The organism is Pseudarthrobacter sp. P1, assembly GCF_050156935.1.
Taxonomy (GTDB): Bacteria; Actinomycetota; Actinomycetes; order Actinomycetales; family Micrococcaceae; genus Specibacter.
On the sequence record NZ_CP189584.1, the window covers coordinates 1,874,092 to 1,931,762 of the forward strand.

45 protein-coding genes and 1 pseudogene (2 of these 46 only partly in view) are annotated in these 57,671 nt (G+C 69.4%); 15 read left to right on the forward strand and 31 right to left on the reverse strand.

Annotated features, from left to right (window positions below; translation table 11 throughout):
• From ACQCSX_RS08910 to glf, 5 genes are all read right to left on the reverse strand, one after another.
• A protein-coding gene (locus ACQCSX_RS08910) for a DUF6541 family protein (RefSeq protein ID WP_427018631.1) crosses the window boundary here: on the reverse strand, positions 1-173 show its beginning. The gene continues 1,780 nt to the left of window position 1, outside the view; only the first 173 of its 1,953 coding nucleotides appear in the window; its start codon is at positions 171-173; its stop codon lies beyond the left edge, outside the window.
• Positions 174-287: 114 nt separating this feature from the next.
• On the reverse strand, positions 288-1,049 hold the full coding sequence (locus ACQCSX_RS08915; protein WP_427018632.1) for an ABC transporter ATP-binding protein: 762 nt from the start codon (positions 1,047-1,049) through the stop codon (positions 288-290).
• 1 nt (position 1,050) lies between these two features.
• A complete protein-coding gene (locus ACQCSX_RS08920) occupies positions 1,051-1,920 on the reverse strand; it encodes an ABC transporter permease (protein WP_427018633.1) in 870 nt (289 codons plus the stop codon).
• Positions 1,920-3,911 carry a glycosyltransferase gene (locus tag ACQCSX_RS08925; protein ID WP_427018634.1) on the reverse strand — a complete coding sequence of 664 codons (1,992 nt, stop codon included), beginning with the start codon at positions 3,909-3,911 and terminating at the stop codon, positions 1,920-1,922. The genes ACQCSX_RS08920 and ACQCSX_RS08925 overlap by 1 nt, the downstream gene beginning before the upstream one ends.
• On the reverse strand, positions 3,908-5,092 hold the full coding sequence (gene glf, locus ACQCSX_RS08930) for a UDP-galactopyranose mutase (RefSeq protein ID WP_427019016.1): 1,185 nt from the start codon (positions 5,090-5,092) through the stop codon (positions 3,908-3,910). The genes ACQCSX_RS08925 and glf overlap by 4 nt, the downstream gene beginning before the upstream one ends.
• 266 nt (positions 5,093-5,358) lie before the next feature.
• Here glf and ACQCSX_RS08935 point away from each other — a divergent pair, with 266 nt between their 5' ends.
• Positions 5,359-9,429 (forward strand): FtsK/SpoIIIE domain-containing protein, encoded by a 4,071-nt coding sequence (locus ACQCSX_RS08935; RefSeq protein WP_427018635.1) that lies wholly within the window; start codon positions 5,359-5,361, stop codon positions 9,427-9,429.
• On the opposite strand, the gene ACQCSX_RS08940 is transcribed toward ACQCSX_RS08935, so the two are convergent.
• Positions 9,426-9,785, reverse strand: coding sequence for a hypothetical protein (locus ACQCSX_RS08940; protein ID WP_427018636.1), 360 nt, complete (start codon positions 9,783-9,785; stop codon positions 9,426-9,428). The genes ACQCSX_RS08935 and ACQCSX_RS08940 overlap by 4 nt on opposite strands.
• A 332-nt stretch (positions 9,786-10,117) precedes the next feature.
• On the opposite strand from ACQCSX_RS08940, the gene ACQCSX_RS08945 reads away from it, so the two are divergent.
• Positions 10,118-10,366, forward strand: coding sequence for a WhiB family transcriptional regulator (locus ACQCSX_RS08945; RefSeq protein ID WP_026555499.1), 249 nt, complete (start codon positions 10,118-10,120; stop codon positions 10,364-10,366).
• 123 nt (positions 10,367-10,489) lie between these two features.
• Here ACQCSX_RS08945 and ACQCSX_RS08950 read toward each other — a convergent pair whose 3' ends face one another.
• The 4 genes from ACQCSX_RS08950 to ACQCSX_RS08965 all read right to left on the reverse strand — a co-directional run bounded on the left by ACQCSX_RS08950 (position 10,490) and on the right by ACQCSX_RS08965 (position 18,945).
• Entirely contained in the window at positions 10,490-11,968 is a 1,479-nt protein-coding gene (locus tag ACQCSX_RS08950; RefSeq protein WP_427018637.1) for a sensor histidine kinase, read from the reverse strand.
• A 64-nt stretch (positions 11,969-12,032) separates the two neighbouring features.
• A complete protein-coding gene (locus ACQCSX_RS08955) occupies positions 12,033-16,892 on the reverse strand; it encodes an NAD-glutamate dehydrogenase (RefSeq protein ID WP_427018638.1) in 4,860 nt (1,619 codons plus the stop codon).
• Between the two features lie 62 nt (positions 16,893-16,954).
• A complete protein-coding gene (locus ACQCSX_RS08960; RefSeq protein ID WP_427018639.1) occupies positions 16,955-18,307 on the reverse strand; it encodes an AAA family ATPase in 1,353 nt (450 codons plus the stop codon).
• Positions 18,304-18,945 carry a hypothetical protein gene (locus ACQCSX_RS08965; protein ID WP_427018640.1) on the reverse strand — a complete coding sequence of 214 codons (642 nt, stop codon included), beginning with the start codon at positions 18,943-18,945 and terminating at the stop codon, positions 18,304-18,306. Before ACQCSX_RS08965 ends, ACQCSX_RS08960 begins: the two co-directional genes overlap by 4 nt.
• 198 nt (positions 18,946-19,143) lie before the next feature.
• On the opposite strand from ACQCSX_RS08965, the gene ACQCSX_RS08970 reads away from it, so the two are divergent.
• On the forward strand, positions 19,144-19,377 hold the full coding sequence (locus ACQCSX_RS08970) for a helix-turn-helix domain-containing protein (RefSeq protein WP_427018641.1): 234 nt from the start codon (positions 19,144-19,146) through the stop codon (positions 19,375-19,377).
• A gap of 34 nt (positions 19,378-19,411) precedes the next feature.
• Here ACQCSX_RS08970 and ACQCSX_RS08975 read toward each other — a convergent pair whose 3' ends face one another.
• A complete protein-coding gene (locus tag ACQCSX_RS08975) occupies positions 19,412-20,080 on the reverse strand; it encodes a hypothetical protein (protein ID WP_427018642.1) in 669 nt (222 codons plus the stop codon).
• 51 nt (positions 20,081-20,131) lie between these two features.
• Between ACQCSX_RS08975 and ACQCSX_RS08980 the strand changes: the two genes are divergently transcribed.
• Together ACQCSX_RS08980 and ACQCSX_RS08985 are read left to right on the forward strand one after the other, a co-directional pair.
• The gene (locus ACQCSX_RS08980; protein WP_427018643.1) at positions 20,132-20,992 is read left to right on the forward strand and encodes a LysM peptidoglycan-binding domain-containing protein; all 861 of its coding nucleotides are present in this window, start codon (positions 20,132-20,134) and stop codon (positions 20,990-20,992) included.
• 46 nt (positions 20,993-21,038) lie between these two features.
• A complete protein-coding gene (locus ACQCSX_RS08985; RefSeq protein WP_427018644.1) occupies positions 21,039-21,605 on the forward strand; it encodes an Rv3235 family protein in 567 nt (188 codons plus the stop codon).
• 75 nt (positions 21,606-21,680) lie between these two features.
• Here ACQCSX_RS08985 and secA read toward each other — a convergent pair whose 3' ends face one another.
• The 7 genes from secA to mtrA form a co-directional block, all read right to left on the reverse strand.
• The gene (secA, locus tag ACQCSX_RS08990) at positions 21,681-24,461 is read right to left on the reverse strand and encodes a preprotein translocase subunit SecA (protein WP_427018645.1); all 2,781 of its coding nucleotides are present in this window, start codon (positions 24,459-24,461) and stop codon (positions 21,681-21,683) included.
• A 103-nt stretch (positions 24,462-24,564) separates the two neighbouring features.
• Positions 24,565-25,806 carry a winged helix-turn-helix domain-containing protein gene (locus ACQCSX_RS08995; RefSeq protein ID WP_427018646.1) on the reverse strand — a complete coding sequence of 414 codons (1,242 nt, stop codon included), beginning with the start codon at positions 25,804-25,806 and terminating at the stop codon, positions 24,565-24,567.
• A gap of 19 nt (positions 25,807-25,825) precedes the next feature.
• On the reverse strand, positions 25,826-26,548 hold the full coding sequence (hpf, locus tag ACQCSX_RS09000) for a ribosome hibernation-promoting factor, HPF/YfiA family (protein WP_427018647.1): 723 nt from the start codon (positions 26,546-26,548) through the stop codon (positions 25,826-25,828).
• 130 nt (positions 26,549-26,678) lie between these two features.
• On the reverse strand, positions 26,679-27,545 hold the full coding sequence (locus ACQCSX_RS09005) for a ComF family protein (RefSeq protein WP_427018648.1): 867 nt from the start codon (positions 27,543-27,545) through the stop codon (positions 26,679-26,681).
• A 134-nt stretch (positions 27,546-27,679) separates the two neighbouring features.
• Positions 27,680-29,461 (reverse strand): LpqB family beta-propeller domain-containing protein, encoded by a 1,782-nt coding sequence (locus ACQCSX_RS09010; RefSeq protein WP_427018649.1) that lies wholly within the window; start codon positions 29,459-29,461, stop codon positions 27,680-27,682.
• On the reverse strand, positions 29,458-31,305 hold the full coding sequence (gene mtrB / locus ACQCSX_RS09015; protein WP_427018650.1) for an MtrAB system histidine kinase MtrB: 1,848 nt from the start codon (positions 31,303-31,305) through the stop codon (positions 29,458-29,460). The genes ACQCSX_RS09010 and mtrB overlap by 4 nt, the downstream gene beginning before the upstream one ends.
• Positions 31,277-31,951, reverse strand: a complete 675-nt coding sequence (gene mtrA / locus ACQCSX_RS09020) for an MtrAB system response regulator MtrA (RefSeq protein WP_427018651.1) — start codon at positions 31,949-31,951, stop codon at positions 31,277-31,279. Before mtrA ends, mtrB begins: the two co-directional genes overlap by 29 nt.
• 200 nt (positions 31,952-32,151) lie before the next feature.
• Between mtrA and ACQCSX_RS09025 the strand changes: the two genes are divergently transcribed.
• The 5 genes from ACQCSX_RS09025 to ACQCSX_RS09045 are packed head-to-tail and all read left to right on the forward strand — an operon-like array spanning position 32,152 to position 37,761.
• The gene (locus ACQCSX_RS09025) at positions 32,152-33,462 is read left to right on the forward strand and encodes a hypothetical protein (protein ID WP_427018652.1); all 1,311 of its coding nucleotides are present in this window, start codon (positions 32,152-32,154) and stop codon (positions 33,460-33,462) included.
• Complete coding sequence (locus tag ACQCSX_RS09030) at positions 33,462-34,163, forward strand: DUF4129 domain-containing protein (protein WP_427018653.1); 702 nt, start codon at positions 33,462-33,464, stop codon at positions 34,161-34,163. The genes ACQCSX_RS09025 and ACQCSX_RS09030 overlap by 1 nt, the downstream gene beginning before the upstream one ends.
• The gene (locus ACQCSX_RS09035) at positions 34,160-35,455 is read left to right on the forward strand and encodes a DUF4350 domain-containing protein (protein WP_427018654.1); all 1,296 of its coding nucleotides are present in this window, start codon (positions 34,160-34,162) and stop codon (positions 35,453-35,455) included. Before ACQCSX_RS09030 ends, ACQCSX_RS09035 begins: the two co-directional genes overlap by 4 nt.
• Complete coding sequence (locus tag ACQCSX_RS09040) at positions 35,452-36,465, forward strand: AAA family ATPase (protein WP_427018655.1); 1,014 nt, start codon at positions 35,452-35,454, stop codon at positions 36,463-36,465. The genes ACQCSX_RS09035 and ACQCSX_RS09040 overlap by 4 nt, the downstream gene beginning before the upstream one ends.
• 3 nt (positions 36,466-36,468) lie before the next feature.
• Positions 36,469-37,761, forward strand: coding sequence for a DUF58 domain-containing protein (locus tag ACQCSX_RS09045; RefSeq protein ID WP_427018656.1), 1,293 nt, complete (start codon positions 36,469-36,471; stop codon positions 37,759-37,761).
• Positions 37,762-37,837: 76 nt separating this feature from the next.
• Here the strand turns inward: ACQCSX_RS09045 and ACQCSX_RS09050 are convergent, their stop codons facing one another.
• The gene (locus ACQCSX_RS09050; RefSeq protein ID WP_427018657.1) at positions 37,838-38,881 is read right to left on the reverse strand and encodes a hypothetical protein; all 1,044 of its coding nucleotides are present in this window, start codon (positions 38,879-38,881) and stop codon (positions 37,838-37,840) included.
• A complete protein-coding gene (locus ACQCSX_RS09055; RefSeq protein WP_427018658.1) occupies positions 38,881-39,306 on the reverse strand; it encodes a chorismate mutase in 426 nt (141 codons plus the stop codon). Before ACQCSX_RS09055 ends, ACQCSX_RS09050 begins: the two co-directional genes overlap by 1 nt.
• A 110-nt stretch (positions 39,307-39,416) precedes the next feature.
• On the opposite strand from ACQCSX_RS09055, the gene ACQCSX_RS09060 reads away from it, so the two are divergent.
• The gene (locus ACQCSX_RS09060) at positions 39,417-40,073 is read left to right on the forward strand and encodes an NADPH-dependent F420 reductase (RefSeq protein WP_427018659.1); all 657 of its coding nucleotides are present in this window, start codon (positions 39,417-39,419) and stop codon (positions 40,071-40,073) included.
• A gap of 89 nt (positions 40,074-40,162) precedes the next feature.
• On the opposite strand, the gene ACQCSX_RS09065 is transcribed toward ACQCSX_RS09060, so the two are convergent.
• The 6 genes from ACQCSX_RS09065 to ACQCSX_RS09090 form a co-directional block, all read right to left on the reverse strand.
• Positions 40,163-41,854, reverse strand: a complete 1,692-nt coding sequence (locus tag ACQCSX_RS09065) for an ABC transporter ATP-binding protein (protein WP_427018660.1) — start codon at positions 41,852-41,854, stop codon at positions 40,163-40,165.
• Positions 41,851-42,837, reverse strand: coding sequence for an ABC transporter permease (locus tag ACQCSX_RS09070; protein WP_427018661.1), 987 nt, complete (start codon positions 42,835-42,837; stop codon positions 41,851-41,853). Before ACQCSX_RS09070 ends, ACQCSX_RS09065 begins: the two co-directional genes overlap by 4 nt.
• Before the next feature lie 2 nt (positions 42,838-42,839).
• Positions 42,840-43,931: an ABC transporter permease gene (locus tag ACQCSX_RS09075; protein ID WP_427018662.1), complete on the reverse strand. Its 1,092-nt coding sequence runs from the start codon at positions 43,929-43,931 to the stop codon at positions 42,840-42,842.
• Positions 43,932-44,069: 138 nt separating this feature from the next.
• Positions 44,070-45,707 (reverse strand): ABC transporter substrate-binding protein, encoded by a 1,638-nt coding sequence (locus tag ACQCSX_RS09080; protein WP_427018663.1) that lies wholly within the window; start codon positions 45,705-45,707, stop codon positions 44,070-44,072.
• A 147-nt stretch (positions 45,708-45,854) separates the two neighbouring features.
• Complete coding sequence (locus ACQCSX_RS09085) at positions 45,855-46,568, reverse strand: type 1 glutamine amidotransferase (RefSeq protein WP_427018664.1); 714 nt, start codon at positions 46,566-46,568, stop codon at positions 45,855-45,857.
• Positions 46,569-46,633: 65 nt separating this feature from the next.
• On the reverse strand, positions 46,634-47,254 hold the full coding sequence (locus ACQCSX_RS09090; RefSeq protein ID WP_427018665.1) for a TetR/AcrR family transcriptional regulator: 621 nt from the start codon (positions 47,252-47,254) through the stop codon (positions 46,634-46,636).
• An 80-nt stretch (positions 47,255-47,334) separates the two neighbouring features.
• Here ACQCSX_RS09090 and ACQCSX_RS09095 point away from each other — a divergent pair, with 80 nt between their 5' ends.
• The 3 genes from ACQCSX_RS09095 (at position 47,335) to ACQCSX_RS09105 (ending at position 49,130) form a co-directional block, all read left to right on the forward strand.
• Entirely contained in the window at positions 47,335-47,832 is a 498-nt protein-coding gene (locus tag ACQCSX_RS09095) for a cupin domain-containing protein (protein WP_427018666.1), read from the forward strand.
• 192 nt (positions 47,833-48,024) lie between these two features.
• Complete coding sequence (locus ACQCSX_RS09100; protein WP_427018667.1) at positions 48,025-48,615, forward strand: IS110 family transposase; 591 nt, start codon at positions 48,025-48,027, stop codon at positions 48,613-48,615.
• Complete coding sequence (locus tag ACQCSX_RS09105; RefSeq protein ID WP_427017057.1) at positions 48,555-49,130, forward strand: transposase; 576 nt, start codon at positions 48,555-48,557, stop codon at positions 49,128-49,130. The genes ACQCSX_RS09100 and ACQCSX_RS09105 overlap by 61 nt, the downstream gene beginning before the upstream one ends.
• A 289-nt stretch (positions 49,131-49,419) precedes the next feature.
• Here the strand turns inward: ACQCSX_RS09105 and ACQCSX_RS09110 are convergent, their stop codons facing one another.
• From ACQCSX_RS09110 to ACQCSX_RS09120, 3 genes are all read right to left on the reverse strand, one after another.
• Positions 49,420-50,022: a TIGR03086 family metal-binding protein gene (locus tag ACQCSX_RS09110; protein ID WP_427018668.1), complete on the reverse strand. Its 603-nt coding sequence runs from the start codon at positions 50,020-50,022 to the stop codon at positions 49,420-49,422.
• Between the two features lie 130 nt (positions 50,023-50,152).
• Positions 50,153-51,292, reverse strand: coding sequence for a tRNA 2-thiouridine(34) synthase MnmA (gene mnmA, locus ACQCSX_RS09115; RefSeq protein ID WP_427018669.1), 1,140 nt, complete (start codon positions 51,290-51,292; stop codon positions 50,153-50,155).
• A 129-nt stretch (positions 51,293-51,421) separates the two neighbouring features.
• Positions 51,422-52,645: a cysteine desulfurase family protein gene (locus ACQCSX_RS09120; protein WP_427018670.1), complete on the reverse strand. Its 1,224-nt coding sequence runs from the start codon at positions 52,643-52,645 to the stop codon at positions 51,422-51,424.
• Positions 52,646-52,938: 293 nt separating this feature from the next.
• On the opposite strand from ACQCSX_RS09120, the gene betT reads away from it, so the two are divergent.
• Positions 52,939-55,146: a choline BCCT transporter BetT gene (betT, locus tag ACQCSX_RS09125; protein ID WP_427018671.1), complete on the forward strand. Its 2,208-nt coding sequence runs from the start codon at positions 52,939-52,941 to the stop codon at positions 55,144-55,146.
• On the opposite strand, the pseudogene ACQCSX_RS09130 reads toward betT, so the two are convergent.
• Positions 55,050-56,529: pseudogene (locus tag ACQCSX_RS09130) on the reverse strand (amidohydrolase family protein). The gene betT and the pseudogene ACQCSX_RS09130 overlap by 97 nt on opposite strands.
• A 273-nt stretch (positions 56,530-56,802) precedes the next feature.
• Positions 56,803-57,671, reverse strand: partial view of a hypothetical protein gene (locus ACQCSX_RS09135; protein ID WP_427018672.1) — the 3' portion only. It continues 31 nt past the right edge of the window; the window shows 869 of its 900 coding nt (coding positions 32-900); the start codon falls outside the window, past its right edge; it ends in the stop codon at positions 56,803-56,805.

A 57,671-nucleotide genomic window follows, 5' to 3' on the forward strand; every position in this document is an offset into this window, starting at 1 on the left:
AAGGACAGCGGGCTCCAGCGCACGTGCAGGAGGGGAAGAACCAGTGTCAGCACGCTGGCCATGGCCACGGTAAACACCGGCGCGAGCAGCAGCCGCGAGAGGCCATGGACCCGGACCGCGAAGGAAAACACCAGACCAGGGACAACAAAGACGACCCCTGCGAGCAAAACCAAGGGTCCAGCTTCCCACCAAGTCACTACAACACCGCTTCCTTACACACTAAGGGCCCGCCGGACTCTGCATCCGGCCCTAGGCCCAAGAAATTACGCTAAATCGATGGCGGGCAACTACGCCGCGGACCGCCGCCGGAGCTCCTTGACGACGGCATGGACTTCGCCGTCCATGATGATCTGGCCATGCTCAAGCAGCACGCCGCGCTCACACACCGTGGAGACCAGGTCCAGGTCGTGGCTGACCACAAACAACGTTTTGCCCGCCTCGGCCAGTTCCTTGATCTTCTTGATGCACTTGCGCTGGAACGGCTCGTCGCCCACCGCGAGGATCTCATCGATCAGGAACACCTCGGGGTCGGTGTGCACGGCGATGGAAAAGGCCAGCTTGAGGTACATGCCGGAGGAATAGAACTTCACCTCGGTGTCGATGAACTCGCCGATCTCGGAGAACTCGACGATCGAATCGAACATGGTGTCGATCTGCTTCTCGGTCATGCCCAGGATGGCACCGTTGAGGTAGACGTTGTCCCGGCCGCTGAGGTCGTGGTGGAACCCGGCCCCGACCTCGATCAGGCCCGCAACGCGGCCCCGGGTCCGCACGGTGCCGCCGTCGGGCTGGAGCACCCCGGAAATCAGCTTCAACAGCGTGGATTTGCCCGAGCCGTTCAGGCCGAGCAGGGCCACCGTCTCACCCTGGACAACGTCCAGGGAGACGTCCTTGAGCGCATCGAACTTCTTGGACAAATCACCCTTGCGCCCCTTCAGGAGCCACACGATGGACTCCTTCATGGAGCGCGTGTGGCGCAGCACGAAGACCTTGCGCAGGTTGCGGCAGGTGATGGCGACGTTGTCGGCCACGGAATGGGCGGCGGTCATGCTAAAGCTCCTGGGCAAAGTGGACGGCCAGCCGCCGGAAGACCAGCTGGCCGGCGAACAGGACGGCCAGGGACACGGCCAGCGACACGGGCAGCCAGAGGGACAACAGGCCCGGCGGCAGCTCCACCAGGCCCACCTGGTCCGCCTTCAACGTGGGGAACCAGAACGCCCAGTGGAAGATCTCCACGGCAACGGTCATGGGATTCGCCTGATAGAGCACGAACCACGGCCCCAGCGCGTCCCGCGCCATGGTCCACAGGTACAGCACCGGGGAGGCCCAGGTGACCACCATGAGGATCATGTCCACAATGTTTTCCGAGTCGCGGAAATAGACGTTGATGGCGCCAAAGAGCAGGCCAAGACCCGTGCCAAGAATGGCGACGACAATGAACGCAGCGATGACAGCGAGCAGCTGGACCAGCGAGGGCGCCCATCCCACGATGAAGCAGGCGCCCACCAGGATCAGCACCTGTGGCAGGAAATGGGCGGCAGAGACCCACACCGTGGAGACGGGGAAGAGCTCGCGCGGCAGGTAGATCTTGCGGATCAGGTCCCGGTTGTCCACGATGGAGCGCGTGGCATTGCCGAGCGTCTCGGTGAAGAAATTGATCAGGACGATGCCGGAGAACAGGTAGATGGCGTAGTTGGGCGCGGCCTTTTGCAGGTTGAGGAAAATGCCCAGCGCCACGAAGTAGATCATGAACTGCATCAGCGGCTTGACGTAGGACCACAGCAGGCCCAGCACCGAGCCGCGGTAGCGGACCTTGATTTCCTTGCGGACCAGCAGCTTGAGCAGGAACCTGTTGGAGTAGACATCCAGCAGCCCGCGCCCGCTGCCGGGCGTGGCCAGGTCGTTGTTGGCGGCGGTCATTATTTTCCGTCCGGTGAATGCTGCTCGAAGGTCTTCTTCCAGGCATCCATCGAGGTGATCTCGGCGACGGCGGAGCGGTAGCGTTCGCCCAGCTCGTCCCACTCCCGGACCAACCGCAGGTGCAGGCGCGCCGACTCTGCCAGCATGGACCGCAGCAGTTTGGGGTCGCGGCGGTACCAGGACATGCCGGTACCTTCGGCATTGGTCACCACCACGGAGTCAAAGTGGGCCAGCCTGAACCAGCGGCTGTCCCGGTGGGCCAGCACGCCCTGCGGACGCTCCGCCGCCGAGGGGTCCGGTGCCTTGACGAGCTGCCGGGCAACCGTCTTCAGGCCCCAGGACACCAGATCCTTCTTGTGGGGCATGCCCACCGCCACGCCGCCCATCGGACCACGGCCGATCTTCGGCGCCGGGAAATCGTCGACGTTTTCCTTCAGCTGGGCGTCGGCATACTGGGCGCGCAGGGCGTTGATCTGGGGCAGCTTGGTGGCCAGGGTGGCGTGCAGCTGCTCGGGGCCCTTGAAGATGTCCTTCAGCGCCTCCAGCCGGCCGTGCTCGGTGAAGTACTGCATCGACACCAGGTGTTTGACGTCCGCCTGGACCGATTCGCGCAGCACCCGCCCGCCCTTGGGGTAGGGGCTGTGGATCAGCGTGGTGATCAGGCGGTTGCGTTCGTGGAAGTACGACTGCCAGCCCACCATGTCGTCCTTGTCCAGCCAGGACACGTGCCACACCGCAGCCCCGGGGAGGGAGACGGTGGCAAAGCCGGCCTCGCGGGCACGCAGGCCATATTCGGCGTCGTCCCACTTGATGAACAGCGGCAGCGAGAGGCCGATCTCGCGGATGACGGCGGTGGGGATCATGCACATCCACCAGCCGTTGTAGTCCACGTCCACGCGGCGGTGCAGCCAGGAGGTCTGGCGCAGATTGGCGATGCTGAAATCGTGCCGCATTTCCATGTCGGCATGCGGGGTCGCCGGAACAATCCGGAACGGGTCCACCACCTCGCCGAAGGTGTGGAGCACGCTGCGGTTGTGCAGGTCGAACATGTGGCCGCCGACAATCGTCGGGTTCTTGCAGCGGTCGGCGAAGGCGAGCATGCGCAGGATGCTCTCCGGCTCGACGACGACGTCGTCGTCCAGCAGCAGCGCATAGTCGCTGCCGTTCTGGACGGACTCGTACATGCCGCGGGCGAAGCCGCCGGACCCGCCCAGGTTGCCCTGGTCGATGACGCGCAGCTTCCCGCCCAGGGCGGCGCTGACCTCGGCGAAGCCCTCCTCGTCGCGCACCTTCTGGGTGCCCTGGTCGACAATGAGGATCTCCTTGACGTTCTCCAGCGCCTCCGGATTGGCCGCGAGGATCCGTGCGTTGTTCAGGCAGAAGTCCGGCTTGTTCATGGTGGTGATCTCAAGGGTCACCTGGCCGCGCTCCCGCGGGGCCTCGGCGGTGCTCCACTGGGCGCTCTCGAGCACCAGTCCGTCGTGTCCCGCAGCCAGGTCGAACCAGTACCAGCCGCCGTCGCCGAACGGCACCAGCGTCAGGTCGAACACCGTCGTCGCGGTGCCCTGGACATGGGCGCTGTCCACGCGTTGGAGCGATCCGCGCGCATTGGACTTGCTGACCGTCACGGTGCCTTCGCCACTGGTGGTGACTTCCAGGCGGACGCTGCGGACATCCGTCCAACGGCGCCAGTAGCTGGCCGGGAAGGCGTTGAAGTACGTGCCGAAGGAGACCTGCTCGCCGGCGCGGACGTTCATGGAGCGGCGGGAGACGACGTCGTCGAAGTGGACGCCGGGCCCACCCGAGCTGAACATCGCCAGCTTGTCCTCGGGCAGTTTCGGCGCGCGGGCCAGCTCATCGTTCTCGCGCAGCCGGATGCCGCTGGCGCTGCTGGCGTCGACGTACAGCGGAAGGGTGTCCACCGCGGACTCGGTGGGAAGAATGACGCGCTGCAGCACTGCCCATTCGGTCCCGGATTCAGCTGCGCTCACGCGTCCACTCCTCCGCTTTCCAGCTTGGCGCCACCGGTGAAGTGCGGCATGATCTTGTTGTCGTACATGTTCAGGGCCGAACCGATGGCCATGTGCATGTCGAGGTACTTGTAGGTGCCCAGCCGGCCGCCGAACAGCACCGACTTCTCGCCCTTGGCCAGGTCGCGGTAGGCGAGCAGCTTGGCGCGGTCGTCGGAGGTGTTGACCGGGTAATAGGGCTCGTCGCCCTTCTCGGCGAAGCGGGAGAACTCGCGCATGATGACGGTGGCGTCCTTGGTGTAGTCGCGCTCCGGGTGGAAGTGGCGGAACTCGTGGATGCGGGTGTACTTCTGCTCCTCATCCGGGTAGTTCATCACCGCACAGCCCTGGAAGTCCTCGATCGGGAGCACTTCCTCCTCCAGGTCGATGGTGCGCCAGGAGAGGTCGCCCTCGGCGTAGTCGAAGTAGCGGTCCACGGGGCCGGTGTAGACGACCGGCACCTGGCCGAGCACGGAGGAGCGGCCGAATTCGCCGTCGTCGAAGAAGTCTGCATTAAGCACAACCTCGATGTTGGGGTTGTCCGCCATCCGCTCGATCCAGGCCGTGTAGCCGTCGACCGGCAGGCCCTCATGGGTGTCGTTGAAGTAGCGGTTGTCGTAGTTGTAGCGCACGGGCAGGCGGGAGATGATCTCGGCCGGCAGATCCTTCGGATCGGTCTGCCACTGCTTGCCGGTGTAGTGCTTGATGAAGGCCTCGTACAGCGGGCGGCCAATGAGCTGGATGCCCTTGTCGTTCAGGTTCTGCGGATCCGTGCCCGCGAGCTCGCCGGCCTGCTCCTGGATCAGTGCGCGGGCCTCGCCCGGGCCCATGGACGAGCGGAAGAACTGGTTGATCGTGCCCAGGTTGATCGGCATCTGGTACACCTCGCCCTTGTGGGAGGTGTACACCTTGTGCTGGTAATTGGTGAACTGCGTGAAGCGGTTCACGTACTCCCACACGCGCTCGTTGGAGGTGTGGAAAAGGTGGGCGCCGTAGCGGTGCACCTCGATCCCGGTCTGGGCCTCGTTCTCGCTGTAGGCGTTGCCACCAATGTGGTGGCGGCGGTCCAGCACCGCGACCTTCAGCCCCAACTCGGTGGCAGCGCGTTCAGCAATGGTCAGGCCAAAAAAACCTGAGCCGACGACGACGAGGTCAGCGTTCACAAACTCTCCTGTGTGGTTGTGCATGGGCACAGCGGTGCCAACATCTCCCTCCCTAGGCTACCCGACTGTCATGGACGGCCCCGCTGCGCCGGCTATGACCCGGCCCACCACAGGGCACGCTCCCCCGGTGCTTCCGGGGTGTTTCCACGCGCCGTTCCTGCACAGGCCGTACGGGACTGGCGTGCCTCCACAAACGGATCCACCGGCCGGCGACCCACCGGTGCGCAGCCCTACGCTGGCACCGGTGGTTGGAAAGGGAGGCGGCGATGAGGCTGGAGCTGACGCTGGTGGCGGGACCGTCGGCCGCGCCGCGGGATCCGGTGGAAATCACCGTGGACGTGCCGTGCGGAGCGCCGGGCAGCGCCGTCCGCGATGCTCTGGCCCTCCTGCCGGGCGCGCTGGCGGCCCCTCCCGCCGCGGGGGCCGGGCCGGACGCCCCTGCAACCGTGGCCGGGCTCCCCCTGGAGTCCCTGCGGGCCGGGACTCCACCCCTGGCCAACGGCGCCGTCGTGGTGGCGGGCGGCGCGCCGCCGGGAGAACGGGAACCACCACCACTGGTGCTGGCCGTGCACACCGGGCCCGATGCCGGCCGGCTCTTTGGCCTGCACCGCGGCGACTACACCGTGGGGCGGGGCCGGGTGGACCTTCCGCTGGCCGATCCGGCGCTGGCCCGGCACCATGCCAGCCTGCACGTGGCACCGGACGGTGTCCTCCTGTCCGCCAACGGCCCCCGGAACAGTTTCACCGTCGACGGCGTGCGCGCCACCCGGGCGGCTGTCGCCACGGGACAATCGCTGCTGCTGGGCGGCTCCGGCTGCCAATTGCTCATTCCACCCCGGCCGCGGCCACCCGCGCCGGACGGCGTCGAGGAACCGCTGCTGATCCAGCACAGCCCGGCCGGCGCCAGTGGCCGCTGGACCGCTGCCGCCATGGCCGCCGTGCCCCTGGGTGCGGGCGTGCTGCTGGCGGTGCTGACGGGGCAGTGGATGTTTCTTGCCTTTTCCGCGGCCGCTGCGGCCTCGGCTATGGTTCCGCTGCTGGGCGGCGGACGGCGGCGCCGCGCCTTCGCCGCGCGGGTGGCCGAGGCCGGCCGGGCGGACGCGGCGCGCCGGCTGGCCCGGTGGCCATCGGCGGCGGAGATGCTGCTGGACCCGACCCCCTGGCCGCAGCCCGGCGGGGGGCCGCCCCCGCCGCTGCGGCTGGGCACTTGCCGCCAGGACGCCCATGTGGCCCTCAACCCACCGGAGGACCGCTTCAGCCCGCCGTCCATCGCGGGGCTGCCACTGACCACTGGCATTCCGCCCGCCGGTCTGGAGCTGCTGGGGCCGGTGGCCGCCGTTCGGTCCCTGGCCCGCTTTGTGCTCATGCAGCTGGACGCGGCCGGCGTCGACACAGTGGTGTGTGCCAGTGTGGCGGGACTGGAGCTGGCCGCCAGGTTCCTGCCCACCGTCCGCCTGGCCGGCACGGCCGCGGCGCTGGCAGCGGCCCTCGCGGACCGGCCGCCTGCGGCGCTGGTCGTGCTGGACCCGGCGGGCCACCATGCCGTGGCCAAGCTGGCGGGAGGTCTTCGGACGGCAGGCCAGGTGGGACCCGCCATGGTCCGCTGCCACCCGCCGGATCCGGCCGCCGGCGCCGCCACTGTGGCACTGGGCGTCTCGGGGGCCGTGCTGGCGCACGGAGGCAGCACTGTGGACTTTGCCCCCGATCTGGTGTCGGGCGATGTCTTCGACAGCTATGCCCGGGCCCGCGGTGCCATGGCCGCGCCGGAGCGGACGGCGGGAACCCTGCCCGCGCACTGCACGCTGCCGGACAGGGACACCATGGACCCGGAATCCGTGGCACAGCGCTGGGCCGCCGCGGCGGACGGTCCGTTGTCCGCGGTTCCGCTGGGATCCGATGCCGGCGGGATTGAATGCCTGGATCTGGAGGCCGACGGCCCCCATCTGCTGGTGGCCGGCACCACGGGTTCCGGCAAGTCCGAGCTGCTCCGGACGCTGGGTGCATCCCTCGCCTTGGCCCATTCCCCGGCCGATCTGTCCTTTCTCTTCCTCGATTTCAAGGGCGGCGCGGGATTGGAACCGCTGCACCGGTTCCCGCATGCCTCGGCTCTGGCCACGGACATGGCCGGCACCGGCATGGCCCGGACCATGGCGTCCCTGCAGGCGGAGATCCGCCGGCGGGAGTCCGTGCTGGCCGCGGCGGGGGAAGCGGACCTGGCGGCGTACCGGCGCCGGCGGACCGCCGGGGCGGCACGGCTCCCTCATCTGGTGGTGGTCATCGACGAGTTCCGGGTGCTCGTGGACCAGTTCCCGGACGCCATGAAGGAATTGATGCGCATCGCCGCGGTGGGCCGCTCGCTGGGGATCCATTTGGTCATGGCCACCCAACGTCCGCAGGGTGCTGTCTCGGCCGACATCCGGGCCAATGTCTCCACGGCCATCTGCCTGCGCGTCCAATCCGCTTTCGACTCCCAGGATGTTCTGGGCTCGGGCATCGCGGCGTCCATTCCGGCCGCCCTGCCGGGGCGGGCCTACATCCGGCGGCAGGCCGGCGAACCCACGGCGTTCCAGACGGCCGAACCGGCCGGGCCCGGCGGCGCCGCCACGGCCACCGCCGCCCTGGCGGCGGAGCTGTTGGCGCGTCCGCCCGCGCCGGCCGGAGCCACGGCGCCGGGGAACGAAGGGATCGAGGCGCTGGTGGCGCTGTTGCGGGCCACCCACGCACTGGCGCGGACCCCCGTGCCCGATCCGGTGGTGGCCGCCGAGCTGCCGCGCGACCTTGCCCCCGGCAGTGGGGGCCGTCCGGCCGGATGCGGGCGTGGCGGAGCCGGCGCGGGCTACGGGGGTGGCGGGGCGTCCGGGGACGGCGGAGACGGTGCCTGGTCAAGGGATGGCGGTGCTGCCGGGCGCGGACGTGGCGGGGCCGGCGCATCCGCGGTCCTAGGGCTGCTGGACGCCCCGTCCGCCCAGCGGGTGCTTGAGTTGGGTTGGCGCCCCGGAACCGATGGCCACCTGGCCTTGGTGGGCCAGCCGGGAAGCGGCTGTGCCTCGGCGCTGGCCGGCACGGCACGGGCGCTGCTGGCGCAGGGGGACGCCGGCCCGGGCGGTGGAGCCGCGCTGTATTGCCTGGACGGTGATGGTTCATTGTCCGGACTCCGCGGCCACCCCCGGGTGGGAGGCCACATCGATGCCACCGATCCACGCACCGCCGCCAGGCTGCTGCGCCGGCTCGCCGAGACCGCCGGCAGCGGGACCGCCCCGGATGGCGAGCTGCTGCTGTGCATCTCCTCGTGGGGCCGGTGGGCGGCGGTCCTGCGGAGCAGCCCGTGGCCCTGGGCCGAGGACCTGGTCGCCGAGCTGTGCGGCGGCGGGCAGGCCCGTCCCGTGGTGCTGCTGGCAAGCGGCGGCCGTGAGCTGGTGGCAGCGCGGTTCATGGCGGCCATCCCGAACCGGTTGTTCTTTCCGCACGGCGCCAGCGCCGAGGCCGTGGCCAGCTGGCCGCGGCTGCCCGAGGTCGGCCCCGTTCCCGGGCGGGCCGTGGCTTTTGGCCCCCTTGCCGCCGCCGCCGGCTCGATGGGTGCCGGGCACATTGTCCAGCTGGTGCATTGGGGGCGGCCTGGCGGAGTCTTCGCTGCGGTGCCGGTCGGGGAGCCGGGCCCGGCGCAGTCCCCCGGCCGGGCGGCACCGGCCCTGCGGGTGGCGGCCCTGCCCGCCGCCGTCGGCGTGGAGCAGATTCTGGCGGCGGCCCGGTTGGCGGGGCGGCGGCCGGGCGGCCACCGGGAGCTGCTGCTGGGTCTTGGCGGCGATGGTGGCGACCCGGTGGGGCTGCCGGTCGAGCCCGGCATGCTGGTGCCCGTGCTCGGTGCCGCTGGAACAGGCAAGACCAGCCTGCTGGAGTCGGTGCTCCGGCTCAATCCCAGCCTTGGCATTGGCGCGGTGCTCTGGCCCGGCGGCACGGAGCCGGCGGGCGGACAGGCGCCCGTGGCCGTGGTGGATGATCTGGACAGGGCCTCCCCCGCCGGCGTCGCGCGGGTGCAGGCCCTGCTGGACGGTGGAACGATGGTGCTGGCCAGTGCGCGGCCGGACCCCGGCACGCTCCTGCGGCTCCCGCTGCCGGGACTGCGCACCCCGCGGGCGGGGATAGTGCTGGCGCCGCGCCGGCCGCAGGACGGCGAATTCCTCGGCGTCAGGCTCGATGCCATCCCCGGGGACCCACCGGGTCGGGCGGTCCTGGTCTGCGCCGGGGCCGCCGAGTGGTTCCAGGCCCCGCTGCCGGCACACGCTCCGCGCACAGGCCGGTCCGGCGGATCCCGACTAAGGGATCGTGGGACAGGTTAGAGGACCGGCGGGTGGCCGCCGGTGCGCAGGGTGTATTCCACCGCTTTGGGGCTAAACAGCAGGACCAAAACCACCAAGGCCGGAACTCCCAGAACAATGCCGGCAAGAATTTGCCCGGCCAATAGGATTGGCATGGCTATGGCGACCATCACCAATTGCCAAACGAATGCCGCGGATCTGGTCCAGCGGTAACCACGGAAATGTTGGTAGGCCACGGCCCCCATCAGCACGGCCAGGGCCGCCAACAGGACCACCATGAAGATCGCACCACCCAGCGACACGGGGGTGGAGGTGAGCAGCCCCACGACGTACCAAACGGCCGCGGCGGCCAGCGCCAGGGCCTCCAACGCGAGCACCGCGGCAACCACCGCAACGCCCCAGGGACGGGGGGTTGGTCCGGACTCGGAAGGCTGCGGCCCACCCGCTTCGGCGGGCTCATTGCTGGGTATTGACACAAAGGCACCCTACCGGAGATAGTCGGGGGACATCCATGGAATCCAAAGTCAATGTGATGCATAGCTCATGCAAAATCGCCCATCCTGGCGCGGAAACCCCTTGTTTACACCGAGTTAACATGAAAAGCTTAACGAAGTGACCTAGGGGCCCTTGACGGCTCCTTTCTTATGAGTCCGCAAGTGAATTTTTTCACAAGACGGTCTCGACATTCTACAAGGAGTGAGTGATCAGCATGGACTGGCGTAGTCGCGCGGCCTGCCTCGACAAGGACCCGGAGCTGTTTTTCCCTGTGGGGAACACCGGCCCGGCGCTGTTGCAGATCGAGGAAGCAAAGAGCGTATGCCGCCGTTGCCAGGTCGTTGACACCTGCCTCGCCTGGGCCCTGGAATCCGGCCAGGACGCCGGCGTCTGGGGTGGCCTGAGCGAGGACGAGCGCCGCGCCATGAAGCGCCGCGCCGCCCGCGCCCGCCGCGCCAGCTAGGACGGCACCAAGCACCTGCACCGATCGCCGTGGTCCCTGTTTTCGACAGGCTCCACGGCGATCCGTCGTTTAAGCCCGCTTCGGGTCCGGTCCGGGCAGAAGCGGCCCGGCCGGCCCCCGGTGTTAGGCGCCCCGGCTCACCAGCGCCATTTCCAGTTCGACTGTGGTGCCGCCACCGGGCCGCGCAGACCAGGCGAGGGTGCCGCCCAGTTCGCTGGTGACAAGGGTCCGCACGATCTGCAGGCCCAGCCCCTCGGCGTGCGGCACCTCGGGCAGCCCCACGCCGTCGTCGGAAATGGAGACCTTCAGGATCTCCTCCCCCGCGCCGCTGACGCTGCGGTCGGCGTTGAGCCAGACCGTCCCCTCGCGGTCCTGGAGCCCGTGCTCGACGGCGTTGGTGACCAGTTCATTGATGACCAGGGCCAGCGGGGTGGCGAAATCGCTCGGCAGCTTGCCAAAGACGCCCGTGCGCTCGGTGTGCACGCGCTGGGACGGGGAGGCCACCTCGGCCGAGAGCCGGAACTGCCTGTCAATCAGCTCGTCGAAGTCCACGTTCTGGGCCAGGCCCTGCGAAAGGGTCTCGTGCACCAGCGCGATGGTGGAGACGCGGCGCATGGCCTGCTCCAGCCCCTGTTTGCCCTCGTCTGAGGTCATCCGCCGGGACTGCATGCGCAGCAGGGCGGCCACCGTCTGCAGATTGTTCTTCACCCGGTGGTGGATTTCACGGATGGTGGCGTCCTTGGTGACCAGTTCCTTCTCGCGCCGGCGCAGCTCGGAGACGTCGCGGCACAGCACCAGGGAGCCAAACCGCTCGGTGGCGTCGCGCAGCGGAATGGCGCGCAGCGAAAGGCTGACGCCGCGGGATTCGATTTCCGTACGCCACGGCATGCGGCCGGTGACCACCAGCGGCAGGGATTCATCCACCATCCGGCGGTCCTGGAGCAGTCCGGTGGTGACCTCGGCCAGCGAGCGGCCCTCCAGGGATTCGACGTCGCCGAGGCGGCGGAAGGCGGACACGCCGTTGGGGCTGGCGTACTGGACGATCCCGTCGACGTCCAGGCGCAGCAGCCCGTCGCCCACGCGCGGGGCACCGCGGCGGGACCCGGTGGGCGAGGCAAAGTCCGGCCAGAGTCCCAGGGTGCCCATTCTGAGCAGATCGTAGGCACACTGGCGGTAGGTCAGTTCCAGCCGGGAGGGCATCCGCGAGCTGGAGAGGTCCATGTGGCTGGTCACCACGGCCAGGGTGCGGCCGTTGCGGACCATCGGGATGGCCTCCACGCGCATCGCCATGTCCACGTTCCAGATGTTGGTCTCGCTGGAGCGTTCAATCACCTGGGACTTCCAGGCCTTGGTGACCAGCGGGCCAAGGTCGCTGCGGATGCCCTCGCCCACAAAGTCGGAGTGGAACAGGGTGTGGCTGGTGGAGGGCCGCACGTGGGCCAGCGCCACGTACTCCTTCTCGGGGTCCGGGAACCAGAGGGCCAGGTCGGCGAAGGCAAGGTCCGCCACCAGCTGCCAATCCCCCACCAGCAGGTGGAGCCATTCGGCGTCGCCTGGCCCCAAATTGGCATTGTTCTTGATGGGGTCGGTAAAGATCGCCACTAAACTCTCCTGGTGCCCGGCGCGGTGCCCGCCCCGCTTGTGCGGGGCGGGCACCGGCACTTCCTTAGCGGCGCACGATGGACCGCAGAAGCCTCAATGCTACCGACAAGGACGCCATGTCGTCCTGCTCAAGCTCGTTGACCTCGGCAAACATGCTCTTGGCCCGGCCCAGCTGCTCGGCATTCTGGCCCTCCCAGGCCTCGATGCGCCCCACTGCCGACGGACCCGCCTCGGTGTTGTTCATGACGTTGACAGTCATGTCCGCCACCGTGGCGTAGAGGTCATCGCGCAGGGCCGCACGGGCCAGGGCCTGCCAGCGGTCGTTGCGCGGCAGCGCCGTGATGCGCTCCAGCAGCCCGTCCACGCCATAGCGGGCGTACAGCGCGTAGTACACGCTGGCCACCGCGTCCACCGGCTCCTGGATGAGCGCGGTGATCTTGGCGACATCCAGCAGCACAAACGCCTCGAACAGTTCCGCCCAGCGCTTGCCCAGCCCGGCCGGAACCTCCCACTGGACGGCCCGGTCATGCCAGGCGGCCACACGCTCGGCGTCCTCGCCCTGCAGGAATTCGCTCACGCGGTTGCCCAGGACCGAGACGACCGGCTTGAACTGGGCCACGACGTCGGCGATGGTTCGCTGGCCCAGGCCCTGCGCCACCAGCCAGCGCACGGCGCGGTCGAGCATGCGGCGCACGTCCAGGGCAATGGCGCACCAGTGCTCGGTGGGGAACGACGGCGGCAGCGCGCCCAGTTCCTCCGTCATGGAGTCAAGGTCGAAGATTTCCCGCAGCGCCACGAAGGCCCGTGCGATGACGGCCTCGGTGGCGGAGGACTCCTCCATGGCCCGGAAGGCGAACGTGATGCCGCCGAGGTTGATCATGTCGTTCGCCACGACGGTGGCGATGATTTCCCGGCGCAGCGGGTGCGTGTCCAGCTCGGCGTCGAAGCGCTCCGCCAGCTGCTTGGGGAAGTAGCGGCGCAGTGTGCCGGCGAACCAGGGATCGTCGGCCAGATCGGATTCGCGCAGCGCAGTGGCGAGCTCGATCTTGGCGTAGGCGGCCAGCACCGACAGCTCCGGGGACGTCAGCCCGGCGCCGCTTTGCAGGCGGGCGTGCAGCGTCTCGGTGCTGGGCAGCGCCTCCAGGTCGCGCTTGAGGTCCGCGCGGACCTCCAGCCAGTCCATGAAGCGTTCGTAGCTGGGGCTCCACTCCACCACGTGCTGGCGGTCGTTGAGCAGCAGGATGTTCTGGTCCACGTTGTCGGCCAGCACCAGGGCGCCGACCTCCTCGGTCATATCGCCCAGGAACACGGCCCGCTCGGCCGGGTCCAGCTTGCCGGCGGCCACCATGCGGTCCACGAAGATCTTGATGTTGACCTCGTGGTCCGAGCAGTCAACACCGGCGGAGTTGTCGATGGCGTCGGTGTTGAGGATGACGCCGTGCAGCGCCGCCTCGATGCGGCCGCGCTGGGTCATGCCCAGGTTTCCGCCCTCGCCGATGACCTTGACGCGCAGGTCGCGGCCGTCCACGCGGATGCTGTCGTTGGCCTTGTCGCCCACCTCCGCATGCGTCTCGGTGCTGGCCTTGATGTACGTGCCGATGCCGCCGTTGTACAGCAGGTCGGCCGGGGCCAGCAGGATGGCGCGGAGTAGTTCCGGCGGGCTCAGCTTCACGGTGCCGTCCGGCAGGCCCAGGGCCGTGCGGACCTCCGCGGAGATCGGCACGGACTTGACGGAGCGCGAGTAGACGCCGCCGCCGGCGCTGATCAGAGCGGGGTTGTAGTCCTGCCACGAGGAACGCGGCAGCTCGAACAGGCGCACGCGCTCGGCAAAGGAGGCCGCCGTGTCCGGGTTGGGGTCCAGGAAGATGTCGCGGTGGTCAAAGGCCGCCACCAGCCGCACGTGCTCGGAGAGCAGCATGCCGTTGCCGAAAACGTCCCCGGACATGTCGCCCACGCCGACGGCGGTGAACTCCTCGGTCTGCGTGTCCACATCCAGTTCGCTGAAGTGGCGCTTGACCGATTCCCAGGCGCCGCGGGCCGTAATGCCCATGGCCTTGTGGTCGTAGCCCACCGAGCCGCCGGAGGCGAAGGCGTCCCCGAGCCAGAAGCCGTATTCGGCGGCAATGGAGTTGGCGATGTCGGAGAAGGACGCCGTGCCCTTGTCCGCGGCCACCACCAGGTAGGAATCGTCGTCGTCGTGCCGGACGACGGCGACGGGCGGCACCAGCAGCTCACCGGCGGAGGTGGTGACTAGATTGTCCGTCACGTCCAGCAGGCCGCGGATGAACGTCTTGTAGCTTTCGATGCCCTCGGCCATCCAGGCCGCACGGTCCACGGCGGGGTTGGGGAGCTGCTTGGCAAAGAATCCGCCCTTGGCCCCGGTGGGGACGATGACGGCGTTCTTGACCGTCTGGGCCTTGACCAGGCCCAGGACCTCGGTGCGGAAGTCCTCGCGGCGGTCCGACCAGCGCAGGCCACCGCGGGCCACCTTGCCAAAGCGCAGGTGCACGCCCTCCACCCGCGGGGAGTAGACCCAGATCTCAAACATCGGCCGCGGGAAGGGCAGGCCCTCGATGTCCGCCGGGCTGAGCTTGATGGAGAGGTAGTCCTTGAACTGGAAGTAGTTGGTGCGCAGCGATGCTTCCACCAGGTTGACCAGGGTGCGCAGGACGCGGTCCGCATCCAGCGTGGGGACCTGCTCCAGGCCGGCGGCCAGCCGGGCACGGACGTCCTCGGTGCGCGCGGCGCGCTCATGCTCCAGCGCCGGATCGAAGCGGGTCTCGAACAGCTCCACCAGCGCCCGGGTGACGGTGGTGTTGGCCAGCAGCGTGTCCGCGACAAAGCCATAGGAGTTGGTGTTGCCCATCTGGCGCAGGTACTTGGCGTAGCTGCGCAGGATGGTGATCTGGCGCCAGTGGAGCCCCTCGCGGAGCACCAGGCGGTCAAAGGCGTCCGATTCGCTGGCGCCGGTGATGGCCGCGCCGAACGCGTTGGTCAGCTGGGGCGCCGTGGCCACCGGGTCGATTCCGGCCGGGAACTTCAGGCCCAGGTCGTAGAGGAAGAAGTCGCGCTTGTCCGCCGTCTCGATCTCGAACGGGCGCTCGTCGAGCACCTCGATGCCGAGGTTGTGGAAGAACGGCAGGATCGCGCTCAGGCTCTTCGGGTGGGCCATGTAGAGCTTGACGCGGGCATCCTCGCCCGGGGCGGCGTCGGCACCGCCGGCCGGGATGTAGACGTGCATGCCCGGGGCACAGCGGTCCGATCCGGCGGCGGTGGCGGCCTTGAAGGCGGCGTCGAAGTCCTCGAAGCGGCCGATGTCCTCCAGCGCGTCCTCGACCTCGAAGATGACGCGGTAGCTGGCGGGGAAGGCGTCGTCCCACTTGGCGGCCAGCTTGTCCGCCTTTTCCACCTCGTGCTCGCCGCGCAGCACCTGGGCAATGCCCTCCGGCCAGGACCGTGCGGCCCGCACCAGGCGCTCCTCGAGCTCCGCCGCGCTCACGGTGGAGACATCGGCTCCCCGGGGCAGGCGGATGCGGAAGAACAACCGGGCCAGCGCCGATTCGCTCATCCGGGCTTCGAAATCAATCGTGACGGCGGCGAAGGTGCGGGTCAGCTCCTCCTCGATCCGGTGCCGGACGGCGGTGGTGTAGCGGTCGCGCGGGATGTAGACCAGTGCCGACATGAAGCGGCCGTAGACGTCCGGGCGCAGGAACAGCCGCGTGCGGCGGCGCTCCTGCAGGCGCAGGATGCCGTCGGCGGAGTCGATGAGGTCCTTCACATCGATCTGGAAGAGCTCGTCGCGGGGGTAGGTTTCCAGCACGGCAAAGAGGTCCTTGCCGGAGTGCGAGTCGGGCGGGAAGCCGAAGTGGCGCAGCACCGCCTCGACCTTTTCACGGACCACGGGGATGTTGCGCACCGAGCCGGTGTAGACGGCGGAGGCGAACAGGCCGATGAAGCGGTTCTCGCCGTTGACGTTGCCGTTGGAGTCGAAGGACTTGACGCCGATGTAGTCCAGGTACGCGGCACGGTGGACAGTGGAGCGCGAGTTGGCCTTGGTGATGACCAGGGCGCTCTTCTCCCGGGCCTTGCGCTGGCCGGGGGTGGTCAGGTGCTGGATCTGCGCGTGGTTGGCGCCGTCGCGCAGCAGGCCCAGGCCGCTGCCCTCACGGTTGACCAGCACGTCCTCGCCGTTCTCCTGGACGAGGTCGTATTCGCGGTAGCCCAGGAACGTGAAGTTGCCGGCATCCATCCAGTGCAGCAGGTCCTCGGCCTCGCGCAGGTTGGCGATCTTCTCGCCCGAGAGCACGGTGTTGAGCAGCTCGGCGCGGCTGAGCGCCTTTTCGCGCATGGTGGGCCAATCCTCTACGGCGGCGCGGACGTCGCCCAGGATCTTGGCCAGGCCGGCGGCCAGTTCTTCGCGGGCGGCATCGGTGCAGCGGTCGATTTCGACGGCGATCCAGGACTCGAGGTAGGAGGCGTTGTCGCCCTCGGCCACCAGATGGGACAGGGCGGGCATGGCAGCGGTGTCGCCGCTGGCGATGCCGACGTGGGCCGGGACGCGCTCGATCTTGACGAGTTCGTGGGTGGCGCGGTTGCGCGTCACGACGAACATCGGGTGGGTGACCAGGTGGATGGCCGCATTCTGGCGGACCAGTTCGGCGTTGACGGAGTCCACCAGGAAGGGCATGTCATCTGTGACGATGTACACCACGGAGCAGTCCTCTTCATTGAGGACCTCCACCTTGGCGGCACCCAGGGCCCGGTTTTCGGCCAACGCGCGGTGCGCGTCGGCACGGGCCCGGAGCACGTCCGGGCTGTAGGCCGCGGCGTCCTCGGCGGCCAGATGCTCGTAGTAGTCGGCTATGAATTTCTCCATAGCGCCGGGAGCCAGGGGTGATTCAACCGTGTTGGAACCTGACGACATGTACAAACGCCTCCGTCATAAAAATGAAAAAAGACCGCCTCATTGCGGTCCCATCACCGAGCCTAGCCCTTATTTCCGGGGCCTGCTGTGGTCTTTGCCACAGCAGATTTGCGTCCACGCTGGACGGGTGCACAAACAATGGCCCTGATCGATTTGCGCAGCGCCGATTCGGGGGCAACCTCCATCAACAACCGGCCCGCGAGCAGGGCCTTGTCCGTGGACTCGGCATCCCAGGGCAGGAAGTGCGACACCTGGAGCTGGGGGCCAAACCGCTCCCACGCCTGGGCCAGGGCCCGCTCCGCGCCGCGGCCCGCGGCGCTCCGGCGGACCTTGTTCAACAGCACGCTGATCTCGGCCGCGGGGTTGGCGTCGGACAGCTCGCCCAGCCCCCGGATCAGCCGCGGCATGCCGACCGCGTCGGCGGCCCCCACGGCATAGACGGTGTCCGCGGCGGCCAGCACCGCTAGAGTTGCCGCATTGCGCCGCGGGGCAACGGTGTCGTAGCTGAGTTCCTCATCGTTCTCGAGCGAGAATCCGCAGTCCACCACCGCTACCTCCGCCACCTCGCGGCAGCGGGCCAGCACCCGTTCCATGGCCGCCGCGCGCAGCTCCGGCCAGCGCTCGGCCCGGGTCAACCCCGTCAGCACGCGCATGGTGCCGCCGCCAAACACCACAGGCGCCGCCACCTTCGCCAACGCCGCGGCACCCAGCGAGCCGGCGTCGGCCAGTCGGCAGGCGTGTGCCAGCGAGGCGGATTCATCCAGCAGCCCCAGCACGGCGGCCACGCTGGCGCCGTAGCTGTCGGCATCCACCAGAACCACGCTCTTGCCCTCGGCGGCCAGTTCGGCGGCCAGGTTCACTGCAATCGTGGTGCGCCCCGGGGCACCCGTGGGGCCCCAGACGGCGAGGACGCGCGAGCCGTCACCGGGCCCCCCTCGGCCCGGGTTTCCCGCGCCCAGGCCTGGCTGCGCGGCGGCAACGCCGTCGGCCGCCAGGCGCACAGCGGGGCGGGCGGTCCATCCGGCGGCGGACCCCGCCAGTGAGAAGCCGCCTGCACTGGCCCGCACGCCTGCACCCGCCACGGCGCAGATTCGGGCCGCCAGCGCATCGGCCGCAATGCTCGGGGCCGCCACCTCCGCCCCGATCCCCTGCAGCCGCGCCACTTCCGCAGGGTCCTCGGCCAGGGCCAGCACGGCGACGCCGACGGCGGCCAGCCGGTCCACGAGCGTGGCCGTCAGCCCGGTGGTGCCGGCGGCCACCACAGCTGCCCGCGCCAGCCCGCTCTGGCATGCCGCCAGAAGGTCGGACAGCTCCGCGCAGCGGCGCACCACCGTGACGGGACCGTGCAGCCGCTCCAGCCCGTCGACAAGCTCTGCCGCGCCGGCGCCCACGGCCACGACAGGGATGCTGCTCACTTCCCGCCCGCCGGGTTCCACACCACGGCCACCTTGGCCTTGTTGGCCAGGGCACCGAGCAATTTGGGCATTTGGGCATCGGAGACCAGCACATGGAGCGCGGTGGCCTTGGTCGCCCCGAGCGCCGTCGACCCGGGCGCCAGCGCCGCGACCTCCGCCCCGGGCAGCAGCAGCTGCGGCTCCGCGTAGCCGTTCTTGGCGTCGGGCAGGGAGACCCAGACGTCCACCCGGCTGCCCACCACCACCTCCTTGGGCAGAGCGTCCTCGATGTTCAACCCCGCGGGCTTGCGGTCCAGGGCATCCACCCGCCCGAGGCTGGAGCGGGCCACCAGTTCGCCCTTGCCCACCATCCGCACGGCCACCTGGTGCTCCGGCAGCGCCTGGGCTGCGGTGAAGTAGGTTGGCTCGAGATCGCCCAGCCGGACCCTGACCTTCACCACGGCGTCCCCGGTGACCGGTTGGCCGACGGCCAGGGTCTCGCGGGCGGCGTACACCTCGGTGGTTTGGTCCGCATTGCCCACGACCGCCGCGACGGAGGCGATGGAGGCCAGCACCAGAAGCAGCCCCACCAGCAGCCGCGGATCCTTCCACGAGGGTTTCTTCAGCCGTGCGGCCGGAGTGCTTGCACCAAGGCTCATGGGACCCCCGAGAATCTGCTCCGTGCGGCCTGCTTCGTGGGCCGCGCCGCTCCCAGTCTTAGACACACCCGGTGGATTTGGAAAGGGCCGGCGCTGAATCCGGCGCAAATTGTGGACAAGCTGCCACGCCACGGCGCGGTGCAGGTGGCTCCTGTGCATAACGCGGCCAAAGGGGGCCAACGGTGGGAGAATGGGGCCATGCCTCGTTTCCTGACCCTTGCCGATGTTGCCGAGCAGCTGCAGATCTCCGCCGCGGCCTGCTATGCGCTGGTCCGCAGCCGGGAGCTTGAAGCCATCCAGATCGGCGGCCGCGGGCAGTGGCGGGTGGAGGAAACCAAATTCGAGGAGTTCATTGCGCGCCGCTATGCGGCCGCCGCGCAGATGCTCGACTCCCCGGCGCATGCCGGATCCAGCGACGACGCCCACCTGTAGCACCACCCTGGCGCACGAGCGGGTCCCCCGCGCCTCAGGCCGGCGGATCCGCCTCCGAGCTGATGCTCAGCACCGCAGCCAGCGCCACGGTGGTGTGGCCGGCGTAGTTGCCGTGCCGGCGCCCCGGTCCGTCGGCCAGCCGGGCGAGCACCAGGAAGTCCGCACCCACGGCGTCCAGCACCCCGGTCAGGGTGTCCCCGCCCGGTGAATCCAGCAGCACCATGGCCACGGCCCGGTTGCGCGCCAGTTCCCGCAGCACCGATGCCAGGGTTCGCTTCACAGCCCCCGCGGGACTGGCGATCCGCCGGCCGCCTCCCGCCATGGCGGCCACTGCCCGCGCGGGGACCAGGACGGAGCGCGGGCCGGTGGCCAGCAGCAGCCATTCCTCCGCGGCCGCTGCCACGCGCCCCTGGACCCGCATCCCCGAGCGCAGCATCAAGGACGCCTCCTCCCCCACCGCGCCACGGAAGAGGTCCGCCAGCGTGGCGGAGGCCATTTCCGCCCGCACCAGCTCACCCACCTCGGCCTCAAGGTCGCGGGCTGCCTCCGCAGCCAGCTGGCTTTCCATGTCCCCGAACAGCGCATCCCACCGCATGGGCACACAGTAGGGCCGTGCCGGAGGCCGGTCAAGGCGTCCGGTTGCGGCGGAGCTATGGACAATCGGGTCGAACTGGTTCAAAATCACTTCAATGCCGTCAAACATCGACAAACGATGTCAAAGTGCATCAAATGACTTTCGGAGAGGAGAACGGAGATGGAATCCCAGACTCGGGCGGATGCGGCCATGGCAGCCACGCTGCTGGTGCTCGGCTGTGCCGTGGCCGGATCCGGTGCGCTGTTGGTGCAGCGCTGGTCCGTACGCCAGGGGATGCACCAGTCGTTAGGGCTTGAGGATGCGCTGGGGCTGCTGGCGGCCGCCGCCGGCACCGCGGCCCTGCTGTGGTGGGCCGCCTCAATGGTGTTCGCCGCACTGTCCGCGCTGTTGGCCCGGCGGGGCTTCCACCGGCTCGCGGGGGCAACGGAGCGGCTGTCGCCGGCGTTCATGCGCCGGCTGGCCGCTGCGGTGATCGGCGCGGGCCTGCTCGGGGCACCATTGGCGCAGGCCGCAGAATCCCCACGGGTGGCCGGGCCGGTGCCGGGGAGCACCACAGTGGTGCAGCTTGCCTGGACCCCGCAGCCTGGACCCGGCGGACCCATCGATCCACTGTGGCGGGCCACAACGGCGGCTCCTTCCACGGCGCCCGGCGCCGCGCAGCCGTCCGGTCCGGCAGCCGCTGCACCGGCGACGCCCACCACTGCGCCCACCACTGCGCCCGGCGCCGCTCCCGGAACACCTGCCACCGCTGCGCCGGCTGCGCCCTGGCTGCCGCGGCAGCCAGTGGTCTCCCCCGGTGCACTGGCGCCGGCCCCCACGCGCCCGGACCCGGGGCCGGCCACCGTGGTGGTGGTCGCCGGGGACACCCTGTGGAGCATCGCCGCCCGTGCACTGGGGCCATCGGCCACCGATCTGGACATCGCCCTGGCCTGGCCTCGGTGGCACCAGGCAAACCGCGCCGCCATTGGTGCGGACCCCAACGTGATCCTGCCGGGGCAGGTGCTCACCGCCCCGCTCTAGATCCGAACGCCATCCGTCCGTTCCATACCCACCCGAGGAGATTGAGATGAATGCCAGCCTTGCACCCGCAGCCGCCCCCACGCCCATCCGCTGCCGCCCGGCCCCCATCCCGTTGGCGGAGTCGGAGGGGCTGGCTCCCGTAGTGCCTCTGCCCGCACGGATCCGCCCCGCGGACACCGGCGGACGCACCGGCGCAAACCCGCCCGGCCCGCACGCAGCGGCGGTGCTGCTGGAGCCGGCGCGTGCGGAGGCCGCGCTGGTGCGGGAGATGGCGAAGAAGATTGGCCAGGCCGCCGTGGAGGTGTTGGCCGGCACGCGGCCCATCGCGCAGCTGGCCCGCTGGCTGGACGCCCGTTCCTTCGATGCCCTGCTGGTGCGGGCCACCCTGGTCCGTGCCGCCCAGCAAGCCGCCGACCAGGCGGCATCCCAGCATGGCAACGTGACGGCGCTGCACCACAACCCGCTGGTCCGCAGCGTCCACTGTTGCCCCGTGGCGCCGGGCGTATACGAATCCGCGCTGGTGGTGGCCGAGCACCAGCGGGCGCGGGCGGTGGCCATGCGGCTGGAGCAGTCCAAGGGCGCGTGGAAGGTCACGGCCCTGCAGATTGGCTAGGTGCTCAGCCCCGCCACCCGGCGGAGCCTTAAACGCAGCGGACCCCGCCGGGTGGCGGGGCCCGCTGCCGTGCGGCTAGCGGCGCTTCTTCTTGCCCTTGCCGGCGTTGTTGGTGCGGCGGGCCGACGGCGGCAGGCCGTCGGAGGAGCTGCGGCGTTCCACATGCGTCTCGGCCACGCCGGAAGCATCGGGGGCGGTGAACTGCAGCTGTGCCGGCTTCTCGGGCGCTTCCAGACCGGGAGCCGTAAAGTGCACGGCCTCGTGGCTCTCGGGCTCGGCATCGCCGGAACCGGCCACGCGGGCCAGCAGCGCGGCGGGCTGTTCGGCCACGACGCCGACGGCGGCGGCCGGGGCCTGCTCCACCTGGACGTCGAGGTTGTACAGGAAACCGATGCTCTCCTCGCGGATGGCACCCATCATCGACTGGAAGAGCTCAAAGCCCTCGCGCTGGTACTCCACCAGGGGATCGCGCTGGGCCATGGCGCGCAGGCCGATGCCCTCCTTGAGGTAGTCCATCTCGTAGAGGTGTTCCTGCCACTTGCGTCCGACGACGGAGAGCACTACGCGGCGTTCGAGCTCGCGCATGGTCTCGGACCCCAAGGTCTCCTCGCGGGCCTGGTAGGCCAGCCGGGCGTCGGAGAGCAGCTCGGTCTTGAGCAGCTCGGGCGTGATGCGGCCCATGCCGCCGGCTTCCTCGGCGATGTCCTCCGGGGTGACGGAGACGGGGAAGAGGGTGCCCAGGTTGGCCCAGAGCACCTTGTAGTCCCAGTCCTCGGCGTGGCCCTCGGCCGTGGCGGCGTCGATGGTCTCGTTGATGGTGTCTTCGAGGAAGAACTGCACCTTCTCGTGCAGGTCATCGCCCTCGAGGATGTGGCGGCGGTCGCTGTAGATGGCCTCGCGCTGGCGGTTGAGGACGTCGTCGTACTTGAGCACGTTCTTGCGCTGTTCGGCGTTGCGGCCCTCCACCTGGCCCTGGGCGGAGGCGATGGCCTTGGAGACCAGCTTGGATTCCAGCGCGACGTCGTCAGGCATCACCGATCGGGACATCAGGCGCTCGGCGGCGCCGGAGTTGAACAGGCGCATCAGGTCATCGGTCAGCGACAGGTAGAACCGGGACTCGCCGGGGTCGCCCTGGCGGCCGGAGCGGCCGCGGAGCTGGTTGTCGATGCGGCGGGACTCGTGGCGCTCGGTCCCCAGCACGTACAGGCCGCCGGCCTCCAGCACGGCTTCGTGCTCTTCCTTCACGGCTGCCTTGGCGGACTCGAAGGCCTCGGCCCAGGCGGCCTCGTACTCCTCGGGGGTGTCCTCCGGGTCCAGGCCGCGGGCGGCCAGGGCGGCGACGGCGTTGAACTCGGCGTTGCCGCCGAGCATGATGTCGGTGCCCCGGCCGGCCATGTTGGTGGCCACAGTGACGGAGCCGCGGCGGCCGGCCTGGGCCACGATGGCAGCCTCGCGGGCGTGGTTCTTGGCGTTCAGGACCTCGTGCTTGATGCCCTTTTTCGCCAGCTGCTTGGAGAGGTACTCGGACTTCTCCACGCTGGTGGTGCCCACCAGGACGGGCTGGCCGGTCGCGTGGCGCTTGGCAATGTCCTCCACGACGGCGTCGAACTTGACGATCTCGTTCTTGTACACAAGGTCGGACTGGTCCACGCGCTGCATCGGCTTGTTCGTCGGGATCGGCACCACGCCCAGGGAGTAGGTGCCCATGAACTCGGCGGCCTCGGTCTCGGCGGTGCCGGTCATGCCGGAAAGCTTGTTGTAGAGGCGGAAGTAGTTCTGCAAGGTCACGGTGGCCAGCGTCTGGTTCTCGGCCTTGATCTCAACCCCTTCCTTGGCCTCGATGGCCTGGTGCATGCCCTCGTTGTAGCGGCGGCCGGCCAGGATGCGGCCGGTGTGCTCATCGACGATGAGGACCTCGCCATCGAGGATGACGTAGTCCTTGTCGCGCTTGAAGAGCTCCTTGGCCTTGATGGCGTTGTTCAGGAAGCCGATCAGCGGGGTGTTGGCCGATTCGTAGAGGTTGGTGATGCCAAGGTAGTCCTCGACCTTTTCGATGCCGGGCTCCAGCACGCCGACGGTGCGCTTCTTCTCGTCGACCTCGTAGTCGGTGTCGGTGTCCAGGCGCTGGACCACCTTGGCGAATTCGCCATACCAGCGGTTGGCATCGCCGGAGGCGGGGCCGGAGATGATCAGCGGGGTGCGGGCCTCGTCGATAAGGATGGAGTCGACCTCATCGACGATGGCGAAGTGGTGGCCGCGCTGGACGAGCTCGTCCTGGCTCCATGCCATGTTGTCGCGCAGGTAGTCGAAGCCGAATTCATTGTTGGTGCCGTAGGTGATGTCGGCGGCGTACTGCTCGCGGCGCACGGCCGGATCCTGGTTGGAGAGGATGCAGCCGCTGGTCAGGCCCAGGAAGCGGTAGACGCGCCCCATCAGGTCCGACTGGTATTCGGCCAGGTAGTCGTTGACCGTGACCACGTGCACGCCGCCGCCGGTGAGGGCGTTCAGGTAGGCCGGGGCGGTGGCCACGAGGGTCTTTCCTTCACCTGTCTTCATTTCGGCGATGTTGCCCAGGTGCAGCGCGGCGCCGCCCATGAGCTGGACGCGGAAGTGGCGCATGCCCAGCGTGCGGGCGGAGGCCTCGCGGACGGCCGCGAAGGCCTCCGGCAGCAGGGAATCCAGGGTCTCGCCATCGGCGTGGCGGTCCTTGAGCCTGTCGGTTTCGGCCTTCAGATCGGCATCCGTGAAGGTCTTGAAGCTCTCCTCCAGCGAATCGATGGCATCGGCGTAGACGTTAAGACGCTTCAAGGTCTTGCGGTCACCGGTACGGAGGACTCGTTCAAGAAGTGATGGCACGGATCTAGCTCCCAATCTGTGGTTGCCTTTACTGGCGTCTTCAGTCTACGTGAGAAGACGGGTGGCGCCGCCGCCGGGTTAGGCGTTGTGTCGGGTGCCCGGATCAGTGGGCGGCGGCCGCCCGGGCCAGCGCCGGGGCAAAGTCTCCGCGGGGTTCGACGACGACGCCCTCCAGCCCCAGCCAGCACGCCATTTCGGCCAGTTCGGCCGCCAATTCCTCCGCCGTGTGCGCCGGTGCATGCGGCTCCGCGTAGGCTCCCCGCACCCGCAGCAGGCCCACGGACCTGTCCGCCTTCAGGTCCACCCGGGCCACCATGTCCTCGCCCAGCAGGAAGGGCAGTACATAGTAGCCAAAGCGCCGCTTGGCCTCCGGCGTGTAGATCTCGATCCTGTAGTGGAAGCCGAACAGGCGTTCCAGCCGGCGGCGTTCAAAGACCATCGAATCGAAGGGGCTCAGCAGGGCCCGGCCCGCGGCCTTGCGCGGCACAGCGGCCCCTAGGTGCAGGTACTGCGGACCATCCCAGCCGCGCACCTCGACGGCCGCCAGGACGCCCTCTGCCACCAGCTGGTCCACCGCGGCGGCCGCCGGCCGGACGGGCAGCCGGAAGTAGTCGGCCAGGCAGAGCACGGTGCCGATCCCGTGGGCACGGGCGGAGGCCTCGATGAGCCGGACCATGGCGGCGTCCCTGTCCCCGACGCCGTCGTCCACGCCGTCGTCCGCGCGCACGTCCGCGGCACGCAGCGCCGGCGGCAGCACCCGGTCGGTGGGCGTGTAGCGGCGTTCAAACTGGTCGGTCCGCGAGGCCGAGGAAATGGCACCACTTTCAAAGAGGTCCTCGAGCACGCGCTTGACGGCATTCCAGTTCCAGCCCCATTGGTCCTTGCTGGCCGTTTCCGCATGCCCCACGGCCTCGGTGACCTGCCGCGCCGTCATCGGCCGGCCACCGCCGAGCACCTCGAGGATCCGCCCGGCCAGGCGCTCCCGCAGCAATGGGTCCATGGCGCCGGCGCCCACCCACGTCCTGTTCTGCCACAGCCGCAGGTCGGCAAAGTGCTCGGGCCGGATGAAGCTGGCCTCGTGCGCCCAGTACTCCATCATCTTGCGCGGATTCCGGCCGGCGAGCCGTTCCAGGATGCTGCGGTCGTAGTTGCCCAGCCGGGAGAAGAACGGCAGGTAGTGGCTGCGGGCCAGGACATTGACGGAATCGATCTGGACCAGCTGCAGGCGCTCAAAGGTGCGGCCCACCGCCCGTGCATTCACGGGTCCGGCGGGCCGCACCTTGGCTAGTCCCTGCGCTGCCAGGGCGATCCGGCGGGCCTGGGAAAGGCTCAACGCGGCGCCCATGCAGCCTCCTGTTCTTTATTTAGACTTTGGCCGGCTCGTCCGGGGAACGGTAGGCCAGGATCTGCTCGGCGGGGGCCGACTCCAGGTCCTTGCATTCGGCGTCCAGGGTGATCACGCCGTAGGTCCAGCCGCGGCGGCGGTAGACCACGGAGGGAACACCGGTGGCCTCATCGAGGAAGAGGTAGAAATCGTGCCCCACCAGTTCCATGTTGTCCACGGCGTCGTCCAGCGAGAGGGACGCGGCGGGGAAGACCTTGCGGCGGATCAGCACCGGTGAATCCCCTGCCGGAATGTCGTTCTCGATCTCGTAGGGCGAACGCTCGGTCGAGGAATCCCCGGCCCCTTCCCCGAGCGGCTGCTCATAGATGGGGGCGGAACTGCTGACCGGCGTGAGCGCGCCGGTGGCGGTACTCACTGCTTGTGGCGTGTGCCGTCCGTGGTGGACCTTCTTGCGGTCCTTCGCCCGGCGGAGCCGCTCCAGCAGCTTCGCGTAGGCCACGTCGAAGGCGGCGAACTTGTCCGGGGCGGTGGCCTCGGCACGGATCACGGGGCCACGGCCGGAAACGGTCAGTTCCACGGTGAGCTGGGTGTCGGTGGCGCGGGAGTTGGGCTGGCGTGAGACCTTCGCATCGATGCGCTGGACCTTGTCTCCGAGCTGCTCGACCTTGGACATTTTCTCTCCGGCGTACTCGCGGAATCGGTCCGAAACAGTCACATTGCGACCGCTGATCATGAACTCCATGGTGCCCTCCAGATGACTCAGGTGACACGACGGCCGGCAACGAAAAACCAAGCGTTTGCCTGACCGTCGACGGGTGGTTGACCTCTATGAGGTACCCGTTCACCCACGTTAGTTCACCCGCTGAGGATATTCATCTTTTCGTCATTTTATTTTTTCTGCGCGTTTGCTGGGAGTTCTGTGGGGATATTCCGGGAGCCGGCGGGCGGGCCGCGGCCAGCACCACCACCCCTTCCACCACTGCCCCCGCGGCGCGCAACGCCCGCGCCGCCTCGGCCACCGTGGCACCGGTGGTGAGCACGTCGTCGACCACCACGACACGCCGGCCCACGACACGGGCGGGCCGGCGCACGCGCATGCTGTGGCGGATGTTGCGCCGGCGCGCCGCCCGCCCCAGACCCTTTTGGCTGTGCCGCCGCCACGGCGGCTTGGCCCGCAGCGACAACGCGGCGGCCACCCGCACGCCGGCCGGCAGCGCCCGGCGCCAGCGCAGGATCCGCAGAAGCTCGGCCACCGGATCGTAGCCGCGGCGCCTGAAACCGGCGCCGGAGGTGGGCACCGGAACCAGCAGGAAACCCTCGGCGAGCTCCCGGCCGCCAGTGCCCTCCAACACGGCGCCGACCGCGCGTCCCAGGCAGGCCGCCAGCACCGGTCCGAGCCCGGTGCGGCCATGGTTCTTGAAGGCCAGGATGGCCTGCGCCAGCGGGCCGCGGTAGACGCCGGCGGCGACGGCGGGCAGCAGCACCGTGCCGGAGACATCCACCAGGGCCGGCGCACCGGCCGCGGCATCGAAGGGGTGGGCCGTGATGGCCCGCAATCCGCGCGAACACTCCGGGCACAGGGCCGTGTCCTCCAGCCCGCAGACGAGGCACTCGCAGGGGAACACCAGCACCAGGGCCTCGCGCCAGGCGGCCGCGCACCACTGCCAAGCGCGCAGCCACCGCGGCCGCGGCACTGCGCCGTGCGCCGCCGTCGTTGATCCCGGCCCGTCCCGTTCCACCAACCCAGCGTGGCGCCCGGCGGCGGGCGCCTCAAGCACCTGCCGGGAATGGGTGCGCCGGCGGCGGCGCCAGCGCGGCTGTGCAGGACCCCGCGGGACTGGACCCCGCCGGACAGGACCCCGCCGGGCAGGACTCAGCCGGAGAAGGAGGCGTCGACGACGTCGCTGGACTGCATGCCCCACGTATTGCCGACGCGGACGTAGACCTCGGCCAGGGTCTGCGCGGTGATCTCCAAGACCCCGGAGCCGGCGCTGATCCACTGGACGCCGTCCAGTGGGGTCAGCAGCGTGGGATCGGACTTCAGCGACAACACTTCCAGCGGGACCGGTCCGGTGGCCGACGGCCGCGCCACCGCCACCGAGGTCTCGCTGACCCAGACGCCCAGGGATGGATTGACGGTGCTGGGCAGCGTGATGGGTGCCGCCAGCTCCTTGGGCACCTCCCCGGTGCGCAGGATGCCGGCGATCTGGACGCTGCTGATGCCATTGAGCTCCGAAACCACCAGGGCACGGCTGCCGTCGCGCGAGATCCGCAGGGCCGTGACTGTGCGGCCCACCAGCCATTGGACCCGCAGGAGCACCGGCGCAACATGCGCGCCGCCGCTCTCCTCCCCCGGCTTGAAGGCCTGGACGTAGCCGCTGCCGTCCCCGGAGGCCGTCCAGACCCAATCCAGCGGCGAGAACGACGGCGGCGTCAGCGCTGCCCCCGTGGCGCCGACGTATTCCGTCTGGCCCGGAGCTGCGGCATAGACCTGGCTGCGGTCCCCGGAGAGGAACGCAAACGAGCGCTGGCCGTACGAAACGGCCGGGAACACCGGCACGTACTTGGCCAGCGGCGCCAGCCCGTCGATGGGCGCGACCCGGCCGCCGTCGTACGAGACCAGCTCCCCCTTGGCCACGGCCACCTGGGCGGTGGGCACGGGGTTGTTGATGACCAGCGCGGGCTGGCCGCCGGAAGGCCCCAGATCGATGTCCCGGGTGTCCGCCCGCAGGGTCACGGAGGTGACAGTGTTCAGGTTTCGCTGCAAGGTGACCAGCAGCTGGGCCTGCATCTGCTGGCGCGACTGGACCGAGGCCGAGAGCAAAGGGTCGGCGGTGAGATCGATCTGCGCCACGCCGTTGTTCACCGGCACGGAATCGCGTACCAGGCGGATGCCGTCCGGGAAGGCACTGGCCACCGCACCCCGCAGGTAGGGTGCCGGGCCGGCCAGCACCGCCCGCACAATGGCCGTTGCGGTGGTGGCGGCGCGGCCGGCCAGCCAGCGCACATCCGGCACCCCATAGGTGAAGGTGGGGTCGTAGAAGTAGAGCGTGTAGGGGCTGTAGAGCGTGGAGAAGTTGGCGGCCTGGAGCATGATGCCGTCCGGAACGCCGCTGATCCGCCACTGGCCGTCCACCTGGGCCAGGGTGAATTTCACCGTCTCCACGGCGCCGGGGGTGGAGGGGGTCAGGATGCCCGAGGAATCCACCACTGAGGCCACGGAGAAGTCCACGGTGTAGTCCCCCGCGGCGCTGGCCTTGGCCACCTTGAAGCCGTCGTTGTAGACCAGCGTGCGGGTGTCCGCCTTCCACGTCCCGGCCAGGGGCGGGGCCAGATACTGCCGGGCGACCTGGAAGTCATCGCTGACGCCGGTGCCTGCGGCCACAAAGCCCTCGATGATGGATTCGGGGCTGGCTCCCGCCACCGGGGCCACCTGCTGGAAATCGATGTTCACGGGGTTGTTGCGCACCGGGAGGGGATCGCTCTGGCCCACGGGCCCGTTGGTGGGGATGACGGCGCAGCCCGCGGCCAGCAGCACGGCGGCGGCAATGGCCACGGCGCGCAGGACCGCGGCGGCCCGGCGCCGTGCCCGGCTGGGGGCACGGTCCGGCGCGGGGTGTGGTGCGCGCCTCGGCGTGCGGGCCGTGCCACTCACTGCGTGGCCTCCTTCGCCGGGGCGTCGGGGCGGTCCGGGCCGGCCGGCGGCTCCGCTGCCTCCAGTGCCCGGACGATGGCGATGGAGCCGGTGGCCGTGGTGACGGCACCGGCGCCCAGGGCGCCGACGACGCCGATGGAGCCGGTGGCCGTGGTGACGGGGCCATGGTGCAGCGAGACCGCGCCGGCAGTGGACCCGTCGCCGTCGGGCGGAAGATGCATGGGCGAATGCTCCAGCACCGTCCCGCTGTGGCGCGGCAGGGTGAGCCGGAAGCAGGAGCCCTCGCCCTCCCGGCCCCAGGCCTCCAGCCAGCCGCCGTGCAGCCGGGTGTCCTCCATGGCAATGGACAGGCCCAGGCCGCTGCCGCCGGTGGTCCGGGCGCGGGCGGGGTCGGCGCGCCAGAACCTGTCGAACACCCGGCTGACATCGGCGGCGGACATGCCAATCCCGTGGTCGCGCACGGCCACCGAGACGGCGTGCCGGTCCGCCGCGACAAACACCTGCACCGGGCGGCCCTCGCCGTGTTCGAGCGCGTTCATGACCAGATTGCGCAGGATCCGATCGATCCGCCGCGGGTCCACGTCCAGCACGCAGCCGCCGGGGATCCCGGAGACCACGCTGAGCTCGGACCCGGTGGCCTCGGCCACCGGCGTGGCGCCTTCGATGACGTTGTGCAAGATGGAGAACATCTCCGCCGATTCCACGTCCAGGACGGCAGCACCGGCGTCGAACCGGGAGATCTCCAGCAGGTCCGCCAGCAGCGATTGGAACCGCTCCACCTGGTGGTAGAGCAGCTCGGCGGAGCGCTTGTTGATGGGATCGAAGGACTCGCGCGCATCAAAGAGCACCTCGGCGGCCATCCGCACGGTGGTCAGCGGGGTGCGCAGCTCGTGCGAGACATCCGAGACAAAGCGCTGCTGCATCTGCGAGAGCGTCCCCAGCGCGGTGATCTGCTCCTGCAGGGAGGTGGCCATCCGGTTGAAGGAGATGGCCAGCCGGGCCATCTCGTCCTCGCCCGTGACGGCCAGCCGCTCCTGCAGCTCGCCCTCGGCCAGCTTTTCGGAGACCTCGGCCGCCTGGCGCACGGGGGCCACCACATTGCGGGTCACGTACCAGACCATGGCGCCGATGAGCATCAGCAGCATGGCTCCCACCAGCCACATCACGGATTGGATGTAGTTCAGCGTGGTCTGGGCCGTGTTCAGGTCATAGATCAGGTACAGCTCGTAGTTGGTGCCCAGCAGATTGACCTGGCTGCCCATGGCGATGGCCGGGTGCGTGGCCGAGGGACCGGTGGGCAGCGGAATGGACTGCCAGAACTGGCCGCTCGCGTGGGTCTGCACCGTCTTGCGCAGCTCGTCGGGAATGATCACCGTGGTCACGCCGCCGGAGTCCGACGACGTGACGGCCAGCGAGTTGGTCTGGCCGGGGATCTTCACCATCAGGTACTTGCGGGTGTCGTCCGCCCCGCCCACCTCGAGCAGCTTGAGCGTGTCGCGGACGTATGTGGACACGCTCGGCAGATCGGACAGGTCGGCATTGTCAAAGCTCGCCTGGACCTGGGTGACGCCGCGCGCGGACTCCTGCTTGGCCTGCTGCAGGCGCTCCTGGAAGAGCCCGTTGGCGATCTGGTTGGCCAGGATGGCGCCAACGCCGACGACGGCGATGAAGGCGATCACCAGCGTCACCAGCACGGTGCGGAACTGCAGCGAGGTGCGCCAGCGCCGCCGCAACGTCAGGGCCGCGCGGCCAGCCCAGCAGAGGATCCATGCCCCGGCGGCCACCGCCGCCGTGCGCAACGACGCCAGGGACGGCCTACGTCCCTGCTTTGTAGCCAACTCCACGTACTGTCAACACCACTTCCGGAGCCTCGGGGTCTCGTTCGATCTTGGAGCGCAGCCGCTGGACGTGGACGTTCACCAGGCGCGTGTCGGCCGCGTGCCGGTAGCCCCAGACCTGCTCCAGCAAAAGCTCGCGGGTGAACACCTGCCACGGTTTGCGGGCCAGGGCCACCAGCAGGTCAAATTCCAGCGGCGTCAGGGAAATCCGCTCGCCGGCGCGGCGCACGGAGTGGCCGGCGACGTCGATGGTGACGTCGGCGATGCTGAGGGTCTCGGGGGCCTTGGTATCGCCCGGGCGCAGCCGTGCACGCACGCGTGCCACCAGCTCGGCGGGCTTGAAGGGCTTGGCCACATAGTCGTCGGCACCGGACTCCAGGCCGCGGACCACATCGGAGGTGTCCGACTTGGCTGTCAGCATGACGATGGGCGTATCCGATTCGGCACGGATCAGCCGGCAGACCTCGATGCCGTCCAGACCGGGCAGCATCAGGTCCAGCAGCACCAGGTCGGGCTTGCTCTGGCGGAAGATCTCCAGCGCCGCCGCGCCGTCGGGGCAGAAAACCGGGTCAAAACCGTCATTGCGCAAGACAATGCCGATCATCTCCGCCAGAGCTTCGTCGTCGTCGACGACCAAAATGCGTGCCTTCATATGTATATGTTCGCCCATCCCCACAGCAATGTCCGTATCCGGTCCACCCCAGCGCACGCCATGTTCGACGGACGCGTTCCTGCATGCGCCAGCCACGAGCGGCTAGGGTGATTTCAGAATCAACGATAGCCGCACACGGACCATGCCGCAGGACGCGCCGCTGTGGCATCGCTGGCCGGCACACAGTTTGGGGAGAACGCATGACGCAGGAACCAGGGTCCAACCACGCCGGGCCCGAGGACGGCCGGCCGGTCCGGCCTGTGCCCGCCCAGCCCGTTCCACCGCAGCCCCTTCCGCCGCCCGGCGCACCAGCGCCCGCGCAGCCGGCTCCCGCACCGGCCTGGGGCCAGGCCTCGCAGTGGGGACAGTACGCTCCCCCGCAACAGCCGTGGGGGCAGCCGCCCCAGCCGCAGTGGGGGCAGCATGCGCCCCCACAGCCGGGCTACCCGCAGAACGGCTGGGCCGCCGGCGGTGGCTACCTGGCCCCGCCCAAGCCAGGCGTCATCCCACTGCGCCCGCTCAGCCTCGGCGAGGTGCTTGACGGCGCGTTCCAGGCCGCACGGCGCAATGGCAAGGCCATGTTCGGCTCCGCGCTGCTGGTGCAGGCGGCAGCCTCGCTGCTCAACGCCGTCGTGCTGGTCCTCTTCTTCTCCGGCAGCAACTTCACCGCCGTGATCGCCGGCACCCTGCCCTCCGACGAGCTCGGCCCCCTGGTTCTGGCCTACGGCAGCAGCATTGCCGTGGCCGCCATGCTCCAGGTGCTGGCCCAGACCACGCTCCAGGGTGTGCTGGTGGTACCCGTGCTGCGTGCCATCCTGAACCGCCACACGGGCTTCAAGGAGATGCTCGCCCTGGCCCGGCCGCGCATCGGCACGCTGCTGCTGGCCGCACTGCTCTACATGGCGGCCTCGGTGCTGGCGACGGCCGTGGTGGTGGCGGTGGCGGTGCTCCTGGTTCTCTGGCTGGGCCCGGGCGGCATCGTGGCCGCGGTCCTGCTGGCCCTCACCGCCGCGGCCGCCACCATCTGGGCCGGCACCAAGGTCATGCTGGCACCGGCGGCCATCATCGTGGAGGACCTGGGCGTCCTCGCCGCCGTCGCCCGGTCCTGGCGGCTGACCACCTCCTCGTGGTGGCGCACCTTCGGCACCTACTTTGTGGCGGCCCTGATCGCCGGGGCCATCGGCGGGGTCATCGCCACCCCCGTCAGCCTCGTCACCAGCCTCGTCACCGGCATGGCCAACCCCAACCCCACCGAGGCCGACTTCATGGCCTCCTTTGCCATCAGCCAGGGTGTGTCGCTGCTCGTTTCCACCCTGGTGGGGGCCGTGACGCTGGCCTTCAGCTCCGGCGTGATGTCGCTGATCTATGTGGATCTGCGCATGCGCAAGGAGGGCTTTGACGTGGTGCTGATGCGCCAGATGGAGAGCGCCCCGTACGCCCCCGGCATCCCGGGCGCGTCGGGCCGCGGCGCCGGAGCGGGAAGCATCCCCGGCCCGGGCCAGCAGGGCTGATGCCCGTGCCCTCGTGGGCCGTGGGCGCCCTGGCCCGGCCCGGGCCGGCGGCCCTGGATGCCCCGGTGCTGCCCGGTGCCGACGAGGCCCGGCGCGAGCTGGCCGAGGAGCTGGCCAAGGGCGTGTACCAGGATGCCAAACCGGGCCTGGCCCAGCAGATCTGGGCCGCCGTGCAGGATTTCTTCGCCGGACTCCTTGACTCGCTGCATTCGCTGGACGGCAGCCTGGGCGTGCTGCTGCTCGTTGCCCTGGCCGCCGCCGTGATCGGCCTGGCCATCTTCTTTACCCGTCCGCGGTTGAACCGCCGCAACGCCGCCGTGGCGGCCGTCTTCGGCTCCGGCACCGTGCTGGACGCCCGTGCGCACCGCGGGCTGGCCGCCGCCGCCGCCGACCGCGGCGACTTTGCCGCGGCCGTGGCCGAACAATTCCGCGCACTCGTGCGCCAGGGCGAGGAACGTGCGGTGATCGAGGAGACGCCCGGACGCACCGCGCACGAGGCCGCCGCCGGGATGGGCCTGGCCTTCGGGCCGCTCGCGGCTGCACTGGACCGCGCCGGCGAGCTCTTCAACGGGATCCAGTACGGGTCCATGCCGGCTGCGGAGGCGGATTGGCGCTGGCTGGCCGAGCTGGATGCGTCAGTGGCCGCCATGTCCCCCTCGGTGCACGACGGCGGACCCGCCGCGCTGGCGGTGCCGCGGTGAGCGCCCCCGCCGCCACGGGCCGGGGCCGCACGGGCGCCCCGGACTCCCCGGACTCCCCGGATGGCGCCCCGGACGGGGCCGGCAGCCCGGGCACGGACGGCACGTTCCGCGCCGAGCAGCGGCCATGGTCCGCGGCGCTGCGTTCCTGGCTGCGCGTGCACCGCTTCTGGCTGGTGGCCGGCACCATCGCGGCCACCATCGCCGTCGTCCTCTTTGCCCTGGCCGGCCGGGGGCAAAGCCGCGCCGCCCTGGCCGTGGACAACCCGGCACCGGAGGGCGCCATGGCCGTGGCCTCCGTCCTGGGCCGGCACGGGATCACCGTCCGTCCCACCGATTCGCTCGGGGCCACGCTGGAGGCGCTGCGGGCCGACCCCGGCAGCACGGTGCTCCTCTACGACCCCGGCAACCTGCTCCCGCCCACGGGTGTGCGGGAGCTGCCGCGCGCCGCGGCCGCCGTGGTGGCCGTGTCCCCCGGGCCGCTGGCGCTGAAGGCCCTGACGTCCGAGATCACGCTGGCCGGCACACCGGCCCTGTCTGAGGGCACCGTCGACGCCGGCTGCGCCGCGCCCAACGCCGTCGCCGCGGAGCGGATCAACGCCCCCGCCGACGGCGGCCTGGGCCGGGTGCTGTACCGCGGGCCCGTGGTCTGCTTCCCTGACCCGGCGGCCGGCACCGCCGGCTCCCCCGCCGGGCTGCTGGCCGCCACCGCCGACGGCCGCACCACCGTGCTCGGTGCCCCCGCGGTCCTCAGCAACGCCTCCGCCGCGGAGGCCGGAAACGCCGCCCTGGTGCTGCGCACGCTCGGCGCACACAACACGCTGGTCTGGTACACGCCGTCGCTGGCGGACGTCCCGGCGTCGGACTCTCCGGCCAGCCTGTCCGAGCTCACGCCCGGGTGGGTGGCCCCGGCGGCCAGCTGGCTGATGATGGTGGGCGTGTTGGCCATGCTCTGGCGCGGGCGCCGGGACGGCCCCCTGGTGGCGGAGCCGCTGCCCGTGCTGGTGAAGGCTTCCGAAACGGTCGCCGGGCGCGCCCGGCTCTACCAACAGGCCGGCGCCGTGGCGACCGCCGCCGACAAGCTGCGTGCCGGGACCCTGGTGCGGCTGGCCAGGCATCTGCGCCTGGACCCCGGCGCCGGCCGCACCGCCGTGGCGGCCGCGGCCGCCGACCGAAGCACCCTGCCCGCGGCCCGCGTGCAGGACATCCTTTCAGCCCGCCCCGGCACCGAAAAGGCCCTGCTGGCCTGGGCCGCGGAACTTGACGCACTAGAGAAAGAGGTCACCGGCCCATGAATGGACAGTATCCCCAGGCCACCGCAGCCCCGGAAACTCCCGCCGCCGGCCCGGGCGCCATCGACCCTGCGAGGACGGCCCTGCTGGCCGTGCGGGCGGAGGTGGCCAAGGCGGTGGTGGGCCAGGATTCCACCGTCACGGGCATGCTGATTGCCCTGCTGGCCCGCGGCCATGTGCTGCTGGAAGGTGTGCCCGGCGTCGCCAAGACGCTGCTGGTGCGCACCCTGTCCACGGCCCTGAGCCTGGACACCAAGCGGATCCAGTTCACCCCCGACCTGATGCCCGGCGATGTCACGGGTTCGCTCATCTACGATGCCCACAGCGCCGAATTCCGTTTCCGCGAGGGCCCGGTCTTCACCAACATCCTGCTGGCGGACGAGATCAACCGAACCCCGCCGAAGACGCAGGCCTCGCTGCTGGAGGCCATGGAGGAGCACCAGGTGTCGGTGGACGGGGTCTCCCGGCCGCTGCCGGCACCGTTCCTGGTGGCCGCCACCCAGAATCCGGTGGAATACGAGGGCACCTACCCGCTGCCCGAGGCCCAGCTGGACCGTTTCCTGCTGAAACTGACCATGCCGCTGCCCGGGCGCGACGACGAGATCGAGGTGGTCCGCCGCCATGCGCTGGGCTTCGACCCGCGTGATCTGGCGGCCGCGGGCGTGCACCCGGTGGCCGGCGCCGCGGAGCTGGCCCAGGCCCGTGCCGCCGTCGCCGCCGTGGCCATCGCCCCGGACGTGATGGCCTACATCGTGGACCTGGTCCGCGCCACCCGCGCCGCGCCGTCGTTCCAGCTGGGTGTGTCCCCGCGCGGGTCCACGGCGTTGTTGAACACCTCGCGAGCCTGGGCGTGGCTGTCCGGCCGCAGTTTCGTCACCCCCGACGACGTCAAGGCCCTCACGCTGCCGGCGCTGCGGCACCGGGTGGGCCTGCGCCCGGAGGCGCAGATGGATGGCGTCCAGGTGGACGATGTCCTCTCCGCCATCCTGGCCACCGTGCCCGTCCCGCGCTGACGGATGGCGATCACCGGGCGGTTTGTCCTGCTGGCCCTGGCGGGGCTCGTGCCGATCATCCTGTTCCCCTCGCCGGGGACCGTGCTTCTCTGGGTGGGCGTCCTGGCGCTGGCCTGCGTGCTGGACCTGGCGCTGGCCGCCCCGCCGCGCGCCGTCGAACTGCGCCGCACCGTGCCCGGCAGCGTCAGGCTGGGGCAGGACACCAGCGCCGAACTGCTGCTGGCCAACACCTCCACGCGGACGCTGCGCGCGCTGGTGCGCGACGGCTGGCAGCCCTCCGCGGGGCCGCGCAACCCGCGCCAGCGCACCACCATTCCCGGCGGCGAGCGGCGCCGGCTGGCCGTGGCGCTGCGGCCCACCCGGCGCGGCGACCTGTCCACCCCGCACGCCACGGTACGTTCCTACGGCCCGCTCGGCCTGGCCGCCCTCCAGCTGACCATCGCCGCGCCGGGCACGCTGCGGGTGCTGCCGCCGTTCAATTCCCGGCGGCATCTGCCCGGCAAGCTGCGCCAATTGCGCGAGCTGGACGGCAAGGCCGCCGTCCAGATCCGCGGGGCCGGGACCGAGTTCGACTCGCTGCGCGACTATGTCCAGGGCGACGACGTGCGCTCGATCGATTGGCGGGCCACGGCCCGGCGCCGCGATGTGGTGGTGCGGACCTGGCGGCCCGAACGCGACAGGCGCGTGGTCATCGTGCTGGACACCTCCCGGACGTCCGCGGCCCGGATCGAGGACGAGCCCCGGCTGGACACCGGCATCGAGGCGGCCCTGCTGCTGGCCGCGCTCGCCGAGCGCGGCGGGGACCGCGTGGACTTTGTGGCGTTCGACCGCCGGGTGCGGGCCCGCGCCAGCTCGGCCGCCAAGGGCAATCTGCTGGCCCAGCTGGTCCATTGCATGGCGCCGCTTGAGCCGCAGCTCATTGAGCTGGACTATCCGGGCGTACCCGGGCAGGTCCGTGCCGTATCCGCACACCGGTCCCTGGTGGTGCTGCTGACGTCACTGGATGCCGGTGCCGCCGAGGAGGGCCTGGTCCCGCTGGTGGCGCAGCTGGCGGCCAGCCATGTCGTGGTGGTGGCCTCCGTGCGCGACCCCGCGCTGGAGCGGATGCGCAAGGAGCGGACGACGGCGGTGGACGCCTACCGGGCGGCCGCGGCCGAACACGCCCTGCTGGAGCGGGCCGCCGTCGCCGCCGCCCTGAAGCAGCTGGGTGCCGAGGTGGTGGATGCCGATCCGCACGAGCTCCCGCCGAAGCTGGCCGACGCCTACATCCGGCTCAAGGCCGCCGGACGGTTGTAGCGCCCGGTGGTTGACCGGGGCCCACGGCCGCGAGGGCCCCGAAGCGAGCGGCGCGAGGTTTGGGAGCAACTGGGGATCAGTCGGCCATGACGTCGTTGAGGGCGCGGGCGGTGCCGGTCAGGGTGGTGAGGACGGCACGGGCGGTGCCGGGCGTGTACCCGGCCAGACCGCCGGCCGGGGTGACGCGCAGCGCGGCCAGGTCCGTGGCGGCCAGGCCCAGCCCGCGCCAGGGGCGCATCACGGACTCCACCAGGCGCGAGACCTGCGGCGGTGCCGCCGCGGGATCGTCCACGGGGACGACGCCGGCCCACAGGCCCTTGCCGCCCTCGATGGCATCGGCCAGCTGCTCCCAGTCGGAGGTGCCCAGCCCGCGCAGCGGCAGCGCGAGGCCGTCGGCCTGGGCCCGCAAAGCGAGCTCCACGGGCTTGCCGGCGGCGGGCAGGGCAAAGACCACCTCGGCCGCCCCCCCTTCCCGGGCCGCGCGGACCGTGTGTTCCCACGCTGAAGCAACCTCGCTGCCGTCGATGGCCCGCAGCGTGCGGTAGCCGCTGGAGGTGGGGATGGCGCCGGCCAGGACACGGGCGATCTCCGGCTCGTCGATCTGGACGGTGATGGCGGCCCCGGGCACAGCGGTGGCGATCCGGGCCAGGTGGGCGCCCAGCCCGGCGGCCAGCGACTCGCCCAGGTCCCGGCGGGCACCGTAGTCCAGCAGCGCGCGTTCGCCGTAGTGCAGATGGATGGCCGCGGCCATGGTCCAGGGACCGCACAACTGGACCTTGATGGCGGGGCCGCGGCGCTCCTCGGCCCCTGCCACATCGGCCAACACGTTGATGTCCGAGGACAGCGCCGAGACGGCACGGCGGTGGTCGGCGCCGGGGCGGTCCACCAGCCGCCAGCCGAAGGGCTGGACGTCCACGGGAAGTTCCACCAGCAGCGCGGCCGTGCGTCCGACGTCGTCGGAGCCCACGCCGCGGTCCGGCAGCTGCACCAGATAGGGCAGGTGCGGGTCGCCCAGCTCGCCGCGGGTGATCCGGGCCGCCTCGACGGCGTCGGTCCCCGGCCAAGTGCCCAGGGCCGTGGCCGTCACCTGCTGCGGGCGGACCCGCTCAACGCTGCCCACTAGGCCCGGACGCCGCCGCCGTGCGGCTGGCCGCCCTGGGTTTGGCCATTCTGCGCGGCGCTGTGGCTCTCCGAGATGGCCTGGTGGTGGCGGATGACCTCGCTGATGATGAAATTCAGGAACTTCTCCGCGAAGGCGGGGTCCAGGTTGGCCGACTCGGCCAGGGCGCGCAGCCGGCCGATCTGGGCGGCCTCGCGGCCCGGGTCCCCCGCCGGCAGCTGGTGCTTGGCCTTCAACACGCCCACGCGCTGGGTGGCCTTGAAGCGCTCCGCCAGCAGGTAGACCAGCGTGGCGTCGATGTTGTCGATGCTCGAGCGCACCGACAGCAACTCGGCCATAACGGCGGGATCGATCTGGCCGGCCAGGGAGCTGGCGGCGGGGTCGAAATCGTCATCGGGCAGGTGGCTGGTGGTGGGTTCAGTCATGGCATCAGTTTAGGCGGTTGGCCGCGGGGGGCGGCAAACGCATCCACCCATTGACACTGCCGGGGGCCGGGGCTGTAGTGAAGGGAAGCCGCCAAGCAAAGGAGCACGGAATGAAAATTGCAGTGTTGGGCACGGGACCTGTCGGGCGGACCCTGGGCACGGCGTTTGCCGCGGCGGGACACGAGGTGGCCATGGGCTCCCGGGATGCCACCAATGAGAGCGCCGCGGCGTGGGCCGAAGCCACCGGAGGGAGTGCCCGCGCCGACAACTTTGCCGGTGCCGCAGCGTGGGCGGAGCTCGTTGTGAACGCCACTCCCGGCACGGTGTCGCTGCTGGCGCTGGAGGCCGCCGGGCGGGAGAACCTGGCGGGCAAGGTCTTGCTGGACGTGTCCAATCCGTTGGACTTCTCGGCCGGTTTTCCGCCGTCGCTCTCGGTGCTGAACACCGATTCCGTGGCCGAATCGATCCAGCGCGCCTTCCCCGAGGCCCGGGTGGTCAAGTCGCTGAACACGGTGGCCGCGCCGGTGATGGTTGCCCCGCAGGCCCTGGCCGGCGGGGAGCACGATGTGTTCCTGGCCGGGAACGACGACGTCGCCAAGGCCGCCGTGCGCGCGCTGCTGTCCCAGCTCGGCTGGGCGGACGGGCACATCCGGGACCTGGGTGCGCTGGAGTCGGCGCGCGGAATGGAGATGTACCTGCCGCTCTGGCTGCGCCTGATGGGCGCCACGAAATCGGCGATGTTCAACATCCGCGTGGTCACCGGCTGACGATCCCATTTAACCCACGCGAACCGTCATTTGTGGGCAGTGTTGTCCCGCGGGACTGCCCACAAATGACGGTTCGCGGAGGCGCAAGGCTAGCCGAAGAGCAGGGCGCGGTTGGCCTCGCGGCGCCGGGCCTGCTCCACCGGGTCGGGCACCGGCAGCGAGGCGATCAGCCGCTTCGTGTAGTCATGCTGCGGATTGCCCATGACCACGCTGCCGATCCCCTCCTCCACCAGCTTGCCCTTGTAGAGCACCCCCACCCAGTGGCTGAGCATGTCGACGACGGCGAGGTCGTGGCTGATGAACAGGGCCGCAAAACCGAACTCCGCCTGGATCTCCTTGAACAGCTCCAGCACCTTGGCCTGCACTGAGACGTCCAGGGCTGAGGTGGGCTCGTCCGCGATGAGCAGCTTCGGGTTCAGCGCCAGTCCGCGCGCCAGCGAGGCGCGCTGGCGCTGGCCGCCGGAGAGCTCGTGCGGATAGCGGTCCGCATAGGCCCGCGGCAGCTGCACCGCCTCCAGCAGATCCTCCACCCGCTTGGTGACATCGGCGGCGGAGCGGTCCTCGTGGATCAGGATGGGCTCGGCCACGCATTCGCCGATGGTCAGCTGCGGGTTGAACGAGGCCGCCGGGTCCTGGAAGACGAACCCGATGTCCTTGCGCAGCGGCCGGAAGGAGCGCTCCTTGAAGTTGAGCATCTCGTAGCCGAGCACCTTCAGCGAGCCGCCGGTGGTCTTGTTCAGCCCCGCGATGGCCCGGCCGATGGTCGTCTTGCCCGAGCCCGACTCGCCCACCAGGCCAAAGACCTCGCCGGCGGAGATGGTGAAGGAGACGTCGTCGACGGCGCGGAAGGACGGGCTGCCCAGCCGGCCCGGGTACTCGATCACCAGGTTGGTGGCCCGCACCAGCACTTCGGCGTCCTGGTGGGCACGCGTGGCCATGCCCTCCGAGGCCGAGTTCCGGCCCAGGTGCGGCACCGCGGCCAGCAGCTTGCGCGTGTAGTCCTGCTGCGGGGCTTCAAAGAGCCTGGTGGCGGTGGCCTCCTCCACGACATCGCCCTGGTACATGACCACCACGCGGTCGGCCAGGTCCGCCACGACGCCCATATTGTGCGTGATCAGCACAATGGAGGTGCCGTAGACGTCCCGGAGCTCGCGCAGGAGCTCAAGGATCTCCGCCTGCACCGTGACGTCCAGCGCCGTCGTCGGCTCATCGGCCACAATCAATCCGGGGTTGAGCGCCAGCGCCGCGGCGATGACCACGCGCTGCTTCTGCCCGCCGGAGAACTGGTGCGGGTAGTAGTCCACCCGCTTCTCCGGCTCCGGGATGCCCACCTTGCCCAACGCCTCGATGGCGCGGGTGCGCGCCTCCTTCTTGCTCACGTTTCCGTGCGCGCGCAGTCCTTCGGCAATCTGCCAGCCGACGGTGTAGACGGGGTTCAAGGCCGTGGACGGCTCCTGGAACACCATGGCCACCTCCAGCCCGCGGATTTGGCGCAGGTGGGCAGGCGTCACCGAAATGACGTTGTTGCCGCTGATCAGCACCGCCCCGGAACTGATGGCCGTCTCCGGCAGCAGGCCCAGGATGGTCTTGGCGGTGACGGTCTTGCCCGAGCCGGACTCCCCCACGATGGCCAGGATCTCCCCGGGCGCGACGGCGAAGGAGACATCGTCCACGGCCTTGACGTCGCCGGTGTCGGTGGCGAAGGTGACCTTGAGGTGTTCGATGCTCAGCACCGGACGTTCCCCCGTGGGATCGGCGGGGGCTGAAGCGTGGCGGCTCACAGGGCCACCTCCTTTGCGGGGTCGACGGCGGCGGGTGTGCCGGCCGGGGCCAGGGGGGCATTGCGGACCTTGCCGGCGCGGCGGCGCCCGCGCAGCCGGGGGTCATTGAGGTCGTTCATGCTCTCGCCCAGCAGCGTCAGCCCCAGCACCGTCAGCACAATGGCCGCACCCGGGTAAACGCCCGTCCACCAGATCCCCGCCGTGGCGTCGGACTGTGCGTGGTTGAGGTCGTAGCCCCATTCCGCGGCCGACGACGGCTCGATGCCGAAGCCCAGGAAGCCCAGGGCCGCCAGGGTCAGGATGGCCTCGGAGGCGTTCAGCGTGAAGATCAGCGGCAGCGTCCGGGTGGCGTTCTTGTAGATGTGCCTGGCCATGATGCGCACCGAGGAGGCGCCCACCACCATGGCCGATTCCACGAACGGCTCGGCCTTGAGCCGGATGGTCTCGGCCCGGATCACGCGGAAGTACTGCGGGATGAACACCACGGTGATGGAGATGGCGGCGGAGAAGATGCCGCCCCACAGGCTCGAGCGCCCGTGGCTGATGGCAATGGACATCACGATGGCCAGCAGCAGCGTGGGGAAGGCATAGATCGCATCCGCCACCACCACCAGGATCCGGTCCAGCCAGCCGCCGAGGTAGCCGGAGACCAGGCCCAGCGCCACGCCGATGAAGATGGACAGCAGCACTGCCACCACAATCACGAACACAGCTGTCTGGGCGCCCCAGACGGTGCGGGAGAGGACGTCGTAGCCGCCGGCTGTGGTGCCCCACAGGTGCGCCGACGACGGCGGCGCCTGGCTGATGTCGAACTTCTGGTTGAACCCGTAGGGGGCGATCAGCGGGGCGAACAGCGCGGTCAGCAAGAAGAGCGCTGTGATGACGATGCCCGCCACCAGCATGCCCCGCTGCAGGCCCACACTCTTGTGCAGATGGGAAATGATCGGCAGCCGGCGGATCAGCGGTTGGTCCTTGCGCGCCATGGCTAGTACCTCACCCTCGGGTCGATAAGTGCGGCAACCACGTCCACGATGAAGTTGGTCAGCGCCACGATCACGGCCAGCAGGGCCACAATGCCCTGGACGGCCACGAAGTCGCGCGCGGTCAGGTAGTGCGCCAGCTGGAAGCCCAGCCCCTTCCATTCAAAGGTGGTCTCGGTCAGCACGGCACCGCCGAGCAGCAGGGCGATCTGCAGCCCCATCACGGTGATGATCGGGATCAGCGCCGGCTTGTAGGCGTGCTTGGTGACCAGCCGGAACTCGCTGACACCGCGCGAGCGCCCGGCCTCGACGTAGTCCTTGCTTAGCGTGCCAATGACGTTGGTGCGCACCAGGCGCAGGAACACGCCACCGGTGAGCAGGCCCAGCGCGATGGCCGGCAGGATGGCGTGCTGGGTGACGTCGGCCAGCGCGGCCACGTTGCCGCTGCGGATGGCGTCCAGCCAGTAGATCCCGGTGGGTGAGCCCAGCTGGTTCAGCGCAATCTCGTTGGCGGTCTTGGCCCGCCCGGCCACCGGGAGCCAGCCCAGGCCCACCGAGAAGACCAGCTTCAACAGCAGGCCGGCGAAGAACACCGGGGTGGCGTAGAAAAGGATGGCGAAGACGCGCAGCACGGCGTCGGGCCATTTGTCCCGCTTGTAGGCGGCCAGCATGCCCAGCGGGACGCCCACCACCAGCGCCACGACGAGGGCGTTGAGGGCAAGTTCCAGCGTGGCCGTGCCGTAGGTGGCCAGCATGTCGGTGACCTTGAGGTTGTCCGAGATGGTGCGGCCAAAGTTGCCCGTGGCGATCTGGCCCAGGTACTCGAAGTACTGCACGATCACGGGACGGTCGTAGCCGGCCTCGTGGATGCGCTGGGCCAACTGCTCCGGCGGGAGCCTGTCGCCCAGGGCCGCCGTGATGGGATCGCCGGTGATCCGCATCAGGAAGAACACCAGGGTGACCAGGATGAAAATGGTGGGGAAGATCAGCAGGAACCTGATGGCCAGGTATTTGCCCAGACCACCGCCTGACTTGCCCTTTTTGGTGGGGAGGAGTTCATCGCCGTCTTCCGGCGGCGCCTCAATAAGCGTTGTCATTGGAGCTCTGTTCTTCGTTGAACGGGATGTGGTGCGCAGAAGTCTCGATCCGGCAGACCGCGGGCCCGCCGGGTGCCGGTGGAGGCGGGGTTCCTGTTGGACGCCCCGCCTCCACCGCCAGCCAATGTGGTGGTGATGCTACTTGGACAGTACGCCCAGGCGGAACTTGAAGGACGCGTCCAACGTGTCCTTCACGCCCTTGACCCCGGCGCCGGAGACGGCCACCTGGGCCCCCTGCAGCAGCGGGAGGGTGGAGAGGTCCTTGGCCACGGCAGCCTGGATGTCACCGATCAGCTTGGTGCGGGCCGCCGGGTCGGTGGTGGTCACCTGCTCCTCGATCATCTTCTGGACATCGGCGTTGCTGTAGTGGTTCTTCAGGAAGTTGTTCGCGGAAAAGAACGGCCGCAGGTAGTTGTCGGCGTCGGAGTAGTCAGGGAACCAGCCCAGCTGGTACATCGGGTAGACGTCCGTCGTGCGGTCCTTGGCGTAGGTGACCCACTCGGTGGACTGCAGGTTCACCGTGAACAGGCCCGTCTTCTCCAGCTGGTCCTTCACCGCGGCATACTCATCGCCCGAGGACTTGCCGTAGTGGTCCGGGTTGTACTGCAGGTTCAGCACCACGGGGGTGGTGACGCCGGCGTCGGAGAGTGCCTGCTTCGCCTTCTCAACGCTCGGCTTGCCCGTGCCGTCGCCGTACATGGTCTTCAGCGGCTCGGTGGCACCGGTGAAGCCCTGCGGCACGAAGGAGTACGCGGGCAGGTAGGTGCCCTTGTAGACCTGGCTGGCGATGGCGTCGCGGTCGATGGAGTCGGCCATGGCCTGGCGCACGGCCAGCGACTTGGCGGGATCGGCCTCGGGGGTCTTGGCGCCGAAGGGCATGGTGTCGAAGTTGAAGACGATGTAGCGCAGCTCGCCACCGGGGCCCACATCAACCTTGACCTTGCTGTCGCTCTTGAGGCTCTCGATGTCGGTGGCCGTCAGCGAGCGGGAGGCGACATCGACGTCGCCCTTCTGGACATCCAGCTTGAGGTTGTTGGAATCGGCGTAGTACTTCACCGTGACGTTGTCCGTGGCGGGCTTGCCGAGCAGGCCCTGGTAGGCCGGGTTGGCCTTGAAGCTGATGAGCTCGTTCTTCTTGTACGACTCGATCGTGTACTGGCCGGCGAAGGACTTGCCGGCGATGATGGCGTCGTCGTCGAGGACCTTGTCGGCCGGGAAGACGGTATCGTCCACGATCGGACCGGCGGGGCTGGTGAGCACCTGGGGGAAGGTCTGGTCGTTGCCGTCCTTGAGCTTGAACACCACTGTGGTGGCGTCCGGGGCCTCGACGCTGGCCAGGTTGCCCAGCAGGGTGGCCGGTCCGTTGGCATCGTTGATCTTGATCTGGCGGTCGAAGCTGAACTTCACGTCCTTGGAGTCAAGGTCCGTGCCGTTGGCCCATTTGAGGCCGGGTTTGAGCTTGACGGTGTAGTCCGTCGGGGAGGTGAAGGACGCCGATTCGGCGATGTCCGGCACCGGGTCGGCGCTGCCTGGCTTGGAATTGAGCACGAACGGGTAGATCTGGTTCATCACCATGAATGAGCCGTTGTCGTAGGAACCGGCCGGGTCAAGGAAGGTGACCTTGTCCGTGGTGCCAAATGTGATCGGTGCGCCGCTGGCGCCACCCGTTCCTGTACCGGCGCCCCCACCACTGGGGCCCGTGCATGCGGTCAGGGCCAGGGCCGAAACACCGGCAAAGGCAACCATGTAGCGAAGGCCCATCTTGTTCTTAGCCATCTGCAAACTTTCTGTCGACGAATGCGATGTGGTTCCGACGGGCGCATGGATCGCGCACCCTGTGATGTGAACCACATACGTGATGCCTTTGTTTCTATCAGACAGGGGCGGGTTTTTGGCCAAAGAGGAATAGTTGCAACCAGATGTTTATATTGCGTTCGCCGCCGCGGCCCGAGCGAACGGAGCAAAAACGGCCAATGCAGCCGCCGTTCGTTCGGCCTCATGCGCGCTAAAGCGCTCCATCAGCGCGGCCGGCTCCAGCCCCGCCGGCAGCTCCGCGGCCATCCCGCCCTCGTCCAGCCAGGCCGTGAGCAGGGCGGCGTCGAGCTCCAGATGGAACTGCAGGCCCATGGCGCTGCCCAGGCTAAAGGCCTGGTTGGGGCAGCCGGGCGTGCTGGCCAGCAGCGTGGCGCCCGCGGGCAGGCCTGCGTTGTCGCTGTGCCAATGGACGACGTCGGTGTCCAGCCCGGCCAGCGCGCCGCCGGCGACGGCGTCAACGGGGCCCAGCCCGACCTCACTGGTGGCGTTGAGCTCCAGCGGCGCACCCAGGGCATGGGCAATGATCTGGTGGCCCAGGCAGATGCCCAGGACCGGGACCGCCTGGGCCACAGCGGCCCGCACCAGCGCGGCCTCGTGGGCGAGCCCGGGGTGGCCGGGGGTGTCGGCGGCGTTCATCGGGCCGCCCATCAGCACCAGGCCGGCCAGCTCCGAGACGTCCGGCAGGTGCGGATTGTGCTGGTGGACGATGCTGCGTTGGTCGATGCCCACGCCCTGGTCCGCCAGCGCCGTGGCCACCAGCCCCGGCCCCTCCCACGGCACATGCGTCAAAACAAGGACCCTCTTCGGCTCACCATTCGTCATGGAGCCAAGCCTAGTGTTCGAGGGGCCCCGGCCGAGCGAAGCGAGGGTGGGGAGAACACTGGGCGCTAGTGTTCGAGGCGCCCCGGCGGCGGTGTCCTCAGCGCCGTTTCCAGCAGGGCCTGGGCATGCCAGCGCATCTGGGCCACGGCGTCTGCGCGCGACAGCCCGCCGATGTCGACCAGCCAGACCAGCGCCTCGATGCCTATCGCACTGCGGATCGCCAGCACGAGCGAGTGCAACTGCGCCGGGGGCAAGCTCCCATGCAGCGGCTCCAGCGCCTCGCCAATCCAGGCGATGGCACGCCCCTGCCGCAGCGGCAACGGCGGATCCTTGGGACCCCGCGGCTCCAGTGAGAGCCGCAGCATGGTGCGCTGCTGGGCCTCGGTTTCCACGATCAGGGCCGTAAATTCGACGACGACGGCGTCCAGCCGCAGGCCCGGATCCGCCGGTGCGTCGGCCGGGAGCAGAGAGGTCCGCGCCGTCTCCGGATGCGCTGCCGCCAACAGCTCGCGTTGGCCGGGAAAATAGCGGTACGCAGTGCTGCGCGCGACGCCGGCCAGCGCCGCGGCTTCGTCCACCGTGGGGGCCTCCCCCGCGGTCACCCGCCCGCGGGCCACAGCGACCAAAGCATCGTAGGTGCGCTGCTTTTGGGCCCGGCGTCCGGCGTCCTGGTAGGGGGTTGACATGGAACTTATGGTACTCCAGTCTTGTTATGAGACATTAGTCCCATAACAAGACTGCAACGCACAGCCAAGAGGCGAGTCCCATGGACACGAACAAGACCTTTGCACCCATCGTCCGCCAGCCGGGAGAAGGGGCCCGCCGCTGGTTCTACGGGGGCGGAGTGCATGTCTGGAAGGCCACCGAAGCGGAGACGGCCGGTGCCTTCCTGCTCTTTGAGGACCAGTTGTCGGCGGGCAAAACGACCCCGCTGCACACGCACCCCGGGTCGGATGAGACCATGATCGTCCTCAGCGGGGAGATCCTGATGCATCTGGACGGCGCCGAGCACCGGATCGGCGCCGGCGGCATGGCCACGGCACCGCGCGGCGTCCCGCACGCCTTCAAGGTGCTGGCGGATTCAACGCGGCTGCTGTGCCTGCACACCCCAGGGCTGTGCCAGGCGTTCTACTGGGATGCCAGCGTTCCGCTTGACGACGATGATCCGGGGCACGGCGGCGTCGACTTCGGCCGCGTCCGGGACTCGGCGCAGCGCAACGGGGGCATTGAGCTGCTGGGTCCGCCGCCGTTTGGTGCACCGTGAGGGTTCCGCACGCGCCGGGCACCCCACGGCGCATCCACTGGCAGGTGCGGCCGTCTTAGACGATATGAGGTGAGGGCCGGGGCCTTCTGTTTCACAGCGTTCGTGGGTTGCCAGTGAACAACCCCTTGGCCTACCGGCCTTCGCAAGGGTTGCATGGGTAGTGCCACATGTGACTTTTGGGAGGTCCCGGCTATGTACGAGCATACGTTTATTGGGTTGGATGTTCACGCGGTTTCCGTCGCGGGATGTGCGCTGGCCCCCGATACCGGCGAGCTGGTCCAGGCGCAGATCCACTCCGACCCGGCGGTGGTGTTGGAGTGGATCCGCCGCTTCGCCCCGCCGGTGAAGGCCGTGTACGAGTCCGGGCCGACCGGGTATGTGCTGGCCCGGTTCCTGCGCGAGGCCGGCATCGACTGCGTGGTCGCGGCGTCCTCGAAGCTGCTGCGGGCCCCGGGCGACAAGGTCAAGACCGACAAGCGCGATGCCCGTCTGTTGGCCGAGATGCTCGCCGTGGGGTCCGTCACCGAGGTGCGGGTGCCGACGCGGGAACAGGAGGACCTGCGGGACCTCTCCCGGCTGCGGGCCACCGCGGCGAAGGACCTGGCCCATGCCCGCCAGCACGTGAACGCGATCCTGCTCCGCCACGGCATCCGGTACCGAAGGAGACGAAGTGGACGAAGGAGCACCTGCTGTGGCTGCACCGGCAGCGCTTTGACTCACCGGTGCTGCAGTTCACCTACGAGGCCGACGTTGAACAGGCCGAACTGCTCGCAGCGCATCTGAAGCGCATTGACCAACGCGTCGCCCAGACCGCCAAGGACTGCCAGTACACCGCGGTGGTTGAGGCGTTGATGTGCCTGCGCGGCATCCAGGTCACGACCGGGTTCGGGCTCGCCGTGGAGATCGGCGACTGGACCCGGTTCACCGGGGCCACCATCGGCTCCTACCTGGGGCTCGTGCCCAGCGAGCAGTCCTCGGGCCAATCCCGGCACCAGGGACCGATCACCAAGGCCGGCAGCAAATACGGGCGCAAACTCCTCATCGAGGCAGCCTGGCAGCACCGGCGCCCCTACGCCCGGCCCGGAGCCCGGCTGCTGGGCCAGCTGGACCTCGTTGCCCCGGCCACCTGGATCCGTGCCCTGGAAGGCAACCACCGCCTCCACCGCAAATGGGAGCAGTTTGATGCCCGCAAGAAACGCTCCGTCACAGCCAACACCGCGATCGCCAGGGAGCTCGCCGGCTGGTGCTGGTCCCTGGCCGCACCCCTGCAACCGGGGGAACGCATGAACGCGGCGTGAAGAACGTGCCCTCCGGGCAAGTGGCGGTCGTGACGTGGCAGCACTTTGGGGCCAACTCGGGACAGCGCTATGAGCAAACGGGCCACACCGTTGATGCTCGATCTTAGACAGCGATACGCCCCAGCCGAACAATCGTCATGCGGTACCCAATCCGCGCATATCAGCCTGACACTGCAGTCGAACACACGACTCGCCAGCACGACCGCCACACCCGGACGGCACCCAAGGAAGCGGCCCCCAACACCAACGCTGGGAGCCGCTCATCTCTGCCTCTTGACCAACCTACATATCAGCGCTTGGCCCGGGCCCACTGCGGGTCGCGGCCAAACCAGCCGGCCAGCCGGTCGTAGATGGGGGCGTCCTCGGGCACGGGCACCTCGATGCCAAAGGTCTTGTCCCGGCCGCGGAATTCCGGGCGCAGCATGCGCTGGCTCCACAGCAGCGAGTGTTCAGCCAACGCCGTGTCGAGCTGGACGCGCTGGCCGGTGGCCTGCGTGAGGTCCCAAGCGTGCACGGTGAACTCGGCGATCTGCTGGCTGGCACGGCTGCGCAGCGGGGCCTCGCCGCCGCCGGGCAGGGCAATCAGCCGGTTCAGGTCCGCCGCGGCCCAGGTGCGCTTGAGCACCGCCGCGCTGTCGCGGAAACGGTGCGACCAGTCCGCGCCAACCACCGTGCGCGAGGCCTGCCAGTCGACGTTTTCGCCCCGGGCCGCGACGGTGAAGTTGTGCAGGTCCTGCACCACCAGGTGGTGCAAGAGCGTGGCAACATCCCAGTCATGGCAGGGGGTGGGCAGATGCGCCTGGTCCGCACCGATGCCTGAAATGATCGAGGCGCACTGCTCCAGTGCGCGGTCCAGCAGGATCAGTGGATTGGGGCCCGATTGGGGACTCATGCGGCACGTCCTTCCGTAGCTCTTCTCGGCGTTGACCGCAGTCTACGCCAGAGCGCAAAGCCCGGTGGGCGTATGACACAGTGCGCCGCAGGCACCGGATGCCAGCGCCCCAAAGAGTCGTGCCGGGGTGCTAGAGTTCCGGGCGCGCCAGCGAGCGGGCCGAGTCGATGGTGGCCTGGCCCAGCACGCGGCTGCCCTGGTAGAGCACCACCGTTTGGCCCGGGGCGACGCCGCGCAGCGGTTCCACCAAGGTGACGGTCAGGCGGGCCCGGGACACGCCGTCGTCGCCGGCCACCTGCTCCACAATGGCGCGGGCCGGTACGGGATCCCCGTGGGCGCGGACCTGGGCATAGCAGTCGAATTCCGCACCGGTGGCGACCTCGGCGATGGGCAGGCCGGCCCAGGAGACCTTGATGCCGCGCAGCTCGTCGATGGCCAGCAGCGCGTGCGGGCCCACCACCACCTTGTTCTCCTTGGGGCGGATCTCCAGCACGAAGCGCGGCTTGCCGTCGGCGGCCGGGGTGCCCAGCTTCAGGCCGCGGCGCTGGCCCACAGTGAACTGGTTGGCGCCGGTGTGCGCGCCGACGGTGGCACCTGTCTCGTCGACGATCTCGCCGTCGGTCATCTCGATCTTCTCGGCCAGCCAGCCGGCCGTGTCGCCGTCGGAGATGAAGCAGATGTCGTGGCTGTCCGGCTTCTTGGCCACGGACAGGCCGCGGCGCTCGGCCTCGGCGCGGACTTCGGCCTTGGACGGCGTGTCGGCCAGCGGGAACATCGAATGCTTGAGCTGCTCATGGGTCAGCACGCCCAGCACGTAGCTCTGGTCCTTGGCCCAGTCCGCGGCGCGGTGCAGCTCCGGATTGCCGTCCGCGTCGGTGAGGACCTTGGCGTAGTGGCCGGTGCAGACGGCGTCAAAGCCCAAGGCCAGCGCCTTCTCCAGCAGCGCGGCGAACTTGATCCGCTCGTTGCAGCGCATGCAGGGATTGGGCGTGCGGCCGGCGGCGTATTCGTCGATGAAGTCCTGGACCACGTCCTCCTTGAACCGCTCGGAGAAGTCCCAGACGTAGTACGGAATGCCGAGTTTTTCGCAGGCACGCCAGGCATCGGTGGAGTCCTCGATGGTGCAGCAGCCGCGGCTGCCGGTGCGCAGCGTGCCCGGCATCCGGGACAGCGCCAGGTGGACGCCGACGACGTCGTGCCCGGCCTCCACGGCCCGCGCTGCGGCGACGGCGGAGTCCACTCCCCCGCTCATGGCGGCCAAAACTCGCATTACTTGCCTTTCGATAGTCGTGCTGGTCGGGCTGGGGCCCCGGCCGCGAGGGACCCGAAGCGAGCTTGCGAGCCTCGGGAGCGGCTGGGGAGCGGGACCTGGTCTCGACAGGCCCGTCCACCGGGGCGCTCAGCCCCGGGTGCTTGCTGTCTGGATGGTGGACACATGGGCTGCCATGCCGGCCTGTTTGGCCATGGCGTGGGCGGCCGGCAGTGCGGCCACAAACTTCTCAACGTCCCCGGGCGTGGATGTATGCCCGAGGGTGAAGCGCTGGGCGCCGCGGGCGGTGTCCTCGTCCAGCCCCATGGCCATCAGCACATGGGACGGGCGCGGCACGCCGGCGGTGCAGGCGGAGCCGGTGGAGGATTCTATCCCGGCCATGTCCAGCAGGAACAGCAGGGAATCCCCCTCGCAGCCCGGGAAGGTGAAATGCGCGTTGCCGGGCAGCCGATACGCCGGGTTTTGTTGTGGGTCCGCACCGCGGAGCACGGCCTCGGGGACTGCCTGGCGGACGCCGGCGATCAGGGTGTCCCGCAGCGTTGCGATCCTCAACGATTCCCCGGCCAGGTGCGCGGCGGCATCGGCGGCGGCCGCGGCGAAGGCCGCAATCGAGGGCATGTCCAGCGTGCCCGAACGCACGCCGCGCTCCTGCCCGCCGCCGTGCAGCACCGGCACAAGTTTGACGTCACGGCCCAGGAACAGGGCGCCGGCGCCCACGGGGCCGCCGATCTTGTGCGCGCTGACGCTCATCGCGGACAGGCCGGAATCCTTGAAGTGCACGGGCACCGAGCCGAAGGCCTGGACGGCGTCCGAATGCACCGGAATGCCGTGCTCCCTGGCCAGGGCCACGACGTCGGCGATCGGCTGGATGGTGCCGACCTCGTTGTTGGCCCACATCACCGTGACAAGCGCGACGGTGTCCGCACCGCCGTCGGCGAGCTCTGCGGCCAACGCGTCCAGGCGGACGGTGCCGGTTTCATCCACGGGCAGCCAGACGGCCTCGGCGCCCTCGTGCTTCTGGAGCCATTCGACGGCGTCCTGCACGGCGGCATGCTCAATGCTGCTGGCCAGGATCCGGGTGCGGCGGGGATCGGCGTCGCGGCGCTGCCAGAACAGGCCCTTGACCGCCAGGTTGTCCGCCTCGGTGCCGCCGGAGGTGAAGATGACCTCGGAGGAGTGGGCGCCGGCCGCTGCGGCAATCACCTCGCGGGACTGCTCCACCGTGGCCCGGGCACGACGGCCGGAGCCGTGCAGCGAGGACGGGTTTGCGCTGCGGCTGAGTTCTTGGGTGAGTGCGGCGAGGGCCGGGGCCGAAAGCGGCGTGGTCGCCGCGTGGTCTAGGTACACGGGCACCCATCAATTCTACGGCACGGAAACCGCCGGGCTACCGGAGCCGTTTCGGTGCCGCCGGACCGGTGCAACCGCAAGCGGACCGGGACTATCCGGCACTACCGGACCCTTTCGCATGTGGCCTACCATGGGGAAGCCGAAGGGCCCCCGGGGTCCGTGTGCCGTCAGGTCTGCGCCCGCACCACGCCGATCCGATGCCGAGCCCTAGAGGTCTAATCCGCGCAACGGAAACCGAGGGAAACCGATTGGCAGACGCAGACGACGCGCAAAAGGCACGGGATGCAGCCCCCCGGCCAATGGTCGAGCGCAGCCGGTTCGGCGGGCCTGAGCGGCCCAAGGCGCGCGACGACGAGGAGAACCGTCCACCGATTTCCAGCAACGAGCTGCTAAGCAAGGGGCCAGCCGAACTTGCCGAGAACCGCGGCCCTCGAGTCAATTGGCCCGTCTTGGTCATCTCCTCGGCCATTGTCATCATTTTCTCCATCTGGGCGATGGTTATGCCCAGCAACGCAGTGGACACCATGCATTCCGTTGTCACGTGGATTGCCGCGAACCTCGGCTGGTTCTACGTCCTCACGATCACCTTGGTCGTCCTCTTCGTCCTGTGGGTGGCCTTCTCCAGGGAGGGCAGCGTCCGGCTCGGCCCCGACCATTCCCGGCCGCAATACAACCTGTTCACGTGGGTCGCGATGCTCTTCGCGGCCGGAGTGGGCATCGACATGCTCTTTTTCTCTGTGACCGGACCGGTCGCCCAGTACATCTCTCCTCCCTCTGGCACACCGAAATCTGCCGAAGCCGCCCGGGAAGCAGTGGTCTGGACGATGTTCCACTACGGTGTGGCCGGCTGGTCAATATATGCGCTCCTGGGCATGGCAATGGGATACTTCGCCTACCGCTGGGGCATGCCACTTTCCATCCGGGCTGCCCTCTACCCGCTCCTGGGCAAGCGGGTCCGCGGGGCCACCGGCGGTGCCATTGACGTCTTCGCCTTGGTGGGCACCGTGTTCGGTGTGGCGACCTCGATGGGGATCGGTGTCGTGCTGCTCAATGTCGGCTTTGCCTGGCTTTTCGGCTTGCAGGAAGGACGTGCACTGCAGATTGCCCTCGTGATCGTCGCCGTGGTCATGACCATCGCCGCATGCGTTTCGGGCGTGGACAAGGGTATCCGGTTGATTTCCGAGCTCAACCTTTGGTGCGCGGGGGCAATGATGGTCTACATCCTCGTCACCGGCAAAACTGCATTCTTGCTCAACGCGATGGTTGAGAACATCGGCCGCTTTCTCTTCACCCTGCCGGAGCGCACACTGCAGACCTTCGCCTATGAGGACTCCGGCTCGGCATGGATGGGCGGCTGGACACTGTTCTTCTGGGCCTTCTGGCTAGCGTGGGGACCGTTTGTCGGGCTCTTCCTGGCGCGGATCTCCCGCGGACGGACGCTGCGCGAATTCGTCATCGCCGCCATCACGGCACCGGTGCTGTGCGATTTCTTCATCGTCTCAATCTTCGGCAACAGTGCCCTCCGCGAGGTCCTTGATGGGAATGTGGAGTTTGCGCGGCTGGCCATAGCAAGCCCCGAGCACGGCTGGTATGCGCTCCTGGAAATGTTCCCGGGAGCCCCGTTTCTGATCGGACTGGCCACGCTGTCCGGCATGCTGTTCTACCTCACCAGCGCCAATTCCGGTGCGATGGTGATGGCTAACTTCTCCTCCTCGATCCCCGATCCTGCCGTGGACGGCGCGAAGTGGCTGCGCATCTTCTGGGCCTTGATTACCGCGCTTCTCACGGTGGCCATGCTCGTGGCCGGCGGCGTGGTGACGATGGAGTACGCGACGCTCATTTTTGCCTTTCCGGTGACGATCATCGCCTACCTCGTCATGGCCTCTTTCTCGAAGGTGCTCAGGATGGAGCGGGCCGAGCGTGAGAGCCAGGTGATGCGCCGGCATTCAGTTGCTGCGCACGGAGGCCAGACCCCGGAGAAGACCTGGCGCCAGCGTCTGGCGCAGCTGCGCTCCTACCCGTCAAATAAGGCCGTGGCGCAGTACGTCGAGCGGATTGTGCAGCCGGCACTGCAGGACGTGGCCATGGAATTCAACGAGCTTGGCTATGACGCTGAGCTCACGACCAGGGCTAGTGCGGAAACCGGCATCGATGAGCACACCCTTGTGGTCACCATGGAAGATCACCGCAATTTCCACTATCAGGTGGCAGCGGTCGAGGCACCCGTGCCGATGTTCGGTGGACGCAGCATGCCACGGGAGATCGACGTATATTACAGACTCGAAGTGTTCACCCAGACCGGCACGGAGGGCTATGACCTCATGGGCCTGAGCCGCCAGCAGGTCATCAACGATGTCCTGGACCGGTACGAGGCGCATCTGTCGTTCCTCCAATACTCCAACGAGCATGCCTACCCGTCGGAGATCACGCCACCTGTGCCACCGTCAACCGGCGCCATACCGCACGTGCCCAAGAACGTCGGGGACGTGGAGCGGATCGACGAGTGATTGCCCTGCCGCGGACAGCGCCTGATGCACTTGGGCGGGTGCCGGTGTGGGCGGGCTCCCAGTAGCGCCTCGCCTTTCATTGTGTGGCTTTGCCCCAAGCGGGACATCCCGGGAATGATGCCGGCGGCCTGGGCAAAGAGCCGGTCCACGGCCACGCGGCACGGGGACCATTCGGACCCACTCAGCCAGAGGACGCGGTGCCCGCGGCGGTAGACGGCCGCGACCTGGTGGATGGCGGTGATGTCCGCCAGCAGGTTCCCTCTGACGGCCAGCAGGTCAGCGTCAAGGCCCGGGGCGATCCGGCCGACCCGGCCGTCAAGGCCGCATGCCTGGGCCGCCGTGCCGGAGGCGGCCGCCAGCGCCCCCGCGGCACCGACCCCCGCCTGGGCCAGCTGGACCACGGCATGCGGCAGGACCGTGTGTGGCTTGGCCGGGGCGACGCCGCTGTCCGGGCCGAGCGTAATCCGCACCCCGCGGTCCGCCATGTTTTTCATGTGCACCAGGATCCGCGGAATGAGCCTTTCCATGAACGGATCGATGTCCACCCCCGGAACCTGCCCGAGGGTCACCGAGACAATGGTTCCGGCACGTGCAATGGCCTCAATGACCTCTGGATCGGGCTCAAAGCCGCCCGCGGTCATGAAACTGGCATGCTCCAGGGTGTCGAAGCCCGCCGCAAGCGCATCAATGATGCCCTGCCGGCCGTGCGCATGGGCCGCGGCCGGCAGACCGTGGGAGTGGGCCTGGTCCACGGCCATCCGCAGTTCCTCCAGCGCATACTGCGATTCGTACGGTGCCGTGGTGGGGGTCATCCGACCGCCGGTGGCCATCACCTTGATGACGTCCACGCCGTGCCTGGCATGCTCGTCGACGGCGGCGCGGATCTGGGCCGCACCGTCGGCCTGGCAGCCCAAGGAACCAGCAATGCCCGCCCGTGGTGGTGATGGGCGGGCCGGCGGCAAGGATGCGCGGGCCGGCTCCCGGGTGCGCCACGGTTTCGCCGCGGATCCGCAGGGACAGGTAGTCCCTGTCGCCCAAGTCCCGGACCGAGGTGATGCCGTGGTCCAGCATGGACCGCGCCCGTGCCCGCATGCCGGCCAGCAGGGCCTCCTCCGAGGCATTTTGCACGTTCTCGGCCGCCTGGCCACTGGCGTCGAAGGCAAGGTGGGTGTGGGTGTCGATCGGGCCGGGCAGCAGGGTGGCATCCCCCAGATCGTGGACCGGCATCTGGTCCGCAGACACCCTTCCGGACCGTTCGACGGCGCTGATGCGCCCGTTCTCGATGACAACCGCCGGATACTCGGCATCGAGCAGGGAAGCCCCGTCAAAAAGCCGGCGGGCCCGGACCGCAAACCGGCTGGAAGCAATCGATGGACGGTTCATGGTGGCGCCTTCCCCAACGGTGGTTCCTGCCGACACGGACAGCACAACATCTGGCCGGCCCGGCGTCAATGCCCTGCCGCGTCCCACGCCGGTCGAGCCCTTCAAGACCCCCGCCACCCCCGCTGGTCGAGCGGGGGGCCCACTGCCGCGAGGGACCCGCAGCGAGCTTGCGAGCTGTGGGAGCGGCTGGGGACCGAGACCCCCGCGGCCGACGGCGAAACCCGGGGGATACTCCCGGCCCACCGGAATTCGGCTCCGCAAGCTCCGCTGCGCTCAACCACCGGAATCGCCCGGCAGTGGGTTGACGGTGTCGGCGTGCCAGGCAAGGTCTGTGGCCAGCTCCACCGGGAGGGCCTCCAGGCCGGGGTGGGCCACAATCGCGGCGATGAGTTCCCGGCTGCCGCCCACGAGCGTGGAGTCAAAGTCAATCTCCGTCGCCAGGCACCAGGCGCGGTCTTCGGGCCAGGCCAGGTTGGGGCTCTGGGTGAACTGCGGCAGCGCCTCCCCGTTCCACGGCGGGGCCGCCAGCCCGGCAATGGTGCTCCGCTCCACATAGAAGCACCGGTACCCGTTGGCCACGTCCACCATGGAACTGTCCAGCATTTCCTCGCTCAACCCACGCAGTTGCATTTGTCGAAGCGCAAGGTCGAAAGCCTCCTGGATCTGGGCGGCAGTGGCCGCCGCGCCCTCCTCGGCGGCCGGCACATAGCTGACCGATGTTCCCTCGTGCAGCCCGCCCCAGCCGTCCCAGATGGCCAGGTAAACATCCCCGGGCGTGGACGTGAAACGGCCAACGACGTCGGCCAGGGCAGCGAGCGCAAAGGGCTCCAGCCTCCCCTCGATGGGGTTGCCGTAATGCTGGTCGCCCAGGATCAGTTGTTCGCCGCGCGGCAGGCCTGTGATGGCGGCGAACTGCACGGCCGGGTGGATGGTGCGGCCGGTCTTTGCCGCCACGTCCGCCCAAGTGGTGGTTCCAAAGTGGAAGGTGCCGTTGATGTCCAGGGTGTTCATCACCACCGGATGCAGGATGCGCACATACGCCTCAAAGCTGTCCGGCACCGTTGCGGCCACGGTGGAGCCGGCCAGGCCGCGGCGCTCGCGCGAGTGGTACGGCGCCAGGGCATCGGCGATCCAGCAGCCAG

Excerpts from the sequence above, each read along its gene's own strand:
- ACQCSX_RS08915 (WP_427018632.1), bottom strand. The coding sequence starts at position 1,049 with ATGACCGCCGCCCATTCCGTGGCCGACAACGTCGCCATCACCTGCCGC.
- ACQCSX_RS08920 (WP_427018633.1), bottom strand. The coding sequence starts at position 1,920 with ATGACCGCCGCCAACAACGACCTGGCCACGCCCGGCAGCGGGCGCGGG.
- ACQCSX_RS08935 (WP_427018635.1), top strand. The coding sequence starts at position 5,359 with ATGAGGCTGGAGCTGACGCTGGTGGCGGGACCGTCGGCCGCGCCGCGG.
- ACQCSX_RS08945 (WP_026555499.1), top strand. The coding sequence starts at position 10,118 with ATGGACTGGCGTAGTCGCGCGGCCTGCCTCGACAAGGACCCGGAGCTG.
- ACQCSX_RS08955 (WP_427018638.1), bottom strand. The coding sequence starts at position 16,892 with ATGTCGTCAGGTTCCAACACGGTTGAATCACCCCTGGCTCCCGGCGCT.
- ACQCSX_RS08965 (WP_427018640.1), bottom strand. The coding sequence starts at position 18,945 with ATGAGCCTTGGTGCAAGCACTCCGGCCGCACGGCTGAAGAAACCCTCG.
- ACQCSX_RS08970 (WP_427018641.1), top strand. The coding sequence starts at position 19,144 with ATGCCTCGTTTCCTGACCCTTGCCGATGTTGCCGAGCAGCTGCAGATC.
- ACQCSX_RS08975 (WP_427018642.1), bottom strand. The coding sequence starts at position 20,080 with ATGTTTGACGGCATTGAAGTGATTTTGAACCAGTTCGACCCGATTGTC.
- ACQCSX_RS08980 (WP_427018643.1), top strand. The coding sequence starts at position 20,132 with ATGGAATCCCAGACTCGGGCGGATGCGGCCATGGCAGCCACGCTGCTG.
- ACQCSX_RS08985 (WP_427018644.1), top strand. The coding sequence starts at position 21,039 with ATGAATGCCAGCCTTGCACCCGCAGCCGCCCCCACGCCCATCCGCTGC.
- ACQCSX_RS08995 (WP_427018646.1), bottom strand. The coding sequence starts at position 25,806 with ATGGGCGCCGCGTTGAGCCTTTCCCAGGCCCGCCGGATCGCCCTGGCA.
- hpf (WP_427018647.1), bottom strand. The coding sequence starts at position 26,548 with ATGGAGTTCATGATCAGCGGTCGCAATGTGACTGTTTCGGACCGATTC.
- mtrA (WP_427018651.1), bottom strand. The coding sequence starts at position 31,951 with ATGAAGGCACGCATTTTGGTCGTCGACGACGACGAAGCTCTGGCGGAG.
- ACQCSX_RS09025 (WP_427018652.1), top strand. The coding sequence starts at position 32,152 with ATGACGCAGGAACCAGGGTCCAACCACGCCGGGCCCGAGGACGGCCGG.
- ACQCSX_RS09030 (WP_427018653.1), top strand. The coding sequence starts at position 33,462 with ATGCCCGTGCCCTCGTGGGCCGTGGGCGCCCTGGCCCGGCCCGGGCCG.
- ACQCSX_RS09040 (WP_427018655.1), top strand. The coding sequence starts at position 35,452 with ATGAATGGACAGTATCCCCAGGCCACCGCAGCCCCGGAAACTCCCGCC.
- ACQCSX_RS09045 (WP_427018656.1), top strand. The coding sequence starts at position 36,469 with ATGGCGATCACCGGGCGGTTTGTCCTGCTGGCCCTGGCGGGGCTCGTG.
- ACQCSX_RS09055 (WP_427018658.1), bottom strand. The coding sequence starts at position 39,306 with ATGACTGAACCCACCACCAGCCACCTGCCCGATGACGATTTCGACCCC.
- ACQCSX_RS09060 (WP_427018659.1), top strand. The coding sequence starts at position 39,417 with ATGAAAATTGCAGTGTTGGGCACGGGACCTGTCGGGCGGACCCTGGGC.
- ACQCSX_RS09070 (WP_427018661.1), bottom strand. The coding sequence starts at position 42,837 with ATGGCGCGCAAGGACCAACCGCTGATCCGCCGGCTGCCGATCATTTCC.
- ACQCSX_RS09075 (WP_427018662.1), bottom strand. The coding sequence starts at position 43,931 with ATGACAACGCTTATTGAGGCGCCGCCGGAAGACGGCGATGAACTCCTC.
- ACQCSX_RS09080 (WP_427018663.1), bottom strand. The coding sequence starts at position 45,707 with ATGGCTAAGAACAAGATGGGCCTTCGCTACATGGTTGCCTTTGCCGGT.
- ACQCSX_RS09085 (WP_427018664.1), bottom strand. The coding sequence starts at position 46,568 with ATGACGAATGGTGAGCCGAAGAGGGTCCTTGTTTTGACGCATGTGCCG.
- ACQCSX_RS09090 (WP_427018665.1), bottom strand. The coding sequence starts at position 47,254 with ATGTCAACCCCCTACCAGGACGCCGGACGCCGGGCCCAAAAGCAGCGC.
- ACQCSX_RS09095 (WP_427018666.1), top strand. The coding sequence starts at position 47,335 with ATGGACACGAACAAGACCTTTGCACCCATCGTCCGCCAGCCGGGAGAA.
- ACQCSX_RS09100 (WP_427018667.1), top strand. The coding sequence starts at position 48,025 with ATGTACGAGCATACGTTTATTGGGTTGGATGTTCACGCGGTTTCCGTC.
- ACQCSX_RS09110 (WP_427018668.1), bottom strand. The coding sequence starts at position 50,022 with ATGAGTCCCCAATCGGGCCCCAATCCACTGATCCTGCTGGACCGCGCA.
- mnmA (WP_427018669.1), bottom strand. The coding sequence starts at position 51,292 with ATGCGAGTTTTGGCCGCCATGAGCGGGGGAGTGGACTCCGCCGTCGCC.
- betT (WP_427018671.1), top strand. The coding sequence starts at position 52,939 with ATGGTCGAGCGCAGCCGGTTCGGCGGGCCTGAGCGGCCCAAGGCGCGC.